We start from the raw sequence: 55516 nt of genomic DNA on the forward strand, positions 1-55516 counted from the left end.
GGCCGACACCGCCGCCACGAAGGCCCACGGCTACGCCGACCAGGCGGCCAAGTCCGCCACGGACGCCCAGGCCTCCGCCGACCAGGCGGCCGCCTCCGCCCGCACCGCCGCCAAGGCGGCCGCCTCCGCCGATCGGTCCGCGAGCGACGCGGCCACCTCCGCTCTCGACGCCGCCGGCTCCGCCCAGTGGGCCCAGGCGTCGGCATCCGCCGCCTACACCGCCGGCGAACAGGCCCGCGCCTCCGAACTCGCAGCAGGCAAGGACGCCAAGGCCGCCGACCAGGCCTTCAAGGACGCCTTCCAGGCGGCCGTGGAGAAGAAGGAAGCCGAACGCAAGGCCGCCGCGAACGACGCCGGCAGCCAGGCCGCGGCACGCTACCGGTGCGGCATCCTCGGCTGCGACGCCGTCGAACACCCGGCGCACTGGTGCCAGCACAACGAGGTCTTCTGCGAGATCATCTCCCAGGGCCCCGCCGTCGAAGCCGCGACCAAACAGCTCTGGACCTTCGAGAAGGACCTCCTCGGCCTCGGACAACTCGACGCCTGCAAGGGCGGCGACCCCACAGCCTGCCTCCAACTGGGCGAGGACCTACTCCTCAGCTCGAAGTTCAAGTTCCTCAAACGCGGCATGGAAGCGCTGGAGGACCTCCGCCTCAAGCGGTCCGTGAAGAGCTGCAGCCAGTGCTTCCCGGCAGGCACCAAGGTCCTCATGGCCCACAACGGCCCGCAGAACATCGAGACCATCCGCCCTGGCGACACCGTCGTGGCGACCGATCCGGTCACCGGCCGCACCGCGCCCCGTAAGGTCAGCCGTCTCATCATCACCGACGGCGACAAACACTTCGACGAACTCACCATCACCACCCCCGACGGCCCCCGGAAACTCACCGCCACCTATGAGCACCCCTTCTGGAGCCCCTCAGCACACCAGTGGGTCAAGGCCCACGACCTCGCACCCGGCACCACTCTTCTCAGCACAGACGGCGCCACCGCCCGAGTTCAGGCCAACCACGCCTTCGACCAGCACATCCGCACGTACAACCTCACCGTCGACGACATTCACACCTACTATGTGCTGGCAGGGGCTACACCGCTCCTGGTGCACAATTCCTCCTGCACTGTTGCGCGGATTGCTCCCGGGTCTCTCCCTCCAGCAGAAGAAGCCGCTCTTGACCGCACGTTGAGCCATATCGACGCAGGAACAGTCCCCACAGGTCCAACTGCGCGGAGGTGGGGCATTCCATTCAGAAATCGAGAAGGGAAGTTGCCCGGTGGGCAAGGGGACAGCTCTCCCTATCTCGAGTACCGTGTAGAACCGCCTCCTGGAACCTCCGGAGCCGGTCCGCTTCGCGTGGTTCGCAACGACCAGACGGGTGAGACGTACTACACATGGACTCACTATGGCGATTCCGGAGACCCGGCATTTGTTCAGGTTCGGTGATCGTGTATGAAAGATTTTGAGTCAGGGCTCACGTGGGTCCATGGCGATCAACTGCATGCTCTTGCGAGTAGCGTCGCCCAGCAGGATTATCGTGTGTACACCATCACTACTGCTGGCGGTTCCGGGCGTGCGGCATTTTTCAATGCCGTTCGCGCGGCACTTCCGCTGGATCCCCCGGTGGTGAGCTCGCGCAGCTTGGACGCGCTTTCAGATTCCCTGTGGGGCGGGATCTCGTCAACCGATGATGAGAAGATCGCGATCATTTGGGAAGACTCATCGCGCTTCTTCAGGGACTCTCCCGAAGAATTCGAGGACGCATGCTCAGTACTGGCTGAAGTTGCCGAGTCTCTAGCTGATCGGACGTTTACGGCCGGACAACCGAAACAGGTTCGCGTATTCGTTTCGAGAGAGTAGTTCTTGGATCGAAGCCAAGAACTACCCCGGTGGGTCCTTCGACGCGATGCGATGGGTGACCGTCGACCGATGTGATCAACCCTGGGGCAGGCGATGAGGGGGGCTCCCCCGGCCGAAGGCTGGGGGAGTGCCTGCCGGAAGTCCTCGTACCGGATGTGCATGGGCTTTCGGCCGGTGCGGCGGGTGAGGGCACCCCCTCTGGGGGAGCGTGCCGGGCGCCGCGACGGGGCGAACGTTGTCTGCCGGGGCCCTGGCTAGGCTTCCCGGGGCAGTCGACACTGAGCGAGCTGGACCAGACCTACGTGACCGCTCACCATCGCGGGCCCGCGCTCCTGCATCACGTCAACCCTCGGGTCGGCCTGCATTGGCCATCGCCCGACGTCCAGAAGGCCTGAGCGCCGCCGCCTTCGGGTCGGCGACCACCGTGTCGTCCACGCGACCGACAACGGGGAGCCGGCGGTGTGGGCCGTCACGTCGGACACCGCTCCACGGTCCACGAAACGTAGCTGCTCCGGGTTCGGACAGCTGCGGACCGCGCAACGGCCTGACCTGCTTTCTCGCGGGTCAGGCCGTTCGTCCACGTCCCATCAGACGTTGAAGCGGAACTCCACCACGTCCCCGTCCTGCATCACATAGTCCTTGCCCTCCATCCGCGCCTTCCCCTTGGCGCGGGCTTCGGCTACGGAGCCGGCTTCGACCAGGTCGTCGAAGGAGATGACCTCGGCCTTGATGAAGCCCTTCTGGAAGTCGGTGTGGATGACACCGGCGGCCTCGGGGGCGGTGGCGCCCTTCTTGATGGTCCAGGCGCGGGACTCCTTGGGGCCTGCGGTGAGGTAGGTCTGGAGGCCGAGGGTGCGGAACCCGACGTGGGCGAGGGTGGCGAGGCCTGGCTCGTCCTGGCCGACCGACTGCAGGAGTTCGAGGGCTTCGTCCTCGTCCAGCTCGGCGAGGTCCGCCTCCAGCTTGGCGTTGAGGAAGATCGCCTCGGCGGGGGCGACCAGGGCGCGCTGCTCGTTCTTGAAGTCCTCGTCGACCAGCTCGTCCTCGTCGACGTTGAAGACGTACAGGAACGGCTTGGTGGTGAGCAGGTGCAGGTCGTGCAGGAGCTCGTTGCGCTCGGTGCCCTGGACGATGCCGTGCGCGAAGAGGGTGTCGCCCTTCTCGAGGATCTCCTTGGCCTCCTCGACGGCCTTCACCTTCGGCGCGATGTCCTTCTTGATCCGCGACTCCTTCTGCAGGCGCGGCAGGACCTTCTCGATCGTCTGGAGGTCGGCGAGGATCAGCTCGGTGTTGATCGTCTCGATGTCGTCCTTGGGCGAGACCTTGCCGTCGACGTGGACGACGTTCTCGTCCTTGAAGGCGCGGATGACCTGGCAGATCGCGTCGGACTCACGGATGTTCGCCAGGAACTTGTTGCCCAGGCCCTCGCCCTCGGAGGCACCGCGCACGATGCCCGCGATGTCGACGAAGTCGACCGTGGCCGGCAGGATCCGCTCCGACTTGAAGATCGAGGCCAGCTCGGCGAGGCGGGGGTCGGGGACACCGACCACGCCGACGTTGGGCTCGATCGTGGCGAACGGGTAGTTGGCCGCCAGCACGTCGTTCTTGGTCAGGGCGTTGAACAGGGTCGACTTGCCGACATTCGGCAGGCCGACGATTCCGATCGTGAGCGACACGTTGCGACTTCCCGTACGTGAGTGGGCCAGAGGCTGCCAGGGGTGAGGGGCCAGGGGACTGGACTGGCCGATCCACCAGTCTACGGCGTCCCGGCGACCGCCCGACGGCCGCGTCGAACGTCCGCAGAAGCTCTGTCCAACGGCGTGTCAGGTGGGCTATTCGGCACATAAACCGACCTAGGTTGGTCCGATGGAGCAACACAGGACGCCACCCGAACGATACGGACCGCGACGCGGTTCACCACCGACGGCATTTCCACCCCAGGCCAGGCGCCGCCAGGCGGACGAGCGACGGCCCGGGCCGGGAGCGCCACGCGGGGGGCGGCCGGCACAGGGGCGGCCTGCACAGGGACGGCCGGCACAAGCGCCGCGGTCGGCGGCACGACCGGCACCGGCAGGACGGCCGCTGCCGAACCCCCGGCTCACCGGACTCGGCGGGGGGCTGTTCGGCGGCGCGGCCATGTTCCTGCTGGGCTGCCTCGACCAGCTGCTGTTCGGGGCTTCCCTGACGGTGTACGGGGTGCTGTTCCTGCCGGTGTGCGTGGTCACCGCGCTGTGGGTGCGCGGCGGCGACCTGATGACCGCGCCGGTGGTCGCGCCGATCGCCTTCGCCGTGGGGCTGGTCCCGGTGGCGGAGAGCAGCGGGGGCATGGGGGGCCGGGTGATGGGGCTGGTGACGGCGCTGGCCACTCAGGCGGGCTGGCTGTACGGGGGGACGCTCGTCGCCGGGGTGATCGTGCTCGCCCGCAGAGCACGGCTGATGCGCCGCCGGGCCCTGCGGCGGCGTACCGGCTGAGGGCTCACGGCGACAGCGGGGCGGCCTCCTGCACGTCCTTCGCCGCCCGCATCGCCGCTCCCACGATCCCCGCGTTGTTCTGCAGCTGAGCGGGCACGATCTCCGCCTGGACGCCCTCGATGAGGGGCAGGAACTTGTCCGCCTTGCGGCTGACGCCGCCGCCGATGACGAACAGCTCCGGGGAGAAGAGCATCTCGACGTGGGCGAGGTACTTCTGCACCCGGTGCGCCCACTTCTCCCAGGAGAGGTCCTCGTCCTCGCGCGCCTTGCTGGAGGCCCGCTTCTCCGCGTCGTGGCCGTGCAGCTCCAGGTGGCCGAGCTCGGTGTTGGGGACGAGGACTCCGTCGACGAAGACGGCGCTGCCGATGCCGGTGCCGAAGGTGAGCAGGACGACCGTGCCGCGGCGGCCCCGGCCGGCGCCGAACGCCATCTCGGCGACGCCCGCCGCGTCCGCGTCGTTGACCACGGTCACCGGCAGGCCGCCCAGCCGCTCGCTGAACAACGCGCGCGCGTCCGTGTCGATCCAGCTCTTGTCGACGTTCGCCGCCGTACGCACCGTCGCCCCGCCCGTGACCACACCCGGGAAGGTGAGCCCGACCGGGCCCGTCCAGCCGAAGTGCTCCACCACCTGTTTGACGCCGTCGGCCACCCCGTCCGGCGTCGCCGGATGCGGGGTGAGCACCTTGTGGCGCTCCTGGGCCAGGTCGCCCCTCTCCAGGTCCACGGGAGCGCCCTTGATCCCGGATCCGCCGATGTCCACACCGAAGATCTGCATGGATCCACGCTACGACGTACGGCGGACTGTCATGTTCCGGAGGGGGCAGGTCACCCTTCGGTGGTTCCGGAACCGCCCCGCTCCGCCGCCAGGGCGGCCGCCTCCTCGCGCAGGTCGCGGCGCAGCTCCTTGGGCAGGGAGAAGGTGATGGACTCCTCGGCCGCCCTGACGATCTCGACGTCCGCGTAGCCGCGCTCGGCGAGCCACTCGAGGACCTGTTCGACCAGGACCTCGGGGACGGAGGCGCCGGAGGTGACGCCGACGGTGGTCACGCCCTCCAGCCAGGCCTCGTCGATCTCGCTCGCGAAGTCCACGAGGTGGGCGTCACGGGCACCGGCGAGCTTGGCGACCTCGACGAGCCGCTTGGAGTTGGACGAGTTGCGGGAGCCGACCACGATGACCAGCTCGGCCTCGGCGCCCATCTGCTTCACGGCGAGCTGGCGGTTCTGCGTGGCGTAGCAGATGTCGTCGCTCGGCGGGGAGATGAGCTGCGGGAACTTCTCCTTCAGGGCGTCGACCGTCTCCATCGTCTCGTCGACGGAGAGCGTGGTCTGGGACAGCCAGACGACCTTGGACGGGTCGCGGACCTCGACCTTGGCGACGTCCTCGGGGCCGTCGACCAGCTGGATGTGGTCGGGGGCCTCGCCGGAGGTGCCGATGACCTCCTCGTGGCCCTCATGCCCGATGAGGAGGATGTCGAAGTCGTCGTTCGCGAACCGGACGGCTTCCTTGTGGACCTTGGTGACCAGGGGGCAGGTGGCGTCGATGGTGGCGAGGCGCCCGCGGGCGGCCTCCTCGTGCACGACCGGGGCGACACCGTGCGCGGAGAACATCACGATGTTGCCGGGGGGCACCTCCTCCGTCCGCTCGACGAAGACGGCGCCCTTCTTCTCCAGGGTCTGCACGACGTACTTGTTGTGGACGATCTCGTGCCGGACGTAGACCGGGGCCCCGTACTGCTCCAGGGCCTTCTCGACGGCGATCACGGCGCGGTCCACGCCCGCGCAGTAGCCACGGGGGGCGGCGAGCAGGACACGGCGGCCAGGCGAAGCAGTCATGGCATCCATCGTAAGGCCGCGGCCGGGGGGCGAAGATCGTGCCGTCCCCGGGCGGAGCCGCGCCCTCGGTGGTTGTCGGTACCGGCCGTTACGCTCGGGCGCATGGCTGTGAACACGTCCGCGGACGCCCCGCTCCCCGTCGGCGAGGTCTCGCGGCTCATCGGGAGCTGGATCGACCGGCTCGGCGCGGTGTGGGTCGAGGGGCAGATCACCCAGTTGTCGCGCCGGCCGGGGGCCGGGGTGGTGTTCCTGACGCTGCGGGACCCCTCGTACGACATCTCGGTGAGCGTCACCTGCTACCGGCAGGTGTTCGACGCCGTCGCCGACGTGGTCGGCGAGGGTGCCCGGGTCGTGGTGCTCGCCAAGCCGGAGTGGTACGCCCCGCGCGGACAGCTGTCCCTGCGGGCCGCCGAGATACGGCCCGTGGGGGTCGGCGAGCTGCTGGCCCGGCTGGAACAGCTGAAGAAGACCCTGGCGGGCGAGGGGTTGTTCGCGCCGGAGCGGAAGAAGCCGCTGCCGTTCCTGCCGCAGCTCATCGGCCTGGTGTGCGGGCGCGCGTCCGCGGCGGAGCGGGACGTGCTGGAGAACGCCCGGCACCGCTGGCCCGCGGTCCGCTTCGAGGTGCGCAATGTCGCCGTGCAGGGTGTGCACGCCGTCCCGCAGGTCGTGCAGGCGGTGAAGGAGCTCGACGAGATCGACGCCGTCGACGTGATCATCGTGGCGCGGGGCGGTGGCAGTGTGGAGGATCTGCTGCCGTTCTCCGACGAGCAGCTGGTCAGGGCGGTCGCCGCCTGCCGTACGCCGGTGGTGTCGGCCATCGGGCACGAGCCGGACAACCCGCTGCTGGACCACGTCGCCGACCTGCGGGCGTCGACGCCGACCGACGCCGCCAAGAAGGTCGTGCCGGACGTCGGCGAGGAGCTGGAGCGGGTGCGGCAGCTGCGGGACCGGGCGCGGCGGTGCGCGACGGCGCTGGTGGAGCGCGAGGAGCGCGGGCTCGCGCACGCCCTCGCGCGGCCCTGCATGGAGGATCCGCACCGGATGGTCGACGAGCGTGCCGACCAGGTGACGTCCCTCGTCGACCGCGGCCGGCGCACTCTCGGCCATCTCCTGGACCGGGCCGACTCGGAGCTGACGCACACGCACGCGCGCGTGGTGGCCCTGTCCCCCGCCGCGACCCTGAAGCGCGGGTACGCGGTGCTGCAGAAGGCCGACGGCCACGTGGTGCGCGACCCGGGCGAGGTGGCGGCGGACGAGGCGCTGCGCGCGCGGGTCGCCGAGGGCGAGTTCTCCGTACGAGTGGACACATAGGGTGGGTGGATGACCAGCAAGGTGGAAGAGGCGCTCGGTTACGAGCAGGCGCGGGACGAGCTGATCGAGGTAGTGCGACGGCTCGAGGCGGGCGGTACGACGCTGGAGGAGTCCCTCGCGCTCTGGGAGCGCGGCGAGGAGCTGGCCAAGGTCTGCCGACGGTGGCTGGACGGGGCCCGGGCCCGGCTGGACGCGGCGCTGGCCGAGGAGGAGCGGCAGCAGGGGGAGTAGGCGCGGGACGCGGGCTGTTAAGTGGATCACGCAACTCCGCGATTTGTTGAACTTTGAACTTCTCTGTCGTACGGTCGTGCCGTCAGCCGGTCCGGCACGCCGGATCCCGACGTCATCTGGAGAAAGTTCAGCCATGTCCCTCGTGCTCGACCCCGCCGCCCAGGACCTGCTCTTCCGCGAGGCCCGTACCGCGAACACCTTCACCGACGAGCCGGTGACCGACGAGCAGGTACAGGCGATCTACGACCTGGTCAAGTTCGGCCCGACCGCCTTCAACCAGACCCCGCTGCGCATCACCCTGGTCCGCTCCCCCGAGGCCCGCGAGCGCCTGGTGCAGCACATGATGGAGGGCAACCGGCCCAAGACGGCCACCGCGCCGCTGGTCGCGATCCTCTCCGCGGACAACGAGTTCCACGAGGAGCTGCCGACGCTGTTCCCGGCCTTCCCGCAGGCCAAGGACGCCTTCTTCAGCGAGCGCCCGGTACGTGAGCGCTCCGCCGGAATGAACGCCGCCCTCCAGGCCGCGTACTTCATCGTCGGCGTCCGCGCCGCCGGCCTGGCCGCCGGCCCGATGACCGGCTTCGACGCCGAGGGCGTCCGCAAGGAGTTCCTCGACGACGACCACACCCCGCTGATGGTCGTCAACATCGGCAAGCCTGGCGAGAACGCCTCCTACCCGCGCTCGCCGCGCCTGGCCTACGACGAGGTCGTCACCACCGTCTGAGCCCCGCACACATACGACAGGCCCCCGGCACTCGCCGGGGGCCTGTCGTCATGTCGGCGGCTCACGCCATCTTCAGCGCCTCGGCCATCTTCGTCAGCTCCGCGAACGACGCAGTGCCCGCCACCACCGTCGTGGAGCCCGGGGTGTCCTGGAGGACGAGGGCGTCGTAGCGTCCGCCGGTGTAGCGCGTCCACGTGCGGCCGCCGATCCGCTCGGTCACCTTGGTGGCCTTCGCCCCCTGGCTCGCGGTGTCGACGAAGTCGGCGCGCTTCTGAGTCGACTGCTCCACCGCCACGTATTGACCACCGGGATTCTGGAAACCCAGATGCCAGCGGTCGAAATGGTCGCCCTGGAAGCGGACGGACGTCGCCTTCCAGGTCCTGGGCAGGCCCTCGGGCGCGGCCACCGGGTAGTCCGCGGCGCGGCGCGCCGTGAGCAGCTCGACCCGGTAGTCGACCCGTTCGAGGTCGGGAGCGTGGTCGTCGTGCGGGACGAAGAGATAGATGACTCCCGCCGCGAGCCCGATCACGGCCAGGGAGAGGATCATGTCCCGGACCGTCTTCTGCTTGCCTTTCATGCCTGCCACGCCCTCTATCGTCGCAGGTGCCCGGCCCGCTCATCCGTGGGGTCCCCTGCTCATTTTGTCTGTCTGGCGCTAGAGTCGGGGCCAACACCCTCATCCGGCCGTCGTCGTATCAGAAAGGTGCGCTCCGATGACCGAAAACCATCATCTGCCGTCCGAGCTCGATGTTCCCGCCGAGGCTCCCGACCGCAACCTCGCCCTGGAGCTCGTCCGGGTGACCGAAGCCGCGGCGATGGCCGCGGGCCGCTGGGTGGGGCGCGGCGACAAGAACGGCGCCGACGGCGCCGCGGTGCGCGCCATGCGGACCCTCGTCTCCACCGTGTCGATGAACGGTGTCGTCGTCATCGGCGAGGGCGAGAAGGACGAGGCCCCGATGCTCTTCAACGGCGAGCACGTCGGCGACGGCACCGGACCCGAGGTCGACATCGCCGTGGACCCGATCGACGGCACCACGCTCACCGCCAAGGGCATGCCCAACGCGATCGCCGTCCTCGCGGCCGCCGAGCGCGGTGCCATGTTCGACCCGTCCGCCGTGTTCTACATGGACAAGCTGGTCACCGGCCCCGACGCCGCGGACTTCGTCGACATCGACGCGCCCGTGGCCGTGAACATCAAGCGGATCGCCAAGGCCAAGAAGTCCACGCCCGAGAACGTCACCGTCGTCATCCTGGACCGGCCCCGGCACGAGGGCCTGATCAAGGAGGTCCGGGAGGCCGGTGCGCGCATCAAGCTCATCTCCGACGGCGATGTGGCCGGCTCCGTCTACGCGCTGCGCGAGGGCACCGGCGTCGACCTGCTGCTCGGTGTCGGCGGCACGCCGGAGGGCATCATCTCGGCCTGCGCCGTGAAGTGCCTGGGCGGCACCATCCAGGGCAAGCTGTGGCCCAAGGACGACGAGGAGCGGCAGCGCGCCATCGACGCCGGACACGACCTGGACCGGGTCCTCACGACCGACGACCTGGTGTCCGGGGAGAACGTCTTCTTCGTGGCGACCGGTATCACCGACGGTGAACTGCTGCGCGGTGTGCGGTACGGGCCGGAGACCGCGCTGACCGAGTCGATCGTGATGCGGTCCCGCTCCGGGACGGTACGCAAGATCGACTCCGAGCACCGGCTGAGCAAGCTGCGGGCCTACAGCGCGATCGACTTCGACAGGGCGAAGTAGCCGACAGGACGCGGAGGCCGCAGCGGGGCGGGCAGCCCCGGGGCAGTACGCGAACGGGGCGCTCCCGGTGCGGAGGGGGCGCCCCGTTCGCGTAGGCGTGAGCGGGGGCTACCCCGCCGCGGCTATGCGGCTCGCCGCGCGGGCCGCCTTCTTCAGCTCCATGTCGCGGCGACGGCGCCGGGCGAGGACCACGCGTCGCTCCGCGGCCGTGAGACCGCCCCAGACGCCGTACGGCTCGGGCTGGAGCAGCGCGTGCTCGCGGCACTCGACCATCACCGGGCAGCGCGCACAGACCCGCTTGGCCGCTTCCTCCCGGGACAGCCGGGCGGCGGTGGGTTCCTTCGATGGGGCGAAGAACAGGCCTGCCTCGTCGCGCCGGCACACCGCCTCGGTATGCCAGGGTGCGTCTTGGTCCCTGTCCCGCACTGGCACCCGCTGGGCCGGAACGGCAGCTACCTGCAGGGACGAATGCGGCGGTTGCAGCACGGTCTACTCCTGACGACGGCTTCGCGAGCGAGAGACGATGCAGCAAGCCCTACCCGCTGTGCGCGCGCCTATGCACTGCGTTCCCGGCCCTGGGAGCGCGGCGGCTGGTTCACGACCCTGTGCGCCCGCTGTCGAAGGACCGAAACGTTCCGTTTCGGTTGCCTTCGCGACCGTCAACGGTCCAGGTGTTTGCGCAAACCCTTGTCCACCTTGCGCTGCACGCGGTCGAGGATGTCCGCGACGAGCTTGCCGCGCTTCGGCCGCGCCTCCACGTTGCCCAGCACGGCCCATCCGTCCACATAGATGACGGGGGCGTCGGACTCGACCGAATCCAGCGTGTCCACCTCGAAGTTGCCGAGCACGCCACCGCCGGTGCCGCGCAGCGACACGTTCTCCGGGACTCGGATCTCCACGTTGCCGAAGACCGACACCGCCTTGATCACGACCTGCTGGTACTCGAAGATCGCCTCGCTGAGGTCGATCTCGACACTGCCGAAAACGGCGTACGCGTGCAGTCGGCGCCCGGCGCGCCAACGGCCCCGGCGGACGGCGCTGCTGAACACCGCCACCACGGTGGCATCGGCCTCGGCCGGTATCGCACCGGCGGCCGGGCGGGGCGGCACAGGCGTGTAGGCCGGGGGTGCCTGACGGCCGTGGGCCGCCGGCAGGTCCTGTATGAAGACCTCCAACTCACCCACCGTCTTGGCGTTCAGCACCCCCTCCACGCGCTCGGAGTGCTCGTCCGCGCTCAGCCGGCCCTCGGCGAGGGCCTCGCGCAGGATGTCGGCGATACGGTCACGATCGGCGTCCGAGGCGCGCAGTTCCGCGACGCGCTGCCCGGCGTCCTGCTGTCGAGCCTGCTTCTGAAGGTCCACGGCAGCAGCGTACCGAAACGCGATAGATCGCGACTAGGGCCTGTCCGGCAATTCCCGCCGTCCGCCCGAAGGGCGGGCCCTGTGGCGGCGATGGGGGCCCCCGCGCGAGCTCTGGTTCGAGCGTGGGAGAGCGTGCGATCGGCATGGCGCCGGAGCGTGCGTGCCAGGCGTCACGGGGCAGGCGGGAATTGCCGGACAGGCCCTCGGAGTGTGGACAACCTCGGCGTGGCGGACTGAGTCCGACCTCACGGGTCCACCGTCGGAGCCAGGTTCTACGCTGGTGGCGCCCGCCAACGTCGGCGGGCCGACGTCCGCAGAGTGAGGAATGGGCTGAGATGCCTGAGTTCGCGTACACCGATCTGCTCCCCCAGGGAGAGGACACCACCCCGTACCGGCTGGTGACCTCCGAGGGTGTCTCCACCTTCGAGGCCGACGGGCGGACGTTCCTCAAGGTGGAGCCGGAGGCGCTGCGCAAGCTGGCCGAGGAGGCCATCCACGACATCCAGCACTACCTGCGCCCGGCCCACCTCGCGCAGCTTCGCCGCATCATCGACGACCCCGAGGCGTCGGGCAACGACAAGTTCGTCGCGCTCGACCTGCTGAAGAACGCCAACATCGCGGCGGCGGGCGTGCTGCCCATGTGCCAGGACACCGGCACGGCCATCGTCATGGGCAAGCGCGGTCAGAACGTGCTGACCGAGGGCCGCGACGAGGAGGCCCTCAGCCGCGGCGTCTACGACGCCTACCTGAACCTGAACCTGCGCTACTCGCAGATGGCTCCCCTCACCATGTGGGAGGAGAAGAACACCGGCTCGAACCTGCCCGCGCAGATCGAGCTGTACGCCACCGACGGCGGCGCGTACAAGTTCCTGTTCATGGCGAAGGGCGGCGGCTCCGCCAACAAGTCGTTCCTGTACCAGGAGACGAAGGCCGTCCTGAACGAGGCCTCCATGATGAAGTTCCTGGAGGAGAAGATCCGTTCGCTGGGCACGGCCGCCTGTCCTCCGTACCACCTGGCGATCGTGGTCGGCGGCACCTCGGCCGAGTACGCGCTGAAGACCGCGAAGTACGCATCCGCGCACTACCTGGACGAGATCCCGGCCGAGGGCTCCGAGCTGGGGCACGGCTTCCGGGACAAGGAGCTGGAGCAGAAGGTCTTCGAGCTGACGCAGAAGATCGGCATCGGCGCGCAGTTCGGCGGCAAGTACTTCTGCCACGACGTGCGGGTGGTGCGGCTGCCGCGGCACGGGGCGTCCTGCCCGGTCGCCATCGCGGTGTCGTGCTCCGCGGACCGGCAGGCCGTCGCGAAGATCACGGCCGAGGGTGTGTTCCTGGAGCAGTTGGAGACCGACCCGGCGCGGTTCCTGCCGGAGACGACGGACGAGCACCTCGAGTCCGACGGTGACGTCGTCCGAATCGACCTCAACCAGCCGATGGACGACATCCTCGCCGAGCTCACCAAGTACCCGGTGAAGACGCGGCTTTCGCTGACCGGCCCGCTGGTCGTGGCCCGCGACATCGCGCACGCCAAGATCAAGGAGCGGCTGGACGCGGGTGAGGAGATGCCGCAGTACCTGAAGGACCACCCGGTGTACTACGCCGGTCCCGCGAAGACCCCGGAGGGTTACGCGTCCGGTTCCTTCGGGCCGACCACGGCCGGCCGTATGGACTCCTACGTCGAGCAGTTCCAGGCGGCGGGGGGTTCCAAGGTGATGCTGGCCAAGGGCAACCGGAGCAAGCAGGTCACCGACGCGTGTGCCGCGCACGGCGGCTTCTACCTCGGTTCCATCGGCGGGCCGGCGGCGCGGCTCGCCCAGGACTGCATCAAGAAGGTGGAGGTCGTCGAGTACGAGGAGCTCGGCATGGAGGCCGTGTGGAAGATCGAGGTCGAGGACTTCCCGGCCTTCATCGTCGTCGACGACAAGGGCAACGACTTCTTCCAGGACCCGGCGCCGCAGCCGACGTTCACGTCGATTCCGGTGCGGGGGCCTGGGCTGGCGTAGTGCCCCGGGTGCGGCGGGGGAATGGTTCTCGCCCCGCCGCCCCTGCCTTCCCGTCCCCGGGGGCTCCGCCCCTTCGACCCCGCTGGGGGATGCGCCCCCAGGCCCCCGCTTCGGCCTCGGCGGCCGCCCCCTCCTCGAACGCCGGACGGGCTGAATTCGGTGACGGCGCCTTCCAGTTGGGCGGGACGGGTGGTGGGTGGGCACAGGCCGGGGGTCTGGGTGCGGAGCCCCAGCAGCCTGGACCGCCCGGACCGGGCCAAGAGGACGGACGCCCGCCCCTGATTGGCGCAGGGGCGGGCGTCTCAGGTCAGCGTGAGCAGAGGACCACGTTGATCGTGTAGCCGGACTTGACGATCTTGGGCGTGTGCGGGCTGACCGCGAGGATCGTGTTCGGCCTGCATCCCGTGACCGGCCGCTTGGAGACCGTGCCGAGCTTCATCTGGGTCTTGTTCATGTAGGCCTTGAAGCCCTTCAGGTCCCAGCCGTAGAAGTCGATCGGGAGGGGCTTGTCGCTGCCGTCGTCGATACCGAACAGCACGGTGGCGGCGTCGTGGTTCCTGGCCTCGGCCGGCCTGCTCGGCGTGGAGTGCGAGCCGCCGGCGACCGAGGTGGCCAGGGCCGTTCCCCCGCCGCCCAGGATGAGCGCGGCGGCGACGGCGGCGATGCCGGCGGTCCGCCTGCGGCGGGTGCGGCGTACGATCTGGGGCGCGTCGAATTCGGGCGCCTCGGCGGAGTCCGCGTAACGGTTCATAGCGTTCACCAGTTCCTCTTCGAATGGGGTGCAGCCAGAGGGCCGCGCATCGTACGAAGTCATCGGAGCCCTCCCTGTGGCTGTCGCGACGAAGGGTCGGAGAGTGCGGGGAACTGACCCCTGAGCTTCTCGATCCCCCGGGTGAGCTGGGACCTCACCGTGCTCGGCGAGATGTCCAGGTCGGCGGCTATCTCGGTGTCCGAGAGGTCGTGGAAGTACCGCAGTACCACGACCGTCCGCATCCGCATGGGCAGTTGCTGCAGGGCCCGGACCAACTGGTCCCTGCTGTCGACCTGCCCGTACTCGTCCCCCGGGGCGACCCGGTCGGGGCCGTCCGCCTGCGGAACCGTACGGCGGAAGCGCCGCCAGCGGTCGTTGGCGAGGTTCACCATGATCCGCCGCACGTAGGCGTCCGGGGCGTCCTTGGCACAGATCCTGCGCCACTTGCGGCAGGCCCGCTCCAGGGTCTCCTGGACCAGGTCCTCCGCCGCCTCACGGTTGCCGGTGAGGACGAGAGCTCCCCGGAACAGCGCGGCCGACCGGGCGGCGACGAAGCCGTCGAAGTCCGTGTCCACACGCTCCTCCCTTCCTGTCACCCCTCCTCGACGTGGACGCCCCCTCGTCTGCTGCACGGCCGCGGTGAGAGCTGGGTCACAGCAGGCGCATGGGCCACCCGGGTGGCGGACGGGGCGGAACATCGTCACCGCCGCGAACGCTGTAACAGGTATGAGCGAATACCGGATCGAACATGACTCCATGGGCGAGGTCCGTGTCCCCGCCGACGCGAAGTGGCGGGCACAGACCCAGCGCGCGGTCGAGAACTTCCCCGTCTCCGGGCAGCGGATCGAACGGGCGCACATCGAGGCGCTGGCCCGGATCAAGGGCGCCGCGGCGAAGGTGAACGCCGAACTGGGGGTGCTCGACAAGGACGTGGCCGAGGCGATCCAGGAGGCCGCCAAGGAGGTCGCCGAGGGGAAGTGGGACGAGCACTTCCCGGTCGACGTCTTCCAGACCGGGTCGGGGACCTCGTCCAACATGAACACCAACGAGGTCATCGCCACGCTGGCGACGGAGCGGCTGGGCCGGCCCGTGCACCCCAACGACCACGTCAACGCGTCCCAGTCGTCCAACGACGTCTTCCCGTCCTCCATCCACATCGCCGCCACGGCCGCCGTCACCCATGACCTGATCCCGGCCCTGGAACATCTCGCCGGCGCGCTCGGCCGCAAGAGCGAGGAGTTCGCCGACGTCGTGAAGTCCGGGCGCACCCATCTCATGGACGCCACGCCCGTGACCCTCGGTCAGGAGTTCGGCGGGTACGCCGCCCAGGTGCGGTACGGCGTCGAGCGGCTGAACGCCTCCCTGCCGCGCCTGGCCGAGCTGCCGCTGGGCGGTACCGCCGTCGGGACCGGCATCAACACCCCGCAGGGTTTCTCCGCCGCCGTGATCGCGGAGGTCGCCCGGACCACCGGGCTGCCGCTCACCGAGGCGCGCGACCACTTCGAGGCGCAGGGCGCCCGGGACGGGATCGTGGAGACGAGCGGGCAGCTCAGGACCATCGCGGTGGGGCTGACGAAGATCGCCAACGATCTGCGGTGGATGTCCTCCGGCCCGATGACGGGACTCTCGGAGATCTCGCTGCCCGACCTCCAGCCCGGTTCCTCCATCATGCCGGGGAAGGTCAACCCGGTCATTCCGGAGGCGGCGCTGATGGTCGCGGCCCAGGTGATCGGCAACGACGCCACCATCGCCACGGCCGGCGCCGCCGGGAACTTCGAGCTGAACGTCATGCTCCCGGTCATCGCCAAGAACGTGCTGGAATCGATCCGGCTGCTGGCGAACGTCACGCGGTTGCTCGCCGACCGGACCGTCGACGGCATCGTCGCCCACCGCGACCGGGCCCGCGAGTACGCCGAGTCCTCGCCCTCCGTGGTCACCCCGCTCAACAGGTACATCGGGTACGAGGAGGCCGCGAAGGTGGCCAAGAAGGCCCTGTCGGAACGTAAGACGATCCGACAGGTGATGGAGGAGAGCGATTACGTGGAACGCGGCGACCTGACCCAGGAGCAACTGGACGAGGCGCTGGATGTCCTGCGTATGACGCATCCGTGACGGGCCGGGAACCATTCGCGCCGACCGGCCGGAACCGTGACGCATGACGCGGCGTCGTATGCCTGGGGCACCTAATATCTGTGCATGGCAGACGGTGGAGCGGTGAGACGCGTGGACCGCGGGGACGCGGGTGGCACTACGGCCGGTGGTACGGCCTTCTGGGCGCCCGGGAGTCAGATCCTGTGGCGGTACCGGGAGAACGCCGGCGACCGCCTCCACATCGCGCGCCCCGTGACCGTCGTCCGGGACGACGAGGAACTGCTCGCCGTGTGGCTGGCGCCGGGCACCGAGTGCGTGCGCCCGGTGCTCGCCGACGGCACGCCCGTGCACCTGGAGCCGCTGCGGTCGCGCTACACCAAGCCCCGCTCGGTACAGCGCGACCGGTGGTTCGGGACGGGTGTGCTGAAGCTGGCCCGGCCCGGTGAGCCCTGGTCGGTCTGGCTGTTCTGGGAGCCCGGCTGGCAGTTCAAGAACTGGTACGTCAATCTCGAGGAACCGCTGGCCCGCTGGGACGGCGGGGTCGACTCCGAGGACCACTTCCTCGACATCTCCGTGCACCCCGACCGGAGCTGGCACTGGCGGGACGAGGACGAGTTCGCGCAGGCCCAGCGGGACGGTCTGATGGACGCCCGGCTCGCCGAACGGGTGCGGGCGGCGGGGCGTGCCGCGGTGGACGTGATCCGCGCCTGGGGCCCGCCGTTCTCGGACGGCTGGCCGCACTGGCGCCCCGATCCGTCCTGGGCGGTACCGTCACTGCCGGAGGACTGGGACCGTACGCCCGCGCACGTGTCCTCATGAGACCCTTGATGCGCCCCCGGTGCACAACCGTAGGATCGTCCTCCGTAAGGAGGATCCGACACAACTCCCGGGGCGCGTACCGGGCTTGACCCAATGTCACCGAGGGGCGGCAGGACGTGAGCGAGTGGTACGAGGGCACCACCACCGCGGGCCCGAGACGGTCCGGCGGCACAGGGCCGTCCGCTGACCACGCGGGATTTCCGTTCCCGGGGCACGTATTCCGGGTATCGGGTTTTCTGCGGGACGAACTGCGTGCACGACGCGCGGCCCCGGACGGATGGATTCGACACGCGTGACGGAGCAGCCGACCTCATACGAGCGCCCCCAGGCGGGCGTCGCCCCCGCGGAGCCCCGCGGGGCGCTCCTGCATACCCCGACGACGCTCGGCCCCACCGCATTACCCGCACAGGCCCGCGCCGGCGAGACGCCCTCCTCGCCCGGTACCACGACGCCCTGCGGCAAGGGGAAGGAGCTTCCAGTCAACGGCCCCGAGCACGCCCAGCCCTCCGCGGCGGAACCGGACACACACCGCCCGCGGCCCGCGGCCGAGCACATCCCTCTCCAGCCGGTCGCCGAGCAGCAGGACGGTTCCGGCGGGCAGGAACGCCGTACCGGGCGGGGACTGCCGCCGGGACGGCCGCTTCCCATGCGGCGGGACGGCGACCGGCTGCGCTTCGTGGGTGCCGCGACCCGGCGGATCGCCCGTGGTCTCGATCTCGACGAGATCGTGATGGGCCTGTGCCGGGCCACGGTGCCGACGTTCTCGGACGCGATCCTCGTCTATCTGCGCGACCCGCTGCCGATCGGTGACGAACGTCCGACCGGGCCGGTGCTGCTGCGGCTGCGCCGCACCGACCGGATCCCGGAGGAACGGGACACCGAGGGCGGTTTCCTGCCCGCGCCGGCGGCGGAGGGCGAGCTCCCGGAGCTGTCGTCGGTGACCGCCGAGCTGTGCGAGGTGCGGCCCGGCGGCGCGCTCAACGAGGTGCTGCGGGGGGTGCGTCCGGTGTTCGCCGACTCGCCCGCCGCCCGTGCCGCGCTGCCCGAGCTGCTGGGCGAGGGCGGCGAGTCGCTCGTCCCCGACGGCCGGCACGCGATCCTCGCCCCGCTGCGCGGCCGGCGCCGGGTCATCGGTGCCGCGCTGTTCCTGCGCCGCACGGAGCGGCTGGCGTTCGAGGCCGACGACCTGCTGGTCGCCGCCCAGCTCGCCACGCACAGCGCGCTCGGCATCGACAAGGCGGTGCTCTACGGCCGCGAGGCGTACATCGCCGACGAGCTGCAGCGCACCATGCTGCCGGAGACGCTGCCCCGCCCGACCGGTGTGCGGCTGGCCTCGCGCTATCTGCCGGCCGCGGAGACCGCACGGGTCGGCGGCGACTGGTACGACGCGATCCCGCTGCCCGGCAGCCGGGTCGCCCTCGTCGTCGGCGATGTGATGGGCCACTCCATGACCTCGGCGGCGATCATGGGCCAGCTGCGGACGACCGCGCAGACCCTCGCCGGGCTCGACCTGCCCCCGCAGGAGGTGCTGCACCACCTGGACGAGCAGGCGCAGCGCCTGGGCACCGACCGGATGGCGACCTGCCTGTACGCCGTGTACGACCCGGTCTCGCACCGGATCACCATCGCCAACGCCGGTCATCCGCCGCCGGTCCTGCTGCATCTGGGCGGGCGGGCCGAGGTGCTGCGGGTGCCGGCGGGTGCGCCCATCGGCGTCGGCGGCGTCGACTTCGAGGCCGTCGAGCTGGACGCGCCGGCCGGGGCCACGCTGCTGCTCTACACCGACGGACTGGTGGAGTCCCGGCTGAGGGACGTGTGGACCGGCATAGAGCAACTGCGCGAGAAGCTGGCGGCGACCGCCCAGCTGACCGGACCGGACCATCCGCCGCCGCTCGAGGCCCTGTGCGACGAGGTGCTCGACATGCTCGGTCCGGGCGACCGGGACGACGACATCGCGCTGCTCGCCGCCCGTTTCGACGGGATCGCGCCGAGCGACGTGGCGTACTGGTTCCTGGAGCCGGAGGACGCGGCCCCCGGCCGGGCCCGCCGGCTGGCCCGGCGGGCGCTGGCCCGCTGGGGCCTGGAGGAGCTCAGTGACTCGGTCGAGCTGCTGGTCAGCGAGGTGGTCACCAACGCGGTGCGCTACGCCTCCCGCCCGGTCACCCTGCGGCTGTTGCGCACCGACGTGCTGCGCTGCGAGGTCGGCGACGACGTGCCCCAGTTGCCGCGGCTGCGTCAGGCGCGTGCCACGGACGAGGGCGGGCGCGGCCTGTACCTGGTGAACCGGCTGGCCCGGCGCTGGGGCGCGACCCGGCTGAGCACCGGCAAGGTGGTCTGGTTCGAGCTGAACCGGACCTGAGGTCTCCTCCGAGACAGAGCGAAGGGCGCCCGGTTCCCACCGGGCGCCCTTTCGCGTTCCTCGCGCTACTGGCCGCTGCGCCTGAGCGGGTTGATCGGGTCTTCCGGGTTGTCGGGCGTCGTCGCCGAGTTCGACGGGCTCGCCGGTGGCGATGACGACGGAGGTTCGGACGACGGCGGCGGGCTGCTGCTCGGCGGTGCCGACGGTGACGAGGACGACGGGGGCGGGGAGGACGGCGGCGCGGAGCTGTGCGGCGCGGACGTGCTCGGGGCCGGCGGCGGGGAGTGGGTGGGGCTCTTCGTCGGCTCGACCGCCGCGCCCTGCGTGGTGTCGAGGTCGAACTTGGCCTTCTGCGTGACGCCGAAGGTGTACGCCGCCCAGATCTCCGCCGGGAACGTACCGCCGTTGACGCGTGGCTCGCCGCCGGCGTGGTACAGCGGAACCTGGGCGCCGCCCTTCTTGGCCTCGCCGAACAGGCCCACAGAGGTGACCAGGTCGGGTGTGTAGCCGGTGAACCAGGCGGACTTGTTGTTGTCCGACGTACCCGTCTTGCCGGCCACCTGCTGGCCGTCGCGCAGCGGGTTGTCCGCCACGGACCTCTTGGCCGTACCGTCGTCGACCACGCCGGTCAGTACCGAGGTCACCGTGTCGGCGGCCGTCCGGCTGAGCACCTCGCTGCCGATCGGGTCGGGCATCTCGATCTCGCTGCCCTTCTTCTCGGCCGACTTGACGATGGTGGGTGTCACCTTCGTGCCGTGGTTGTCGAAGGTGGCGTAGATCCCGGCCATCTCCAGCGGGCTGGCGCCCATGGAGCCCAGCGTCTGCGCGGGCACCGCCTGCATGCCCTTGGTGTCCATACCGAGCTTGTTCGCCGTGGACATGACCTCTTTCATGCCCACGTCGACGCCCATCTGCGCGAAGACGGAGTTGACGGACAGGTTCATCGCCCGCTGGACGGTGATCGGGCCGTAGCTTTGTTTGTCCTCGTTGGGCGGGCCGAAGCCGACCTTGGTGCCGTTGTCCACGACCTGGCGGCCACTGGTGCCGTCGTAGACCGTGTCGGGGGTGATCGGTTTGCCGTCCTGCGTCTTCGCGTTGTCCTCCAACGCCGCGGCGAGGATCACCGGCTTGAACGTCGACGCGGGCTGGTAGTCCCTGCGTGTGGCGTTGTTGTAGAAGTGCTTGAGGTAGTCCCGGCCGCCGTACAGGGCGACGATCCTGCCGGTCTTGGGGTCGACCGAGACGGCCCCGGCTTGGACGTCGTCGTCGACCTTGCGCTTCTTCGGGTCGAGCTTGCTGTTCAGCTGGACCTTGACGGCCTGCTCCAGCGCGGCCTGCTTCTTCTTGTCGATGTTCAGGGTGATGGTCCAGCCCTGCCTGCGGATCTTCGCCTCCGCGTCGGACTGGGAGAGGTCCTCCTTCTTCATCAGCTGCTGCTCCAGCTGCGTGTTGGCGAGAGCGACCAGGTAGCCCTTCTGGCCGCTCAGGCCCGGGTCACCCTTGGGTTCGTTGGGCTTCGGGAACGTCATGGCCTTGCGCTTGGCGGCGTCCAGCCAGTGTTCCTCGACCATGTTGTTCAGGACGTAGTTCCAGCGCGCCTGCACCAGCTTCCTGCCGGTGGGGGTGGCGGCCTGCCAGTCGTACTGGCTCGGCGCCTGGAGCAGTGCGGCGAGGTAGGCGCCCTGCGGGACGCTGAGTTTCTCGGCGTCGACGCCGTAGTAGGCCTGGGCGGCGGCCTGGATGCCGTAGGCGCCGCGGCCGTAGTAGCTGGTGTTGATGTAGCCGGCGAGGATGTCGTCCTTGTGCTCCTCGCGGTCCACCTTCAACGAGATGACCAGTTCCTTCAGCTTGCGCGTGACGGTCTGGTCCTGGTCGAGGTAGTAGTTCTTGACGTACTGCTGGGTGATCGTCGAACCACCCTGCTTGCCCTTGCCGGACAGGGTGTTGAGCAGGCCGCGGGCGGTGCCCCGGAGGTCGATGCCGTTGTCGTGGTAGAAGCTTTTGTTCTCCGCCGCCACGAAGGTGAGCTGGACCTTCCTGGGCACCTTCGACAGGTCCACGGACTCCCGGTTGATCGCGCCGTCACGGGCCAGGATCTTGCCGTCGCTGTACTTGTAGACGTTGCTCTCGCCCTGCGCGAGCTTGTTGGCCGACGCGGGGATGTCGACGGACAGGTAGAGCGCGATGAACCCGGCGATGCCCAGCAGGCACAGTCCGAGGACCGTGCCGAGGATCTTCTTCCAGGTGAACAGCCTGCGTATCCGGCCCTTGGCGGGCTTGGCGGGCTTGGCGGCCCTGCCTCTCGCCGCGGCCCGGCTGATGTGCGCCGTGGGTTCCGCGTTCGCCGACGGCTGGGCGTCCGTCACGGCCTGGGCGTTCACCGTGGGCTGCGAGCGGTGGCGCTTGGGCGCCGCGCGGCGGCCACCGCGCTGTCGCGCTCGTCTCTCTTCCGCTCGTCCCATGAATCCCTACGCTCGCTTCCGTCTCTGGTCAGCTCTGAAAGCTAACACCGCTCTATATGACAAAGGAGATACGATCCGCTCTTTTACGGACGTGACAATCAGCACGCCATCGCGGGGCAACCAGTACTCCCCCCAAGGGAACCGACGGTCCACGGGGTCGCAGGGTTGCTCCGAACAGCCAAGTCCCCGGAAAGAGCCCGTTCCCGCCGTGTAGCAGAACCGTGACAATCAACCCCCACCTGCAGGGCTGCACTGCCCGCCACGAGCTACACACTCGGCGTATACATGCCGCGTATACACCGTGTGTAGAGTGCGGGCATGTCCATCGGTCACACCCTTCTGGGGCTCCTGGAGTCCGGCCCGCGCCACGGCTACGACCTGAAGCGGGCCTTCGACGACAAGTTCGGTCACGACCGGCCACTGCACTACGGCCAGGTCTATTCGACGATGTCCCGACTGCTGAAGAACGGCCTCGTCGAGGTCGACGGGATCGAGGCGGGCGACGGGCCCGAGCGCAAGCGGTACGCGATCACGGAGGCCGGCATCACCGACGTGGAGCGGTGGCTGGCGACGCCGGAGCAGCCGGAGCCGTACCTCCAGTCGACCCTGTACACCAAGGTCGTGCTCGCGCTGCTCACCCACCGGAACGCCGCCGACATCCTCGACACCCAGCGTTCCGAGCATCTGCGCGGCATGCGGATCCTGACCGACCGCAAGCGCCGGGGCGACCTCGCGGACCAGTTGATCTGCGACCACGCCCTCTTCCACCTCGAGGCCGACCTGCGCTGGCTGGAGCTGACCGCCGCGCGCCTCGACAAGCTCCGTGAGGCGGTAACCCGATGACTCCTCCCCCTGGCTCCCTGCTCGCCGCCGAGGACCTCCGCAAGGCCTACGGTCCGACCCTCGCCCTGGACGGCGCCGGGTTCTCCATCCACCCGGGCGAGGTCGTCGCCGTGATGGGCCCCTCGGGATCCGGAAAGTCGACACTGCTGCACTGTCTCGCCGGGATCGTGCCGCCCGACTCCGGCTCGATCCTCTACGACGGGCGGGAGCTCGCCACGATGAGCGACGCCCAGCGCAGTGCGCTCAGGCGCAGCGAGTTCGGGTTCGTCTTCCAGTTCGGCCAGCTGGTGCCCGAGCTGACTTGCGTGGAGAACGTGGCGCTGCCGCTGCGGCTGAACGGCACGTCCCGCAAGCAGGCCGAGCGCACCGCGCTCACCTGGATGGAGCGGCTGGAGGTCGACGACCTCAAGGGCAAGCGGCCCGGCGAGGTCTCCGGCGGACAGGGGCAGCGGGTCGCGGTGGCACGGGCGCTCGTCACCGATCCCCGGGTGCTGTTCGCCGACGAGCCGACCGGCGCGCTCGACTCGCTCAACGGCGAGCGTGTGATGGAACTGCTGACGGACGCGGCCCGGTCGACCAACGCGGCCGTGGTGCTGGTGACGCACGAGGCCCGGGTGGCCGCCTACTCCGACCGCGAGATCGTGGTCCGGGACGGCAAGTCGCGCGACATGGAGCGCGCCATATGAACGTGCGTCAGTGGTCCAGGGATCTGGCCATGGGGGCCCGGTTCGCCGTCACCGGCGGACGCGAGGGCTGGGTACGGATGCTGCTGACGGGCGTCGGCGTCGGGCTCGGCGTGGCGCTGCTGCTGATGACGACGGCGATACCGAACGCGCTCACGGTGCGGCACGAGCGTGAGGAGGCGCGGCTGGACTACACGTTCAACCAGAAGACCATACCCAAGGCGGACGACACCCTCGTCATCAGCGACAGGGACTCCGAGTTCCGGGACAGCGAGGTCCACGGGCGCCTGGTGGAGCCCGAGGGGGCGCGCGCGCCGCTGCCGCCCGGTGTGGAGAAGTACCCGGCGACCGGCGAGATGGTGGTCTCCCCCGCGCTGAAGTCGCTGCTGGCCTCCGACGGCGGGAAACTGCTGCGGGAACGGCTGCCGTACCGGATCGCCGGCACCATCGGCGAGAGGGGGCTGGTCGGCTCCCACGAGCTCTTCTACTACGCGGGCGTCAAGGGGCTCGCGACGAAGATCGACCACTCCGAGGTGGCCCGTATCGACCGCTACGGCGACCCCCACCCGTCGCCGCAGGAGTCGGACCCGGTGCTGCTCCTGCTCACCCTCGTCGTCTTCGTCGTCCTGCTCATGCCGGTCGCCGTGTTCATCGCCGCGGCCGTACGGTTCGGCGGCGAGCGGCGCGACCGCAGGCTGGCCGCGCTGCGGCTGGTCGGCTCCGACAGCGGGATGGTCCGCCGGATCGCGGCGGGCGAGGCCCTCGCGGGTGCGCTGCTCGGCCTGGCCCTCGGCACGGTCTTCTTCCTGATCGGCCGTGAGGCGACGGGCTCCGTCGAGATCATGGACTTCAGCGTCTTCCCCAGCTACCTCAACCCCTCCCCCCTGCTCGCCGCCCTGGTCGCGGTCACGGTCCCGGCGGCGGCCGTGGCGGTCACGCTGTTCGCGCTGCGCGGGGTGGTCATCGAGCCGCTGGGCGTGGTCCGTACGGCACGACCGGCCCGCCGGCGCCTGTGGTGGCGGCTGCTGCTGCCGCTGGCCGGGCTCGGGATGCTCTACCCGATGTTCGGAAAGGGCCACGACAACGGGAACTTCAACAATTACCTGGTCGCCGGTGGCGTCATCCTGCTGCTGGTCGGAGTCACCGCGCTGCTGCCGTGGGTGGTGGAGACGGTCGTCGCCCGGCTCGGCTCCGGTAGCGTCGCCTGGCAACTTGCCGTACGAAGACTGCAGTTGAGCAGCGGAACGGCCGCACGCATGGTCAACGGCATCGCCGTCGCGGTGGCCGGGGCGATCGCCCTGCAGATGCTGTTCGCCGGCGTGGACAGCCAGTACACCAAGCGCTCGACGAACGACCTGTCACGGGCCCAGATGGAGGTGTTCGTGCCGACCGGGGTCCACATGAACGTGGCAGCCCGGAAGTTCGCCGACACCAAGGGCGTGCGCAAGGCCAGCGCCCTGGCCGGCGGCGATCTCGCGACCACGCGCAGGAATCCCGAGACCTCCAGCCCACTCACCGTCGGCGACTGCGACGCGCTGCGCGAGGTGGCCGAGCTGCCGTCCTGCCGGGACGGTGACGTCTTCGTCCTCGAGGGAGGCGACGACGACGACAGCAGGAACACGTCGAAGCTCGCGCGTCCCGGCCGGACACTGTACTTCGACGCGTCGTACGACGGCACGCGAGGCAAGGAGATCGCCTGGACCGTGCCCCCGCACATCAAGCAGGCCCGGTCCATCGTCGACCCGACGAACGAGCGGCGCGTCGGCATCATGATGACCACCGGAGCGGTGCCCGCGGCAGCGGCCGGGACTCTGTACCAGCACGTCTACCTGTCGCTGGACAGGTCCGTGCCGGATGTGGAGGAGTACGTGCGCAACACCACCGCGCAGCTCTCCCCGCTGGCGGACGCCATGGTGTGGTCGGCCGGCCAGCGCTCCGCCCGGTTCACCTCCATCCGCACCGGTCTGCTCGTCGGCGCCGTCTGCGTGCTGGCGCTGATCGGGGCGAGCCTGCTGGTGTCGCAGCTGGAGCAGTTGCGCGAGCGCAAGAAGCTGCTCTCCGCGCTGATCGCCTTCGGCACCCGCCGCCGCACGCTGAGCCTGTCCGTCCTGTGGCAGACGGCCGTCCCGGTCGCGCTCGGCCTGCTGCTCGCCTCCACGGTGGGCCTGACGCTCGGCGCGGTACTGCTCCGTATGACGGACACACCCGTGCGCGTCGACTGGGCGAGCGTCCTGTCGATGACCGGCGCCGGCGCGGCGGTCGTCCTCGCGGTGACCCTGCTCAGCCTGCCGCCGCTGCTGCGGCTGATGCGGCCCGAGGGGCTGCGGACGGAGTGACGTGCGACGGGGCGGGGTGCGGCGGGGCGGGCGTTAGCTCCTCTCCCCCAGGACCCGTACGGGCAGCGGCCGCAACGCCTCGCGCAGAGCGGCCGCGAGCTCCTGGTACTCCGCGCCGCGGGCCGCGCCGGCGCGCATGGCGAGGGCTATCCGGCGGCTCGGGGCGGGCTCGGCGAAGTATCCCGCGAGGAGCTGGTTGCTGCGCGTCGCCTCGACCTTGAGGGCGGTGCGCGGGAGCAGGGTGCAGCCGAGTCCGCCCGCGACGAGCTGGACCAGGGTCGACAGACCCGCCGCCGTGGTGGTGACCGGGGCGTCCTCCCGCCCCGCCTCCCGGCAGATGTCGAGCGCCTGGTCGCGCAGGCAGTGCCCCTCGTCGAGGAGGAGCAGGTTGAGTTCCTTGAGGGCCTCGCGCGGTATGCCCTCCCGGCCGCCGAGCCAGTGATCGAGGGGGGTGACGAGCACGAAGTCCTCGTCGAACAGGGGCAGTTCGGTGACACCGGGGACGCCGAGGGGAACGGCGAGGAGCAGCAGGTCGAGCCGACCGCTGGTCAGCCCCTCGATCAGGTTGGCGGTCTGCTCCTCGTGGACCTGGAGGTCGAGGTCCGGGTAGCGGTCGTGGACCAGGTCGATGACGGTGGGCAGCAGATAGGGCGCGACCGTCGGGATGACCCCGAGCCGCAGCACGCCCGTGAACGGCGCCCGTACCGCCTCGGCCTCCTCGAGCAGCGCCCCGACCTCCTCCAGCACCGCCTTCGCCCGTACGGCCAGACGCTCACCGGCGGGTGAGAGCAGCACCTTGCGCGTCGTACGCTCGAGGAGCGTGACCCCGAGGGTCTCCTCGAGGGACGACACCGCACCGGACAGCGCGGGCTGGCTCATGCCGATGGCCGCCGCCGCGTCCCTGAAGTGCAGGTGCTCCGCCACGGCGGCGAACGCGCGCAGTTGGGAAAGGCTGGGCCGGCGCCGTTTACCGCTGCCCATGGTCACTGATAGCCACCTCCGATCAACCCGACCGAGTGTAGCTATTTCCCGAATCAATGCCGCCTGTGCCAACATGAAGATCGTCCAACCCATGGGAAACACCCGCAATCCGGATGTTTCCCTCGCTGCAAGGAGAGCGTGTGCTCACTGTCGGTGACAAGTTCCCCGAGTTCGAACTGACCGCCTGTGTCTCCCTGGAGAAGGGCAAGGAGTTCGAGAAGATCGACCACAAGACCTACGAGGGCAAGTGGAAAGTGATCTTCGCCTGGCCCAAGGACTTCACCTTCGTGTGCCCGACCGAGATCGCCGCGTTCGGCAAGCTGAACGAGGAGTTCGCCGACCGCGACGCCCAGGTTCTCGGCTTCTCCGGTGACTCCGAGTTCGTCCACCACGCCTGGCGCAAGGACCACGACGACCTGCGCGACCTGCCCTTCCCGATGATGGCCGACTCCAAGCACGAGCTGATGCGCGAGCTGGGCATCGAGGACGAGGAGGGCTTCGCCAAGCGCGCGGTCTTCATCGTGGACCAGAACAACGAGATCCAGTTCTCCATGGTGACGGCGGGCTCGGTCGGCCGTAACCCCAAGGAGGTCCTGCGGGTGCTGGACGCCCTGCAGACGGACGAGCTGTGCCCCTGCAACTGGAGCAAGGGCGACGAGACGCTCGACCCGGTCAAGCTGCTGTCCGGGGAGTGATCTGACATGTCGCTCGACTCCCTCAAGTCCCGGATACCGGACTACGCCAAGGACCTGAAGCTCAACCTGGGCTCGGTCATCGGCAACTCCGACCTGCCGGCGCAGCAGCTGTGGGGCACGGTGCTGGCGACGGCGATCGCCTCCCGTTCCCCGATCGTGCTGCGCGAGCTGGAGCCCGAGGCCAAGGCGAACCTCACGCCGGAGGCCTACACGGCGGCGAAGGCCGCCGCGGCGGTCATGGCGATGAACAACGTCTTCTACCGCACCCGTCACCTGCTGTCGGACCACGAGTACGGCACCCTGCGGGCGGGCCTGCGGATGAACGTCATCGGCAACCCCGGGGTCGACAAGGTCGACTTCGAGCTCTGGTCGTTCGCGGTCTCCGCCATCAACGGCTGCGGCATGTGCCTCGACTCCCACGAGCAGGTGCTGCGCAAGGCCGGCCTCGACCGTGAGGTCATCCAGGAGGCGTTCAAGATCGCCTCGGTGGTTCAGGCGGTCGGCGTGACGCTCGACGCGGAGGCGGTCATGGCCGAGCCGGCCGAGTAACCCGCCCCATGTGCACGACGGCCCCCGCCCATCCGATGGGCGGGGGCCGTCGTGCACCCATCAAGTGGAACGAGGTCCACAAGGACGGCCAGAAGAGCACCGTCAACGACGACAGCCCCGTCTACGTGGAGAACCGGTTCACCGCGGTGTGGAACCACAACCTCGGGTTCCACCCTGCGTCGGAGGCCGGGAAGGTACCCACATGGCCGGGGCCCGCATCCTGAGTATCCGTACTCAGGCACCCGGCCGTTGCGCCTGAAAGGCTGCAGGACGTGAGCACCTCCGGCACGGAACCACAGCCCGCGGAACCACAACCTGTCCTGCCGCGGGTGCTGGGGACCGCCGTCACGGGAGCGGTTCTGGCCGCCGGTTCCGCGGCCTACCTGTCATGGGCCGAGCAGCGCAGCGACCGGATCTGCCGGACGACCGACAGCCTCTGCTTCACCGGATGGGGGCTGACAGCCGTCCCGCTCCTGTTCACGGCCTCCCTGATCGTGCTGCTCGTCGTGTACAAGAGGCTGGGCATCCGGCCGCGGCTCGCCGTCATCCCGCCGACGCTCGTGCTGGCGCCGGTCCCCCTCGCGGCCGCACACGCGACGGCCGGCTGGTGGGCTGTCGCCCTCATGGGCGGGGCCTGGTCCTCCTCGTTCGCCCTCGCCGCGTGGGGCCGTTACCGGATTCCGGCTGTCGCGGCCTCGGCCGCGCTGCTACTCGGCTCCATGGTCGTCTTCTACGGCTGACGGCTCGCTCTGTCGTGCGACCGCTTCCGCCGAGTACGCGCGCAGGTACCCCACCACGGTGTTCGTCACCGCTACGAGGGGTACGGCCACCACCGCGCCGCCGATGCCGGCCACCATGCCGCCTGCCGCGACCGTGAGGACGACGGCCAGCGGGTGGACGCGGACCGCGCGCCCGAGGATGAACGGCTGCAGGACGTGGCCCTCGATCTGCTGGACCGCGAGCACGACCGCGAGGGTCATGACGGCCGCGAAGACACCCTGGGTGACCAGCGCCACCATCACCGCGAGCGCGCCGGAGGCGACGGCGCCGACGAGCGGGATGAACGAGAACAGGAAGATGAAGACGGCCAGCGGGACAGCCATCGGCACGTCGAGGAAGTAGATGCCGATGCCGATGAAGACCGCGTCTATCAGGGCGACCAGGACCGTTCCGCGCACATAGGCGGTCAGGGTGCGCCAGGCGCGCGGACCGGCGCCGGCCACACCCGGGCGGGCCGCGGCGGGCACCAGCTTCAGGAACCACTCCCAGATGCGCTTGCCGTCGTAGAGGAGGAACAGGGTCGAGAAGAACACCAGCAGGATGCTGGTGAGGCCCTCGATGATGACCTGAACGCCCTCCAGGCCCGCGGACGTTATCTGGTCGGCGTTGGCGCCGATCGCCTCACGGAGGTTCTTCGCGATCTGGTTGATCTGCTTGTCCGTGACGTGGAACGGGCTCTTCAGCAGCCAGTCCCGCAGGTCGTCGATGCCGGACTGGATCTGGGTGGAGAGCGTGTCGATGTTCTCGATGACCTGCCAGGTCACGAACCAGCCCATGAGCCCGATGACGACGAACCCGCTGATGGCGGTGAGCGCGGTGGCCGGGCCGCGCGGCACTCCGCGACGGGTGAGCCGGGCGACCGTCGGCTGCAGCAGCGCGGTCACCAGCAGGGCGATGACGAAGGCGAACACCACCAGCTGGATCGCGCTGATGACCCGCATCAGGACCCAGAGGGTGCCGGCGAGGACCAGCAGCCGCCAGCCGGCTTCGGCCGCCACCCGCACCCCCCAGGGCACCGCCTCGGCGGGGTCGGGACGCGGGCCGGCCGGGGGCGCGGCCCTGCGTGCGACCGGCGCCGGGTTCGAGTCGGCGGCGGGGCCGGAGGCGGAGGGTTCCGGCGGGGTGTGCGAGGGATCAGGGTCGTTCTCGCGTTCCACCTCGGCGCGGCGCTCGTCCAGGCGCCCGCTCACCTCGGTGAGACCTGCACCGAGTTTGCCGAGCCACACTGGCACTCGTGACATGATCCGTCCTCTTCCCCCGCGTCCCCGGATACGCCTCACCACTCCCCTCTGGAGTCGTCGTGTCCGACCGTACAGGGCAGCAGCCCCTCACCCTAGGACGGGGAGGGGCTGCACAAGGTTGAGATGTCGTTCCGGAAGCACCGCAACCGGTGTGGACCGATCAGTAGTTGCCGTTGGCCTGCCAGTACGACCAGGCGTCACACGGGCTGCCGTAACGCACGTTCATGTAGTTGAGGCCCCACTTGATCTGCGTGGCCGGGTTGGTCTGCCAGTCGGCGCCGACGGACGACATCTTCGAGCCGGGCAGGGCCTGGACGAGACCGTAGGCGCCCGAGGAGGGGTTGACCGCCTTGTAGTTCCAGGTGGACTCGTGGTCCACGATGTTGCTGAAGCACTGGAACTGCCCGGCCGGCACGATCTGACGCGCCATCGCCTGGACCTGCGCGACGGTGTAGGAGCTCTGCACCGGGAAGCTGGATGCGTCGCGGACGTCGTCACGGCTGGCCGCGGACTTCGTCTCGGCGCGCTCCTTGGCCGCCTTCGCTTCCTTGGCTTCCTTGGCCGCCTGCTCGGCGGCCGCCTTCTTCTGGATCGCCGTGTGGGCGGCCGCCTTGCGGGCAGCTTCCTCGGCGTCCTTCTTGGCGCTCGCGTCCGCCGCGATGGCCGCGGTGTCCGCCTGCTGCGTCAGGGACGCGGTCTGCACCTGGGCCTGCTGACCCGCGGGGAGGTCGGCGAGAAGCGTGGTGTCGGCAGCCGTCGGCTCGGCGTCGTTGTTCTGCGCGACGCTGCCCGAGGCAACTCCGACGACGCTTCCGACGGCGGTGACCGCGGTGGCCGAGGCCACTGCGAATCCCCGGACCGAAATCCGGCTCACACGGTTTCCTTCCAGCATCGCCCGCTTCGGTGACCCTGGCGGACGCAATCGTGCCCCTGACACTGGCCTCCCAACTGCGGGGTCACGGGAGGCACGGGCCCGGTGGGACAACTCCCCGCTGGGGAGTGCCGTGTGATGCTCGGGCGGCATACGACATCGCTATGGAGTTGGACGTGGTGTTCCGGTGTTGCCGTACCGCTGGGGGTACAGGTGTGTCGTATGCGGGGCCTGACAGGAATGAGACTCTGCCGTAACCGGACGCCGGGTGGCAATTCCGAGTTGCGTGTGAAAGCTCACATCCGGTTTGGTCCAGCGGATTTCCAGAAACGGCCACACACGACGGCGCCGCCCGGCTAGGCTCTCGGCCTTTTGCCGGACGGCGCCAACTGGCTGGTCAGTCACCCATGTTGGTCACTCGGGTCAGATGTGACCCTCTTCGAGCATTTCGGTCACAAGTGCGGCGATCTGGGACCTCTCGGACCGCGTCAGCGTGACGTGCGCGAAGAGCGGATGACCCTTCAGCTTCTCCACGACGGCGACCACGCCGTCGTAGCGACCGACGCGCAAATTGTCCCTTTGCGCCACGTCATGGGTCAGAACGACCCGTGAATTGGCGCCGATTCGGGACAGAACGGTCAGCAGGACATTCCGTTCGAGTGACTGCGCCTCGTCCACGATCACGAACGCGTCGTGCAGCGAGCGCCCGCGGATGTGGGTGAGCGGCAGGACCTCCAGCATCCCGCGCGCGGTGACCTCCTCGATGACCTCGCGGCTGGTGACCGCCGAGAGGGTGTCGAAGACCGCCTGGGCCCAGGGGCTCATCTTCTCGGCCTCGGAGCCGGGCAGATAGCCGAGCTCCTGCCCGCCGACCGCGTACAGCGGACGGAAGACCATCACCTTCTGGTGCTGACGGCGCTCCAGGACCGCCTCCAGGCCCGCGCACAGCGCCAGCGCCGACTTGCCGGTGCCGGCCCGGCCGCCCATCGAGACGATGCCGACGTCGGGGTCGAGGAGCAGGTCGAGCGCGATCCGCTGCTCGGCGCTGCGGCCCTTGATGCCGAACGCCTCACGGTCGCCGCGCACCAGCCGGACGTTGCCCTCGGCGGTGACCCGGCCGAGCGCCTTGCCTCGCTCCGACTGGATCGTCAGACCGGTGTGCACCGGGAGTTCGGAGACCTCCGGCACGTACACGTGGCCTTCCTCGAAGAGGATGTCCACCTGCTCGCCGGGCAGCGTCACTTCGGACATCCCGGTCCAGCCGGAGGAGTCCGTGATGGCGAGTTCGGCCCGGTACTCCTCCGCGAGGAGCCCCACGGAGGACGCCTTGATCCTCAGGGGCAGGTCCTTCGACACGACGGTGACGTCGTACCCCTCGGCCTGCAGGTTGCGGGCGACCGCGAGGATGCGGGAGTCGTTGTCCCCCAGGCGGTAGCCGGTCGGCAGAACGCTGGGGTCCGAGTGGTTGAGCTCGACACGGACGGTCCCGCCGAGTTCCCCGATCGGGATGGGGGCGTCGAGGCGACCGTGCTTCACCCGGTAGTCGTCGAGCAGGCGCAGGGCCTGCCGGGCGAAGTAGCCGAGTTCGGGATGGTGCCGCTTGGCCTCCAGCTCCGTCACCACGACGATCGGGAGCACGACCTCGTGCTCCTCGAACCGGGTGAGGGCGTTCGGGTCGGCCAGCAGGACGCTGGTGTCGAGAACATAGGTGCGCCGGTCTGGCTTGTGGCGCTTTGTGCTGGTCACCACGGAAGGACGTACCCCCTCGGATGAGGTCGGGGAGCGACGAAGTGAGACTGGGCCGGGTGGGCGGGAACCAGTCGGGCCGGTAGCCGGCCCTGGCGCGTGGCGGGCCGAGAACCGGCCCTCCGCGGCTGCGTCCGTGCTGTGACCGCACGGTCGGGCTGGTGCAAAGGGCCTCCCGGGCGGACGGCCCCGAGCCGTCCGCTGAGATGCGACGCCCGTGGTTCGGGTGTCGACCTGCTTGGCTTATGCCCTCGAACAAGCGGCGCCATGCAAGAGCATGGGACAGCGCGCCGGTGAACTCCTTGTTACACCCGCTCGAAATGGGGTATACGAGCGCCTTTCACCCCGGGGGTACGTCCTGGGGTCGGGTTCCCTCGGATCAGCCGCCGTAACGCCGATGACGTGCGGCGTAGTCGCGCAGGGCGCGCAGGAAGTCGACCTTGCGGAAGGCCGGCCAGAAGACCTCGCAGAAGTAGTACTCCGAATGGGCGGTCTGCCACAGCATGAATCCGGACAGCCGCTGCTCACCGCTGGTGCGGATCACCAGGTCGGGGTCGGGCTGGGCGCGGGTGTAGAGGTGACGGCCGATCATGTCGACGTCGACGGACTCGGCCACGTCCTCCAGGGACAGGCCCTTGTCCTGGGCGTCGTGGAGCATCGAGCGGACCGCGTCGGCGATCTCCTGGCGGCCGCCGTAGCCGATGGCGACGTTGACCAGTATTCCGTCGACGTGCGCGGTGGCCTCCTCGGCCTCCTTCAGCGTCCTCTGCATCTGGGAGGGCAGGATGTCGGGCGTGCCGACATGGTGCACCCGCCAGCGGCCGTCGGCGGCCAGCGTGCGCACGACGTCCTCGATGATGCCGAGGAGGGGAACGAGTTCCTCCTTGGGCCGGTCGAGGTTGTCCGTCGACAGCAGCCAGAGCGTGACGACCTCGACGTCGGTCTCGGAGCACCAGCCGAGGAATTCCTCGATCTTCTCGGCACCGGCCCGGTGGCCGTGGACGGTGCTGGAGCCGGCGGCCTTCGCCCACCGGCGATTGCCGTCCATGATGACCCCGATGTGCTTGGGCACCTGAGCGTGGTCCAGGTGGCCCTCCACCCGGCGTGCGTACAGCCTGACCAGCAGACTGCGCAGCTTGTCGCGCAGGTTCACGTGTTCGTCAGCCCCTCCGGTGTGGCGGTCCCCGCGGGCGCAGCCTACCCCTGCGGGGCTTCGGCGGTGGATTCCTGCCCCCGGGCCCCGCCCTTGGGAGGCCACCGGGAGGCCGCTTGGGAACCCGCCGGAAGACCGCTTGCGAGGCCGCCCCCGTGGGAAGAAAAACGGGCCGGTCCGTGGGGGGGGAGACGGACCGGCCCGAGGGGGGGGCTTCCACCATAACCCTTCGTAAGGGCGAATGCGTGCATCCGCGCCTCACAACTACTCTCCGAAGTCGCCCGGCGACGCGGCGGTGAGCGCGGAACGCTTCATTCAAGGGGTTCGAACAGCCGAAACGCAGCCGATTCCCAGGCAAACGAGCCGTTTACGGGTGGATCCAGAGGATTTAGGCCCTCATCAGACCCACTCGACCACTTGTCTCCCCCATCCCCCCGACGGGCGACCCGGTCGCGAACGGCCGCTTGACGCGTCCCTTGACGGGATTCGAGCACCGCGCAGCCCCCTCCGCTGCGCGGCACCACTCACGCAGCTTTGCTTACGCGAATTACCTTGGTCTGAACTTAGTCGACCGGCCGCACGGATGCGAGTCGCGGTCGATAACAATGTGGAAACTCCGGGTGGATGACAGGTGGCCACTACCGCCGCGCCACCGTTTCGCGGAGCACCAGCAGCACGTGCTCGTCGTCACCGTGCCGCAGCGTGCCCTCGCGTTGGAAGCCGCGCTTCTCCAGGAGGCGTACGGAGGCGGTGTTCCCGGAGAAGGGATCGGCGTACAGGGGCCGCACCCGCTCCTGCTGGAGAAAGAGTGTCAGCGCGCGACTGCCTACGCCCCTCCCCCAGTACGGCCGTCCGAGCCAGTAGCCGAGGAAGCGGCGGTCGCCCTCCCACCAGGACACGACATGACCGGCCGCCTCGGCGTCCACGGTGACGGTCCGCACGAGGCAGTCGGGATCCCCGAGGACGCTCTCGCGCCAGTGGGCCATGAACCTCTCCCGCGGCCGGGGCGTGAACCGCGACCGCAGGAGGGCCTCGGGCTCGTGCTCGTACGCCAGGAACCACTCGAGGTCGGCGTCGGCCACCTCTCGCAGCGCGATGTCTTCGTGCTTCTCGGTCATGGCGACGAGTGTGGCCGGGGCCACTGACAACGGCTGCCGCGCTACGGCAGGAGCGGCCGGACCTCCTCGGCGGTGAACCGTACGAAGCCCTCGGGATCCGGCTCGTCCCCCGTCGGCTGGAGGACCACCGTGTCGGCCCCCGCGTCCGCGAGCCGCCGCACGGCGTCCGCGACGGCTGCCGCGTCCCCGGCGACCCCGAGGTCCGGGACGGATTCCAGTCCCTCCGCGACGAGTTCGGCACGGAGGCGGTCGGCGGCGCCGGGCCCGGTCGCCGTGAGGAGATAGACGACGACCTTGTGCGCCCCGGCACGCCCCGCCTTCTCCCGGCCCTCCTCGATGAGCCGGCGCGCCCGGCGTACACCGTCCGGGGGCGTGGCGGCCGTGAGGATCGTGCCGTCGGCGGCCTCACCGGTCAGCCGCAGCGTACGGGGCCCGGTGGCACCGGCGAGGACCTCGACGGCACCGTCCGGGGGCCAGTCGAGGGCGACGCCGTCGAGCTTCACGTACCGTCCGTCGACGCTGACCCGCTGCCCGCCCAACAGGGCCCGCAGCGCCTCGAGATGCTCCCTCAGCAACGTCAGCGGAGACTCGGCGCGGGCGCCGACCTGCCCCATCCAGTCCTGCACACCGTGGCCGACGCCGACGATCGCCCGCCCCGGGAACATCCGGTGCAGCGCGGCCGCCTCCATCGCGGTGATGGCCACGTTCCGGAGCGGCACGGGCAGCAGTCCGACCCCGATCCGCACCCGCTCGGTCCACGCGAGCGCGGCGGCGGCCGTGGAGATCCCGCCCTCCAGGAAGCAGTCCTCCCACAGCCAGAGTTCCTCCAGCCCCGTGGAGTCCGCGATGCGGGCCACGGATCGGAGTCGCTCCGGGGGGAGTTGGGGACGGAAAACGGCGCCGAGAGCAGTCATGCGCCTTTCGTAGCCCGTCGGTGGCATACGCCACAACTCGATTTGGGTACGGTCGGCCCCATGGGGCGCTGGCGGGACGGGCGGGGCAGGCTCACGGTTCTGGGCGACGGCGGCACTGCCGGCATCCCCCTGGAGATCGCCGCCTCCTACCGTGCCCGGACGAAGGGCCTGCTGGGCCGGGACTCCCTGAACGGGGCCATGCTCCTGTCCCCGGCCGGCAGCGTGCACACCTTCCGCATGCGGATACCCATCGACGTCGCCTACCTGGACCGCCGACTGAAGGTCGTCGCCGTACGCACCATGCGCCCCGGCCGCCTGGGCCTGCCCCGCCTGCGCGCCCGGCATGTGCTGGAGGCGGAGGCGGGGGCGATGGAGGGGTGGGGGGTTCGGGTGGGGGTGCGGGTGGCGGTGGAGGCCGACCTCGGGGCCGAGGGAGACTGACACGCCTGCGGCCGTGGCAATTGGTGGGTATGTGCCAGGCTCAGTCGGTGAATCCGCAGGTGGGGAAGTCTCGGCGTGAGACATTCCCTCCAATCGCACACGTCAGGTCCTGAGGTACGCACTCGCTGCGGTTCGGGGCAGCACCGCCCACATGCGCGTGCCACCGCCCGGTTCGCGGGCTTCGCCGAAGTCCCAGTCGCCCTCGCATGCCCTGACCACGCAGGCGAGCACCCGCAGCGCCGCCCGGCGGCGGCTGTCGCAGGCGGTGGCGAGGCGGGGGTTGATGTGGCGGGGGTGGCCGTCGAAGAGGCTCACGCGGAGGGCGGCGTCGCGGTAGCGCAGCGATACGTAGATGTCGGCGGAGGGGGTGAAACGGCAGGCGCATGCGGTCAGTTCGCTCACCACTTGTACGGCGGGATCCGTGAGCTCCCCGAGGTGGTGGACCTGGAGGATCGTCCGGACCGCCGTTCTGGCGATCGCGGGAGTCTGCGGGGAGGCGGGGAGCGTGAAGCTGTAGGCCAGGGTTTCGGGGGTGGAGGGCGTCGGGGGCAGGTCCGCGGAGTGCGGGACCAGGCAGGACGTCATGTGTGCGGGCATGGCGGCGACTTCCTTGTCGTCGGTTTGCGTTGACGCCTCGATCGGTGGCCTGTCTCCCTGACGCGGCCCGCCCCTCCCAGGGCAGGAGGTTGCGGGCAGGCTCGCGCGATGCGCTTCCGGGGGGCGCCGGGCCGTGTTCGGCCCGTCACTGAATGTAGGAGTGCAGGAGTCACGTTGTCCACTTATTCGGAGATAATTACCCCCTTGAGAGTTGGACCGTTGACCTGTGGACCGGCAGACTGAGGCGACCGCATGGCAGGCGAAGGGGTGGCATGGCGACGAGAAGCGCACCGACGGAGCGACAGAAGCGGCTGGGCGCCGAGTTGCGGAGGATGCGGCTCGCGGCGGGAGCCACTACGGAGTACGCCGCTGGACTGCTCGGCATCGATCGGACCCGGCTGTCCAACATGGAGTCGGGGATCCGCCCCTTCTCGGCGGAGCGCGTGCGCACCCTCGCGTGCAACTATGACTGCGCCGACGAGCGTTATGTCGAAGCACTGGCCGCGATGGCGGACGAGAAGGCGCGGGGTTGGTGGGAGCACTACCGAGGCACCCTGCCCGCCGGCCTGTTGGACATCGCGGAGTTGGAGTGGCACGCCGCGCGAGTGCGAACGGCCCAGGTGATGCATGTACCCGGGCTGCTCCAGACCGAGGAGTACGCCCGTGCCGTCTTCGCTGCCGTACTCCCCGCCCTGACCCGGCTGGAAGTGGAACTGCGGGTGGACCACCGCATGAAGCGGCAACAGGTGTTCGAACGGGCCGAGCCGCTTCCCTACGTGGCGTACGTCCATGAGGCCGCGCTGCGCATGCCGTACGGCGGCGCCGAGGCGACCCGGCGCCAACTGGAACACCTGGCCGCCCAGTCCGAACGCGAGACCATCGATGTCCGGGTGATTCCCAGCAACGTGGGTGATTTCCCTGGCGCGGGCCACGCTCTGCTGTATGCCGACGGAATCGTCCCCCAACTGGACACCGTGCAGTTGGATTCCGCGCACGGTCCGGAATTCACCGGCGCCGAGGCACAGCTCACCAAGTACCGTGCCCACTTGGATTGGATGGACGACGCGGCGCTGTCACCGGCGGCCTCCCGCGACCTCGTCCGGACTGTCGCCCGAGAACTCTGAGGGAGCCACCATGACCGACATCAGCTGGGAAGACCCCTTCTGCGGCGAGGGAAACAACTGCTTCCGCATAGGCACCGACCCCCAAGGCAACGCCTACATCGCCGTCGCCGGGCAGGAGGAGCACTTCGTCACCGACACCCGCGAAGCGCTCCGCACCCTCATCCTGGAGATCAAGGCCGGGAAGGCGGATCATCTGCTGTAGGTGACCGCCCGGTCATCCCCCGAGATTCCGCGCCCGAGAGTTCTGAGGGAGCCGCCATGACCGACATCACCTGGGAAGACCCCTTCTGCGCCGAAGGCAACAACTGCTTCCGCATAGGCACCGACCCCCAAGGCAACGCCTACATCGCCGCCGCCGGGCAGGAGGAGGACTTCGTCACCGACAGCCGCGAAGCGCTCCGTACGCTCATCCTGGAGATCAAGGCCGGGAAGGCCGACCACCTCCTGTAGGCCCGGCTGCTACCCCGAGCGCGGGAAGCTGACCTCCACCCGGCGGTTCTTCTTGCGGCCCTCCTCGGTCGAGTTGTCCGCGATCGGGTACTGCTCGCCGTAGCCCCGTACCTCGAAGGTGATGTTCGCGTCGTTCAGATCCTGGTCGAGGACGCCCTGCACGGCGTTGGCACGCTGCCTCGACAGGACGTCGCCGTGGGCCGAGGAGCCCAGGTTGTCCGTGAAGCCGAAGACCCTGACCTGGGTCGCGTTCTGCTTCTTGATCTCGTCCGCGATGGCCTGGATGCGGGACTTTGCGTCGTTGCTCAGCTTGAAGCTGTCCTTGCCGAACAGCACCTCAGCCTGCAGCGCGAACTTCACGTCCGCGTTGGTGTCCTCGCGGCGTTCGTCCCCGCTCTGGTCCTCGACGACCGACTTGATGTCCAGCACCTTGGGATCCGCGAGGGTGGCGCCCTCGGGGAGCTTGAGGTCCGGGTCGGTGGGGTCGACCTTCACCGGGGCTGAGGCGGAGGGTTCGGTGCCCGGGGGGACGCTGGGGCTGGTGTCGTCGGCGCGGGCCGTTGTGGGGGCGAGCAGGAGGAAGGCGGCGGTGGTCACGGCGAGGGGGAGGTGGTGGCGGGTTGTGGTCACGGGGGGCTCACCCGGAGATCTGGATCGTGCCGCTGGAGAAGGTGGGTAGTTGGAGGGTTACCTCGGAGGTACCTGCGGGGGGCGAGGGGAATTGCATGAAGACGGGGATGGTCTGACCGGACTGAATCGAGGTGAGACCAGTGGTCGTCAGCGGCCGGCCATCTGTATCCCGCAGTACGTAGTAGCGCTTCTTCCCTTTGGCGTCCACCAGGGTGGCACCGCCGAGCGACGTTCCGTGCTGCACAATCTCGGTCTCATCGCCGCGTAGAGCGGACGGGATGACCAGCGACTGGGACGCGTCGTTCTTCAGATCGCCGTTCACCGTAACAAAGCCACCTGAGTCCCGTTCAGCAGAGGTGATCTGGAGAAGTAGGCCACCCTGTCCCTTGAGTTCGGCCAACGGCGTGTCCGACTTGCCCTCTTGAGCGCTCGGTTTCGATCCGGTGTCCTTCGAGGCGGACGGCGAGGTCTGCGGTTTCTTGTCCTCGCTGCCGCCCCCGCCGCAGCCCGCCATACCGACAGCCAGACCGGCCGCAACGGTCAATGCGACCATCCCCCTGCGGGCCTTCGCAGTGAACCGAACGCTCATCGCTCTGCTTCCTTCTTAATCGTCGTTCGCATGTTAGGCGGCCAGGTGGACGTCGAAGAGGTCCTCGGGTTTTGGAAGACTCGTGAGATCGTCGGGGTCCGGCTCCCAGGTATTCCCGTCCTTGCAGGTCAGCAGTGGCAGTGCATCGCTGTGGGCGTCATCCTCTGGCGGCTTGCACAGGGGCTCTATCACGGCTTTCGCGTGTGCTGTTGACTGCAAGTTCTCCGTGCCAGGAACGACGGAGTCTCCAACGCGCTTGTTGGTCTTGGCATCGACCTCATAGGTCAACGGGTCGGGAGCGCCGTAGCGGGTTACAGCAGCGTCGTTGTGCCCGGCGAGCTGGTCGGCCCGCAAGCGTGGGAGATTGGGATCGATCTCCACCTCCCCATGCAGGTCCCGTTGCCACTTGGTCGGGTCGAGCACGTCCTCCACCCACTTGGCCGCAAACTGCTCCCGCGCGCTCTGGGCCGCCGCCAGAGCCGCCGCATCCGCAGCGGTCTGGGCACCGTTCCGGTTCACCGCCGCTTGACCCACCGCAAGGTAAGCGAACGCGAGAAAGAGCAGGCCTGCCACCACTGTGATGTAGATGGGGAAGGCCTGCCCTGCATCGTCGTAACGACGTGAGCGCACTAAACGATCTTGTTGATCTGCGCCATGATCTTGTCGAGGATCGCAGAACCGATGCTGGTCCCCGTAACCGCCAGCACGATAGCCACCACCACCGCGATGATCCCCAGATACTCGACCGCCGTCTGCCCCCCGTCGCCCGCCCGGCGCCGCAGCGCCTCGGCGGTCGTGTTCTTCCAGCCGTTGACGCGAACCTTGGTCGCCACGGCCGTCTTCAGCATCAGGTCGCTCATGGTGTTCCCCTCCGGGTTCGCTACCGACCCGGGCACCGTAAGGCCGAATGCCCCACCCACCACAGGGCCCCTGGGCCCAATCCCGCCACATCTCACGCCACCCCCAGCCACTTGGCGGCCGCCTGGGAGCGGCTGGTGCTCTGGAGCTTGGCGAAGATGCGGTTGATGTGGTTCTTGACCGTCTTCTCGCTGATGAAGCACGCGGCGGCGATCTGCTGGTTGTTCATGCCCGTCGCGATGAGGTCCATGATCTCCGCCTCCCTCGTGCTCAGTCGGAACTGCGACCTCGTTGAATGTCCCACATAGGATTGCACTTGCGAAAGACCCGATCGGGCTATTTGGCGTGGGACAGCAGGAAGTTGCATGGTCGCATGTGCAGATGCAGGCGGGCACGACAACCGCCCCGCGGCCAGCGCCGACGCCGCGCTCGGCGTGAAGTGCGGCCGGCCCGCCCGGGTGTCCCGTACCGCTGTGACCAGTTGCTCCACCGTGAACTCACCGTGGACCAGATAGCCGACCGCCCCCAGCCGCACGGCCTCCCGCACCGTCTCCGACTCATGGCTGTACGTCAGCATCATGACCGGGGCCAGCGGTACCAGGTCCGGGAGGGCGGTGAGGCCGTCCACGCCGGGCATGCGGACGTCGAGGAGGATCACGTCGGGGCGGTGGAGACGGGCCGCGGCGCAGGCCTCGCGGCCGTCGGCGGCCTCGGCGACCACCGTGGTGTCCTCCCGGCCGGAGAGGAGGGCGGTGAGGCCGGCCCGGACCACCGGGTTGTCGTCGGCCACCACGATGCGCAAGGGCGAGTTCGGATTCGGCGGCATCGGGTGCCTCCTCTCATGCGTCCTGGGACGGTACGGGGGTCAGGGCCGCCAGCGGGAGTTCCAGGCGGACCTCCGTGCCGCGGGGATGGTCACCCCGGCCGATACGGATACGGGCGCCCACCGACTCAGCCCGTTCGATCATGCCCACGACACCGAAGTGACCCGTACGGCGCAGGTGGTCGAGGGTGGTGCCCGGTGGCAGGCCGCGACCGTCGTCGTAGACGGTCAGGGTCAGTAAGTCGTCGCCGTCGACCGCCGCTTCCACGCGCACCTGGGTGGGTGAACCGTGGCGGTGCGCGTTCTCCATGGCCTCCGAGACGACCGTGAGGAGCTGGCGGGCCACCGCCGGGGGGATCGGCGGGATATCGAGGCCGACCGGGGACCGGTACGTCGCCGGGATGCCCGTGCGGGCCGTGAAGTCCTCGGTCTGCGCGGCCAGTTCCGTCAGTACGTCCGTGCCGTCGACGGGGTCGCTCTCCCGGCGGAGGTCGGTGAGGAGTTCCCTGGCCTCAGCCGCCGCCCTACGCGCCGACCGGGCCACCAGTTCCGCCTGCGCACGCAGCACGGCGGGGTCTTTGCGGTCCGCCGATGCCGAGGCCGCGAGACCGTCCGCGGCCAGGGCCACGCCGTAGAGGGTCTTGGTCACCGAGTCGTGCATCTCGCGGGCCAGGCGGGCGCGTTCGGCGTTCACGGCCTCCGTCACCGCCAGGCGGGCCTGGACCTCCGTCAGGGCCTGGGTGGCCGTGCCGAAGCGGAGCATCAGGTTGCGCAGTGTCGAGCCCACGGCGCCCGTGATGACGCACAGGCCGGGCAGGAGCAACGACTCGGCCAGTTCGGCGTCCTGATGTCCCCTCAGCGTGGCGTGGACCAGGAGCAGGATCAGGGACTGGAGGGAGGCGAAGCACGCCGCTCCCCGCCAGCTGTAGACCAGGCCCGCGAGGAGCGGGGTGCAGACGCTGACGTAGGCGAGGGTCGTGTCCGGGCCGGCCGAGATGAGGAGCAGGGAGCCGGTCAGGGTGTCGGCCGCGAGGAGGCTGGGGTGGCGTAGGAGGAGGGGGCCGAAGCGTTCCCAGTCCCTGAACAGGACGTAGGACACCATGAAGGTGACGACGACCGCCGCGCCGACCAGGCGGACGCCGATGCCCGGGGCGGCGTTGACCAGGGCCGCGGGGGCGGCCAGCGCGATCATGGCGAGGCGGAAGCCGAACACCTGGCGGCACATGGCCTGCAGGGCGCGGAGCTGGAGCTTCTCGGGGGCGGGTGGCTCCGGTCGGAGTTCGTCGCCGTCGGCGGCCCGCCACCGCCGGACCGGTCCCACCCGCCACCTCGTCGTCGCCATGGCCATCACCCCACCCCCTCTACTTCCCGGTGATCGAGCCGAAGTCCACACCGGAGCCCAGGAGCAGGCCCGAGGCGAGGAGGAGCATGGTGGCCGGGACCATGAAGGTGGTGATCATCAGAGTGGCCCGGGGTACCGCGCGGGCGGCCTTGCGGCGGGCGTTCTGGGCGTCCGTGCGGCGCATGTCCTTGGCGAGGGCGACCAGGGTGTCGACGATCGGGGCGCCCAGCTCCTCGCCCTGCTGGAGCGCCGTGACGAACATCGCCACCTGCTCCGAGTCGTTGCGGCGGCGCAGTTCCCTGAAGGCCTCGCGGCGGCTCATGCCGAGGTCCATCTGGCGCAGGGTGATGCGCAGTTCGTCGGCCCAGGGTCCCTCGTACCGGGATGCCACGCGGTCAAGTGCCTGGCGGAAGCCGAGGCCCGCGCTGACCACGACCGCGAGGACGTCCAGGAAGTCCGGGAGGGTCCGCTCGATGACGTCCTTGCGGATGCGGATCGCGGACCAGATGCCGACCTCCGTCCAGAACGCGCCGAAGGCCAGCAGGAGCAGTGCCACGAACCACTGGCCGCGGAGGAGGAAGACCAGGAAGCCCACGCCGCCGAGAGCCCCGTACACCGCGCGGCGGGCCGCGTAGCGGTCGATGGTGAGGCCGCCGGGGTTGCCCGCGAGGTCGATCTTGCGGCGGTACCTGGCGACCAGCTTGGGGCCCATCAGACGCAGCACGGTGGGCGCGTAGCGCATGCCCATGCGGTCGACCACGGAGTTCGCGGCGCCGGTGCGGGTAGAGCCGACCTCCAGGGCCAGCGCGAGGTCGCTGGGCAGTTTGGCGTCAGCCCGGTACATGCGGATGCCCATGAAGGCGCCCAGGACGCCGATGCCCATGGCGAGCGCGAGGAGCAAGGCAGCCATGCCGTCGGTCATCTCCTCAGATCCTCAGACGTCGATTCGGCTCATGCGGCGGATCAGCACGAAGCCGATCGCGTACAGGGCGAAGGCGATGAGCACACAGGCCTGGCCGATCGGCGAGCCGGTCATGCGGTCGAGCGCGCCGTCCTTCACGCCGTTCATCAGGAACAGGGCGCCGACGCCGAGGACCGGGACGGCGTACGAGGTCATGGTCACCTGGGAGAGCTGGGTGCGGATCTCACGCCGGGTCTCCTTGCGTTCCTCAAGGGTCTCCGTGAGGTTGCGCAGGGCGCTGACCACCTGTCCGCCCGCCCTGTTGGACAGGACCAGGGTGGTGACGAGGACGACCAGTTCACGGGACGGGAGGCGGTCGGCGAGCTCGCCGAGGGCGTCGTCCATGGAGTGACCGATCGCCAGTTGGTCGGCGACCTTGGCGAGTTCCTCACCCGCCGGGGCCTCCAGCTCCTCCGCGGCCATGCCGATGGCGGTGCGCAGGGCGAGGCCGGCCTGGGTGGCGTTGGCCAGGATGCGTGCGAGCTCGGGGAGTTGGTTGATGAAGCGCTCGATGCGTTTCTGGCGCTGCCAGTTGAGGAACTGCCACGCCGCGCAGACGCCCAGCAGTCCGGCGAGCGGGCCGAAGAAGGGCGCCAGGGTGGCCTGGCCGATCAGCCAGAGCGCGGCCACCGTGGCGAGCATGTACGCGAAGAACTCGCCCGGGGTGACGTCCAGGCCGGTCGCCGCCAGCCGCAGTTCCAGCTTCTTGCCGAGTCCGGTGCCACGCAGCCGGCGGTCCAGGTTGCGGAAGCGGCGCCGGCGGCCGGTGCCGGTGACCTGGCCGGTGTACGTCAGCCGGTCGACCAGTTCCGCCCGCTGGGCCCGGCCGGACGCGTAGGCGTGCAGGCCGAGCACCGCGAGGACACAGGTCAGAAGGGTGATGCCGGTGGTGAGGCTGACGAGGGTGTGGAGATCCATGGGGGTGGCCTACCTGGCTTCTCGGGTGGTCAGCTGGTCCAGCGTGTGGGCGACGCCGAAGGCCTGGGGTATCGGCTGGCTCGCCATGTAGAGGCGGTCGGCGGTGCGGCGCGGCAGCGGGAAGTACTGGAAGGCGCCGTGCACCCGGCCGTCGTGCGTCATGGGCTGGGCGTCGAAGCGGGCGACGGTGGCCAGGCGGTAGGGCTCGCCGCCGTGGCTGTCCAGGACGGCGATCTCCGTGATGCGGCGGGCGCCGTCGGCGAACCGGGTGAGCTGGACGATGACGTCGACGGCGCTGTTGATCTGGTCGTGCAGCGCCACGAAGGGGACCTCGACGTCGGACATGGAGGCTAGGGTCTGCAGACGGGTGAGGGCGTCCTCGGCGCTGTTGGCGTGCACGGTGGCGAGGGAGCCGTCGTGGCCCGTCGACATCGCCTGCAGCATGTCCAGGGACTCGCCGCCGCGGACCTCACCGACCACGATCCGGTCGGGGCGCATGCGCAGGGAGTTGCGGACCAGGTCCCGGATGGTGACCTGGCCCTTGCCCTCGACGTTCGGCGGGCGGGACTCCAGGCGGACCACGTGCGACTGCTGGAGCTGGAGTTCGGCCGAGTCCTCGATGGTGATGATGCGCTCGTGCGCCGGGATCAGACCGGAGAGCGCGTTGAGGAGAGTCGTCTTGCCCGTGCCGGTGGCGCCGGAGACGATGATGTTGAACTTCGCCTGCACCAGGCCCGCCAGCAGGAACACCATGTGCTCGTCCAGCGAGCCCAGGCCGATCAGCTCCTGGAGGGTGAACGAGCGCGGGAAGCGCCGGATGGTCAGGGTGGGGCCGGTCAGGGAGAGCGGCGGGATGATGACGTTCACGCGCTCGCCGGAGGGGAGGCGGGCGTCGACCATCGGGTTCGACTCGTCGACGCGCCGGTTGACCGTCGAGACGATCCGTTCGATCGTCTGCATGAGCTGGTCCTGCGAGACGAAGCGGATCGGCAACTGTTCGACCCGGCCGCCGCGCTCCACGAAGATCGCGTCGGGGCCGTTCACCATGATCTCGGTGATCGACGCGTCCTCGAGCAGCGGCTCCAGGATGCCGAGGCCGAGTGCCTCGTCGACCACCCGGCGGATCAACTGACCGCGCTCCACCGTGGAAAGCACCGGGCCCTCACGGCTGATGATGTGCCCGAGCACCCGCTCCAGCCGCGCCCTGCGCTCGGCGGCGGCCAGCGAGCTCATCTCCGCGAGGTCGATCTCCTCCAGCAGCTTGGCCCGGTAGGAGGCGACCAGATGGCCGTCCTCGCCCCGGCTGCCGTGCTCCTCGGGGGTGTTGATGCGTGCGCGGAGACTCATGGGGCGGGGGCTCCTTGGGCTTTGTGGTCGAGCGGCATGGTGGCCGTCTTCTGGGCGGTGCCGAACTTCCAGAAGGGCACGATCGAGGGGATTCTGACGTTGGCGGTCACCTCGACGGAGTCGCCCTGCGGCGCTTCCTCACAATGCACGTCGAGCCCACCACTGACCGCTTCGCTGCACGCCTGTTGGGCGGAGCCCGGCTGCAGTGAGGCGGCACGAGCCCCCGCCCGGGCCGCCGTACCGGCCTGCTCTGCGGCGTACGCAACCACCCCGATCTGTAAGCCGGCCATTCCGACGAGGAGCAGGATCGGGACGAACCCGAGGTACTCGATGGCGACCTGGCCCCGATCGCGGCAACGTTCACGGCGGTACGGCATGTCACTCCTTCACCTCCTCCACGGTGCTGGCGTGCCCGTGCACCGTGACGGGGAAGTCGATCGAACCCGGGAAGAGGACCGGCACCTTCAGACGGATGTCCGCGGTCACATAGCCGGTCCCATCGCACTGGTCGAAACTGGCGCCGTCCCGCCATGCGGCCGACAGATCCTTCAGCGCCGCCTGCTCACACACACCCTGCCGCTCCCCCCGAGGCACCGCCGTCCCCGCCCGCACCCCCTCGTCCGCGGCATTCCCGGCAAGCGTGTAGGCGTACCCCGTGAGCACGCACTGCCACATCAGCACCAGCGTCAGCACGATCAGCGGGGTCATGCCGAGCAACTCGATGCTGACCTGGCCCCGGTCGTCCGCCGTCCGGTCCGCTCTCCGTCTCACCCGCCCGCCTCCTTCCGGCGCCGGAAGCCCACCGACCCCCGGTCCCCCCGCGCACGGCCGCGTCGACCGCCCTCGGCGGCCTTGACCAGCCCCACCTCCCCCGCGAGCGCCCACAGGGCCTGCTTCACCGTGCTCCTGGCGTCGAGTTCGTGGACCCGTCCGGCGTCCACGGCGGCCTGGAGCTCCTTGAAGTTGGCCGGGACGGTGGTGCGGGCCACGGCGGTGCCGGTGATGCGCTGGACGAGGGGCGGCTGGATCTCCGTACTGCGCGAGTGACGGTTGACGACGACCGTGGTCTCCTCGGCCTTGCGGATCTGCAGCCGGTCCCACATCCGTACCGTCCGCTTGGCGGCGCGGACGGCGACCACGTCCGGGGTGGTCACCAGCAGCGCGGTGTCGGCCATCTCCACGGCGACCGCGCCGGCGCCGCTGAGCTGGGCGCCGCAGTCGACCACGACGACCTCGTAACGGGAGCGCAGGGCGCTGACGAGCTGGCGGGCGGCGCGGTCGGTGACCTCCTCGCCGCGTTCGCCCTCGCCGGGCGCGAGCAGCAGGGCGAGCCCCGTCTCGTGGCGGAAGACGGCGTCGGCGAGGACGCGCGGGGAGATGTCGTTGATGGCGGCCAGGTCGACGACCGAGCGGCGGAACTGGACGTCGAGGTAGGAGGCGATGTCGCCGGTCTGCAGGTCGAGGTCGACGAGTGCGGTGCTCCGGCCGGAGGCCTGGGCGGCGAGGGCGAGTTGGATGGCCGCGAAGGTGGCCCCGACGCCTCCCTTGGCGCCGCTGACCGTGACGACGGTGCCGCCGGCGCCGCTGACCACGTCCGCGCCGTGGCCGAGATGGCGTCGTACGCCGGTGGACCACTGGGCGACGGCCTGGACGCGCATCGCCAGTTCCTCGTAGCCGAGGGGGAGGGTGACCAGGCCGCGGGCGCCGGAGTCCATGGCGGCGGCGAACAGGTGGGGGCCGGCGTCGGAGGTGACGAGGACGACGCCGACGGCCGGGAAGCGCAGGGCGACTTCGCGGATCAGCTCCAGGGCCGGGACGGGGCCGATGCGTTCGTGTACGACGACGACCTCGGGCAGTTCGTCGACGGACTCGGCGGCGAGCCGGGCAAGGGTGTCGACGAGCTGGGTGGAGTCGGTGACCGGCGGCAGCGGTTCGGCGTCCGGGAGCTGGCTGAGCAGGGTGGTGAGGGACCGGACCGCGTCCGCGTCACCGACCGCCGGGAGGATCCTGGTGGGCATGCGGGGCGCCTCTCACTTGTCCGTCGCGAGTTCGTACGTGCGGTCCTTGTCGGGGACCGTGGTCTGGCTGCCGGGGGCCACCAGGGCGAGCCGGACCCGCTGGGCGAACGACTCGGCGTACGTGATGCGCTGGGCGTCGACGGTGGACAGCGCGAAGGTGATCGGGACGGCGTCGGTGGGCTGCTGCTGGTTCTTGTTGTCGGGCTCCAGGGCGGTGATCTGGCCGACGTCGAGGACCCGGGCGTTGGTGACGATGATCTTCGACTGGTCGGGGTCGCCCTCCTTCTTGCCCTGGAAGGTGGCGTAGACGTTGACCCGGGAGCCCGGGGTGATCTTGCCGGCGACTCCGGTGGCCGCGTCGATCATGATCGCGACCTCCTGCTGGCCGGCCTGGAGCGCGGGCTGGTCGACGACCATGTCGGTCTGCAGGAGCGAGCCCTTCTCCAGGGTGGTCACCGCGATCTTGCCCTCGATCTGGCGGAGGCTGGTGACGGCGTTGGAGGACAGCCACCGCTTTGGCATCTTGATCTGCTCGAACTGGCCCGGGTTCAGCGGCGCGTAGGGCGCCACCTTGGACCGCACCTGGTACGCGGTGACCTCGGGACCGACCTTGGACTGCACGTCGTGGACTACGGAGAGCACGCCGGCGAACGCGCCGAGGGCGCACAGGACCGACAGGATCAGGAGTATCACGCCGCGGCGCTGACGGGAGTTCATGAACCGTGCAACCTCATTGGGGGAATCGGTCGAGCGGGGTCGGGACTGAGCGATGGCGTTGCTGCGTACGTCATGTGGCGCTTCGTCAGGCGGGCGTGTGCTGTTCGAGGGCCCGGGGGGCGGGTGGCTCGTGGACGGGCGGGCTGGCCGAGCAGAAGACGCAGCGGTCGCCGATGACGTCGATGCCGCACCAGTGGCAGCTGCCCCGCCGTACCGAGGTGACCAACTGGTAGAGGACGGACAGGTCGGCGAGATGGCTGCAGAACTCGATCACCTTGCCGGTCCCCCACCAGGCCGGGGACTCGGCGGGCAGCGGGGCCTCACGCAGACCGTGCACGCCCCACGACTTCGCCAGCGTTCCCCCGACCCACTCGGACTGCAACTGCCCCTTGGCGACCAGCATCCAGGTGCTGAACTCCGGGCCGCTCAGGGTGGCGTCGGGCCCGACCCGCACCAGTTGCGGCTCTGGGTGGGCGACCACCGCGAACTGGCTGCCGGGCATCCAGGACTTGGCGTGCGCCTTGAGGTCGACCGGCACGCGGTCCAGCCTGGCGACGGAGCCGAGGACGGCCCCGGCGTGGATGTAGTGGGTGAGCAACCGACCGGCGGAGGCGAGCACGCCCGGGCTGAGGTCGCAGGAGGCGAGCTGGCGCAACTGGCGGGCGAGGACGGCGATGCCGAGGGGCGGCAGTTCGGGGCGGAACAGGGCGATGCGGTCGCTCTCCATGAGGGAGCGAAGGGTGTGCAGCCGCCGGGTCACCCCTTCGGGGACGGCCCGCGACGACACGACGATGACGTGCCCGTGCTGCTCGACGAGCGCCTGGAGTTCGGCCAGGGCGTCCTCGATCGGCCGCTGGTCCAGATCCCGCAGCACGACCGCGGGCACGGTCCGCTCATCCTGCGGCGGCAGCGCCATGTCGGCGCTGGTCACGGCAATGGCAGTTGGCACGCGCAGCTCCCCGCTCTTCACACCCGTCGGCCCGGGCTGTGTTACTGCCCTGGTTGGCCCGACTTCATTGCGTGACTTCGTGAGCACTGTAACCACGGCTACGTGAGCGGAGAACAGCGTTTGGATAGCTGGGCGGTAACTGTCTTTGCGCAACTCACGCCAAATCGGGGCAGGTTAAGCATCAGGCCAACTGCGGGTGGGATTCGTGCCGCTTCGCGGCCGTATCCGAACGGCGGGGGCACGTACTGCCTTGCAGTCGACAAACCGCCGATGTGATGATCCGTTGCATGTCCGAACACGGGGGCGATACCGACTCGACGGCACAAATACCCAGATCCCGGCTGTACGACTACGTGGACCTGGCCCGCGCCGAGCAGCCGGAGCCGACCGGGCCGGAGGCATCCGAGCGCACCACTTCGCCCGATCCCTCGGCACCCTCCACCGGTGCCACGGACGCCGTCGCGCGCAGGCGCCGCGAGTTCGCCGTCCTGCTGGGCGGGTTCCGGCGCGCGGCCGTACTCGTTCCCCTCGACGCGGAGAACGGCGCCCCTCTGACCGCGGACTTCGGCGGCATCCGCTGGATCTACGCCTTCTCCCACGAGCATGCCCTGGCGCGTTTCGCGCTCGCGAGGGGTGAGGGCGACCGGGAGTGGGCGTACCAGCGGTGACTCGGAGCGCGCCTGCTGGACGCCGCGGTGCCGGCCGTGGACGTGCCGTGCGGGGTGGCTCTCGACGTGGGCAGTGCGGGCGAGGACGCACTGTTCCCGCCGGTGCGGGGGATCGTGCCGGACGGGGCGGCGGTCGACATCGATGCGGAGTCGGGGGACGGGGCATGAGCGGTGGCGGCAAGGATCTGGCGACCGACGGGCTCGGTCTGATCGCCAAGGGGCTGACCGATGCGCTGGGTGAGCTGAAGGAGCTCGGCATGGTCGGGGAGGCCGGGGCCGGGCGCGGTTTCAGCGACATCGCCCTGTCCGGGCTGGAGTTGGGCCATGAGGGGCTGAGGGGGGAGTTCAAGTCGTTCTGCGAGCGCTGGGAGTGGGGCGTGCGCTCGCTGATCAACGAGGGCAACGGGTTCGCTGTGAGGACGGGCCTGGCGGCGGGCACGTACTACGAGAACGACCAGTATGTGAAGGGCACCTTCAAGGTCGTCGAGAACGCGGCCATCGGCAATCCGTACGCCTCCGAGGAGGAGGTGGAGAAGATGGGCTGGGGGGACATCGCCAAGTCCGGTGCGTTCGGCGGGGACGTGGACTACAGCAAGGCCTCCTTCGATCAGGCGCTGGCCAACAGTGAGCAGGGCTGGAAGGACGCGGGCCGGGACGTGATGACCTCCAGCACCGCCGGGCCGCTGGGCATCAACCCGGAGAACCTGCACGGCGCGTTCGGTGTCTCGGACCAGGAGTACGACCAGTACCTCGACAACACCTTCGGCCCCTCCCCCGAGGCCCGGGCCGAGGCTGCCGGGGGCGCCGGGGCCGCCGGGCAGCAGGGCGGCGAGGGCTGATGGGGATCGGAGACATCACCAACTCGCTGCTGGGCGGGGCCGAGGACCTCTACGACGCGGGCAAGAAGAAGCTCGGCGAGGGCGTCGACTGGGCCACCGACAAGGTGGGCGAGGGCCTGGACTACGTCGGTGCGCACGACTGGGCCGACAGTGTGGAGGACTGGGGCGACGAGATCGCCTCCGACCTGGGTGCCACCCCGGGCGAGCAGCAGCTCGGCCAGACCGAGGAGCCCAACGAACTCGTCCACGGCAACCCCGGCAAGATCCGCGAGAGCGCCAAGCACCTGAAGGACTTCCACGGCGCGTTCGACAAGGTGAGTTCCGGGCTGAGGAAGGTCGACTCCTCCGGCTGGCAAGGGGAGGGCGGTGACGCCTTCCGGGAGAAGTTCGGCGTGCACCCCACCAAGTGGGCGCAGGCGGCCGAGGCGTGCGACGCGGCGGCGGGGGCGCTGGAGTCGTACGCGGACACCGTCAAGTGGGCGCAAGGCCAGGCCAAGGAGGCCGTCGAGCTCTACAAGAAGGGTGTGCAGGCGTCCAAGGACGCGGTCGACGCCTACAACAAGAAGGTCGACGCCTACAACGCCAAGATCAAGGCGAACCAGGACCCCGGCCCGAAGCCCGAGACGTTCCACGACCCGGGCAAGGCCGACATCAAGGCCGCCGCCCAGAAACTCGCCGAGGCCCGCAAGCAGCGCAACACCGCCGCCTCCGAAGCACAGGGCAAGGTCAAAGCCGCACTCGCCCACGCGCCCGCCGAGCCCCCGCCCCTGGACCGCCTGGTCAACGACTTCACCGACGGCTCGCAGGCCGCCGGCACCGAACTCACCCACTTCGTCGGCGGCGTCGCCAAGGGCACGGCCGGCCTGGTGAACTTCGCCCGCGGCCTGAACCCCACCGACCCCTACAACATCACCCACCCGGCCGCGTACATGCAGAACGTCAGCATGACGCTGTCCGGCCTGGTCTCCACCGCCTCCCACCCCGACCGGGCCGCGAAGACCATGTTGGACGAGTTCCGCAAGGACCCGTCCGAGTTCGGCGGACGCCTCCTGCCGCAATTGGTCGGCACCGACGGCATCGGCATGGAGGCGGGCCTCGCCCGCGACGCCGCGGAAGCGGGCCTGACCCGCCAGGCGGCGGAAGCGGCGGCACGCCGGGAGGCACGGGCGGGGACGGAGGACGCCGCCGGGACCGCGGCGCGGGACCGAGTGAACGGGGACCCGCAGCAACCCTCCCGAGAGGGTGAAGCGGTGGAGAGCAAGGGCACCGACCCGATCGACCTCGCCACCGGCAAGATGTACCTGCCGCAGACGGACGTCGTTCTCCCTGGTGCGCTGCCGCTGGTCCTCACCCGGCGGGTGGAGTCCGGCTACCACCTGGGCCGTTGGTTCGGCCCGTCCTGGTCGTCCACCCTGGACCAGCGCCTGGAGATCGATGCGGAGGGGGTCGTCTTCGTCACGGAGGACGGCCTGCTCCTGTCGTATCCCCATCCGGCACCGGGCGTCCCGACCCTGGCGAGCCACGGCCCCCGCCTGCCTCTGGACCGCGTGGCCGACGGCTACACGATCACCGACCCCCGGACCCAGCGCACCTGGCACCTCGTCGATCGCGGTACCGACCTGGCCATCCTGGAACAGATAGACGACCGCAACGGCAACTGGATCACGTTCGAGTACGACGCGGAGGGCACTCCACTGGGCGTCTTCACGAGCGCCGGCCAGGGTGTCCGCATCACCACGGAGGCGGGCCGCGTCACGGCGTACCACCTGGCCGCCACAGGCGAGGAGCTGAAACGCTTCGCCTACACGGACGGCAACCTCACGGAGGTCATCAACTCCTCCAGCCTCCCCCTTCGCTTCACGTACGACGACGCGGGCCGGATCACGTCCTGGACGGACACGAACGACCGCAACTACACCTACGAGTACGACGACCGGGACCGCTGCGTCGCGGAGGGCGGCGCGGAGGGCCACATGGCCCTCTGCCTGACGTACGGGGAGCCGGACCCGACGACGGGCCTGCGGACCACGACGGCGACGACGGGCGAGGGCCACACACGCCGCTACCTGGTCAACAAAGCCTGGCAGGTGGTCGCTGAGACCGACCCCCTGGGCGCGACCACCCGTTACCACCGGGACCGCTACAACCGCCTGCTCTCCACAACGGATCCGCTGGGCCACACGACGACGTTCGAGTACGACGACGCGGGCAACCTCACGCGGGTGGTCCGCCCTGACGGCCGCGAGTCGAGGGCGGAGTACAACGGCCTGGGACTGCCGGTGAAGGTGGTGAACCCGGACGGCACGGTGATCCGCCAGACGTACGACGAGCGGGGCAACCGCACATCGCTGACGGACCCAGCGGGCGGCACGACGCGCTTCACGTACACCCAGGCGGGCCACCTGACATCCGTGACCGACCCGCTGGGACACACGACCACGATCGTCTGTGACCGCGCGGGCCTGCCGGTCGAGGAGACGGACCCGCTGGGCGCGGTGACCCGCTACGAAAGGGACGCTCTCGGCCGCCCGACCGCGATCACGGACCCAACCGGCGCGACAACGCAGCTGGAATGGTCGACCGAGGGCCACCTGACCCGCCGCACGGCTCCCGACGGCACGACGGAGACGTGGACGTACGACGGCGAGGGCAACTGCACGAGCCACACCGACCCTCTGGGCGGCGTTTCCCGCTACGAGTACACCCACTTCGACCTGCTGGCGGCACGGACGGGCCCGGACGGCGTCCGCTACGAGTTCGCCCACGACACGGAACTGCGCCTGACGGAGGTCACGAACCCGCAGGGCCTGACGTGGACGTACGCGTACGACGCGGCCGGCCGCCTGGTGACGGAGACGGACTTCGACGACCGCACGCTGACGTACGCGTACGACGCGGCCGGTCGCCTTGTCGGACGGCGGAACGCGCTCGGCGAGGCGGTTTCCTTCGAGCGCAACGAGCTGGGTCAGGTGCTCCGCAAGGACGCGGCGGGCCAGGTCACGACGTACGCCTACGACCTGACCGACCAGCTCGCGCAGGCGACGGGCCCGGACGGTACGACGCTGTCTCTGCTGCGCGACCGCTACGGCCGCCTGCATTCGGAGAGGGTCAACGGTCGAACGCTGACTTACGCGTACGACGCGGTGGGCCGCAGAACGGGCCGTACGACACCCACGGGGGCCAGGACCACCTGGTCGTACGACGCCTGCGGGCGCCGCACAGACATGGTGGCATCGGGCCGGGCGATCGACTTCACGTACGACGAGGCGGGCCGCGAACTGACCCGCCACATCGGCGGAACGATCGCGTTGCAGCACACCTTCGATGTCCTGGGCCGCCTGACCACCCAGTCCGTGACCGGAGCCGAGGGCCGCACCGTCCAGCACCGGACGTACACGTACCGCGCCGACGGCAACCTGACCGGGATAGACGACCACCTGTCCGGCTCCCGACGCTTCGACCTGGACGCGACGGGCAGGGTGACGGCGGTCCACGCGGCCGGGTGGACGGAACGCTACGCCTACGACGAGGCAGGCAACCAGACCCAAGCGTCCTGGCCGCCGGGCCACCCGGGCAGCGAGGCAACGGGACCGCGCTCCTACGTGGGCACCCGCATCACCCGGGCCGGCAACGTCCGCTACGAACACGACGCGTTGGGCCGCGTCACCCTCCGCCAGAAGACCCGCCTCTCCCGCAAGCCGGACACCTGGCGCTACGAATGGGACACCGAGGACCGCCTGACCTCGGTAGTGACCCCCGACGGCACCCGCTGGCGCTACACCTACGACCCCCTGGGCCGCCGCACGGCGAAACTCCGCCTGGCGGAGGACGGCGAAACGGTGCTGGAAAGGGTGGACTTCACCTGGGACGGCACCACCCTCTGCGAACAGACCACCACGTCCCCCGACCTCCCCAACCCGGTCACCCTCACCTGGGACCACCAAGGCCTACGACCGTTGTCCCAGACGGAACGCATCACCGCGGCCGAGGCCCCACAAGAGGAGATCGACTCCCGCTTCTTCGCCATCGTCACCGACCTGATCGGCACACCGAACGAACTCATCGACGAACAGGGCGACATCGCTTGGCGCACCCGAAGCACCCTGTGGGGGACGACGGCATGGGCTGCCAACAGCACCGCGTACACGCCCCTACGCTTCCCGGGCCAGTACTACGACCCCGAAACGGGCCTGCACTACAACTACTTCCGTCACTACGACCCTGAAGCGGCCCGGTACCTCACCCCGGACCCGCTCGGCCTGACTCCGGCACCGAATCCGTCCACCTATGTGGCGAACCCGCTGGCGTGGACCGA

Annotated in this window: 55 protein-coding genes and 1 pseudogene (2 of these 56 only partly in view); 25 read left to right on the forward strand and 31 right to left on the reverse strand. The window is 69.8% G+C overall.

The window, feature by feature from the left end; translation table 11 throughout:
* Together ACFYZQ_RS35710 and ACFYZQ_RS35715 are read left to right on the forward strand one after the other, a co-directional pair.
* Window positions 1-1441 carry the 3' end of a polymorphic toxin-type HINT domain-containing protein gene (locus ACFYZQ_RS35710; protein WP_389157171.1) on the forward strand. It extends 2540 nt beyond the left edge of the window, so 1441 of the gene's 3981 nt are visible here — the last part of the coding sequence; its start codon lies off the left edge, out of view; it ends in the stop codon at window positions 1439-1441.
* A gap of 93 nt (window positions 1442-1534) precedes the next feature.
* Window positions 1535-1855, forward strand: coding sequence for a barstar family protein (locus ACFYZQ_RS35715; protein ID WP_389157174.1), 321 nt, complete (start codon window positions 1535-1537; stop codon window positions 1853-1855).
* Between the two features lie 587 nt (window positions 1856-2442).
* Here the strand turns inward: ACFYZQ_RS35715 and ychF are convergent.
* The gene (gene ychF / locus ACFYZQ_RS35720; RefSeq protein WP_389157177.1) at window positions 2443-3531 is read right to left on the reverse strand and encodes a redox-regulated ATPase YchF; all 1089 of its coding nucleotides are present in this window, start codon (window positions 3529-3531) and stop codon (window positions 2443-2445) included.
* A 190-nt stretch (window positions 3532-3721) separates the two neighbouring features.
* On the opposite strand from ychF, the gene ACFYZQ_RS35725 reads away from it, so the two are divergent.
* Window positions 3722-4327: a DUF6542 domain-containing protein gene (locus tag ACFYZQ_RS35725; RefSeq protein ID WP_389157180.1), complete on the forward strand. Its 606-nt coding sequence runs from the start codon at window positions 3722-3724 to the stop codon at window positions 4325-4327.
* A 4-nt stretch (window positions 4328-4331) separates the two neighbouring features.
* Here the strand turns inward: ACFYZQ_RS35725 and ppgK are convergent, their stop codons facing one another.
* Together ppgK and ACFYZQ_RS35735 are read right to left on the reverse strand one after the other, a co-directional pair.
* Window positions 4332-5102, reverse strand: coding sequence for a polyphosphate--glucose phosphotransferase (gene ppgK / locus ACFYZQ_RS35730; protein WP_389157182.1), 771 nt, complete (start codon window positions 5100-5102; stop codon window positions 4332-4334).
* Window positions 5103-5152: 50 nt separating this feature from the next.
* Window positions 5153-6169, reverse strand: a complete 1017-nt coding sequence (locus ACFYZQ_RS35735; RefSeq protein WP_389157185.1) for a 4-hydroxy-3-methylbut-2-enyl diphosphate reductase — start codon at window positions 6167-6169, stop codon at window positions 5153-5155.
* Between the two features lie 93 nt (window positions 6170-6262).
* On the opposite strand from ACFYZQ_RS35735, the gene xseA reads away from it, so the two are divergent.
* From xseA to ACFYZQ_RS35750, 3 genes are all read left to right on the forward strand, one after another.
* Entirely contained in the window at window positions 6263-7471 is a 1209-nt protein-coding gene (gene xseA / locus ACFYZQ_RS35740; protein ID WP_389157188.1) for an exodeoxyribonuclease VII large subunit, read from the forward strand.
* Between the two features lie 9 nt (window positions 7472-7480).
* On the forward strand, window positions 7481-7702 hold the full coding sequence (locus ACFYZQ_RS35745) for an exodeoxyribonuclease VII small subunit (RefSeq protein WP_389157191.1): 222 nt from the start codon (window positions 7481-7483) through the stop codon (window positions 7700-7702).
* Between the two features lie 133 nt (window positions 7703-7835).
* A complete protein-coding gene (locus ACFYZQ_RS35750) occupies window positions 7836-8426 on the forward strand; it encodes a malonic semialdehyde reductase (RefSeq protein WP_389157194.1) in 591 nt (196 codons plus the stop codon).
* 61 nt (window positions 8427-8487) lie between these two features.
* Here the strand turns inward: ACFYZQ_RS35750 and ACFYZQ_RS35755 are convergent, their stop codons facing one another.
* Window positions 8488-9012 carry a DUF4245 domain-containing protein gene (locus ACFYZQ_RS35755; RefSeq protein WP_389157197.1) on the reverse strand — a complete coding sequence of 175 codons (525 nt, stop codon included), beginning with the start codon at window positions 9010-9012 and terminating at the stop codon, window positions 8488-8490.
* A gap of 127 nt (window positions 9013-9139) precedes the next feature.
* Here ACFYZQ_RS35755 and glpX point away from each other — a divergent pair, with 127 nt between their 5' ends.
* Complete coding sequence (gene glpX / locus ACFYZQ_RS35760) at window positions 9140-10174, forward strand: class II fructose-bisphosphatase (protein WP_389157201.1); 1035 nt, start codon at window positions 9140-9142, stop codon at window positions 10172-10174.
* 108 nt (window positions 10175-10282) lie between these two features.
* Here glpX and ACFYZQ_RS35765 read toward each other — a convergent pair whose 3' ends face one another.
* Together ACFYZQ_RS35765 and ACFYZQ_RS35770 are read right to left on the reverse strand one after the other, a co-directional pair.
* Complete coding sequence (locus tag ACFYZQ_RS35765) at window positions 10283-10660, reverse strand: WhiB family transcriptional regulator (protein ID WP_388792152.1); 378 nt, start codon at window positions 10658-10660, stop codon at window positions 10283-10285.
* A gap of 173 nt (window positions 10661-10833) precedes the next feature.
* Window positions 10834-11535, reverse strand: coding sequence for a DUF1707 domain-containing protein (locus ACFYZQ_RS35770; protein ID WP_389157204.1), 702 nt, complete (start codon window positions 11533-11535; stop codon window positions 10834-10836).
* Window positions 11536-11870: 335 nt separating this feature from the next.
* Between ACFYZQ_RS35770 and ACFYZQ_RS35775 the strand changes: the two genes are divergently transcribed.
* Complete coding sequence (locus tag ACFYZQ_RS35775; protein ID WP_389157207.1) at window positions 11871-13538, forward strand: fumarate hydratase; 1668 nt, start codon at window positions 11871-11873, stop codon at window positions 13536-13538.
* A 307-nt stretch (window positions 13539-13845) separates the two neighbouring features.
* Here ACFYZQ_RS35775 and ACFYZQ_RS35780 read toward each other — a convergent pair whose 3' ends face one another.
* On the reverse strand, window positions 13846-14289 hold the full coding sequence (locus tag ACFYZQ_RS35780) for a hypothetical protein (protein WP_389157210.1): 444 nt from the start codon (window positions 14287-14289) through the stop codon (window positions 13846-13848).
* A gap of 59 nt (window positions 14290-14348) precedes the next feature.
* Window positions 14349-14864 (reverse strand): SigE family RNA polymerase sigma factor, encoded by a 516-nt coding sequence (locus tag ACFYZQ_RS35785; protein WP_389157213.1) that lies wholly within the window; start codon window positions 14862-14864, stop codon window positions 14349-14351.
* A gap of 151 nt (window positions 14865-15015) precedes the next feature.
* On the opposite strand from ACFYZQ_RS35785, the gene ACFYZQ_RS35790 reads away from it, so the two are divergent.
* From ACFYZQ_RS35790 to ACFYZQ_RS35800, 3 genes are all read left to right on the forward strand, one after another.
* Window positions 15016-16401, forward strand: coding sequence for a class II fumarate hydratase (locus ACFYZQ_RS35790; protein WP_389157216.1), 1386 nt, complete (start codon window positions 15016-15018; stop codon window positions 16399-16401).
* Window positions 16402-16485: 84 nt separating this feature from the next.
* Window positions 16486-17199: a DUF402 domain-containing protein gene (locus ACFYZQ_RS35795; RefSeq protein ID WP_389157219.1), complete on the forward strand. Its 714-nt coding sequence runs from the start codon at window positions 16486-16488 to the stop codon at window positions 17197-17199.
* 277 nt (window positions 17200-17476) lie between these two features.
* Entirely contained in the window at window positions 17477-19558 is a 2082-nt protein-coding gene (locus ACFYZQ_RS35800) for a SpoIIE family protein phosphatase (protein ID WP_389157222.1), read from the forward strand.
* A gap of 65 nt (window positions 19559-19623) precedes the next feature.
* Here the strand turns inward: ACFYZQ_RS35800 and ACFYZQ_RS35805 are convergent, their stop codons facing one another.
* On the reverse strand, window positions 19624-22020 hold the full coding sequence (locus ACFYZQ_RS35805) for a transglycosylase domain-containing protein (protein WP_389157225.1): 2397 nt from the start codon (window positions 22018-22020) through the stop codon (window positions 19624-19626).
* Window positions 22021-22338: 318 nt separating this feature from the next.
* Here ACFYZQ_RS35805 and ACFYZQ_RS35810 point away from each other — a divergent pair, with 318 nt between their 5' ends.
* Genes ACFYZQ_RS35810 through ACFYZQ_RS35820 form a run of 3 tightly spaced genes read left to right on the forward strand, consistent with a single transcriptional unit; the run spans window position 22339 to window position 25882 of the window.
* On the forward strand, window positions 22339-22863 hold the full coding sequence (locus ACFYZQ_RS35810) for a PadR family transcriptional regulator (protein WP_389157228.1): 525 nt from the start codon (window positions 22339-22341) through the stop codon (window positions 22861-22863).
* Window positions 22860-23549, forward strand: a complete 690-nt coding sequence (locus ACFYZQ_RS35815; protein ID WP_389157231.1) for an ABC transporter ATP-binding protein — start codon at window positions 22860-22862, stop codon at window positions 23547-23549. Before ACFYZQ_RS35810 ends, ACFYZQ_RS35815 begins: the two co-directional genes overlap by 4 nt.
* Window positions 23546-25882 (forward strand): ABC transporter permease, encoded by a 2337-nt coding sequence (locus ACFYZQ_RS35820; RefSeq protein WP_389157234.1) that lies wholly within the window; start codon window positions 23546-23548, stop codon window positions 25880-25882. Before ACFYZQ_RS35815 ends, ACFYZQ_RS35820 begins: the two co-directional genes overlap by 4 nt.
* Window positions 25883-25915: 33 nt before the next feature.
* Here ACFYZQ_RS35820 and ACFYZQ_RS35825 read toward each other — a convergent pair whose 3' ends face one another.
* Window positions 25916-26863 (reverse strand): LysR substrate-binding domain-containing protein, encoded by a 948-nt coding sequence (locus tag ACFYZQ_RS35825; RefSeq protein WP_389157236.1) that lies wholly within the window; start codon window positions 26861-26863, stop codon window positions 25916-25918.
* A 140-nt stretch (window positions 26864-27003) separates the two neighbouring features.
* On the opposite strand from ACFYZQ_RS35825, the gene ACFYZQ_RS35830 reads away from it, so the two are divergent.
* Genes ACFYZQ_RS35830 through ACFYZQ_RS35845 form a run of 4 tightly spaced genes read left to right on the forward strand, consistent with a single transcriptional unit; the run spans window position 27004 to window position 28847 of the window.
* Entirely contained in the window at window positions 27004-27558 is a 555-nt protein-coding gene (locus ACFYZQ_RS35830; protein ID WP_389157238.1) for a peroxiredoxin, read from the forward strand.
* 6 nt (window positions 27559-27564) lie between these two features.
* Window positions 27565-28107 carry an alkyl hydroperoxide reductase gene (locus tag ACFYZQ_RS35835; protein ID WP_389157240.1) on the forward strand — a complete coding sequence of 181 codons (543 nt, stop codon included), beginning with the start codon at window positions 27565-27567 and terminating at the stop codon, window positions 28105-28107.
* Between the two features lie 8 nt (window positions 28108-28115).
* Window positions 28116-28331: a hypothetical protein gene (locus ACFYZQ_RS35840; RefSeq protein ID WP_389157243.1), complete on the forward strand. Its 216-nt coding sequence runs from the start codon at window positions 28116-28118 to the stop codon at window positions 28329-28331.
* A 48-nt stretch (window positions 28332-28379) separates the two neighbouring features.
* Entirely contained in the window at window positions 28380-28847 is a 468-nt protein-coding gene (locus ACFYZQ_RS35845; RefSeq protein ID WP_389157245.1) for a hypothetical protein, read from the forward strand.
* Here ACFYZQ_RS35845 and ACFYZQ_RS35850 read toward each other — a convergent pair.
* From ACFYZQ_RS35850 to ACFYZQ_RS35875, 6 genes are all read right to left on the reverse strand, one after another.
* Window positions 28815-30128, reverse strand: coding sequence for an AI-2E family transporter (locus ACFYZQ_RS35850; protein ID WP_389157247.1), 1314 nt, complete (start codon window positions 30126-30128; stop codon window positions 28815-28817). The genes ACFYZQ_RS35845 and ACFYZQ_RS35850 overlap by 33 nt on opposite strands.
* A gap of 160 nt (window positions 30129-30288) precedes the next feature.
* Window positions 30289-31002: a transglycosylase SLT domain-containing protein gene (locus ACFYZQ_RS35855; RefSeq protein ID WP_389157249.1), complete on the reverse strand. Its 714-nt coding sequence runs from the start codon at window positions 31000-31002 to the stop codon at window positions 30289-30291.
* Window positions 31003-31422: 420 nt separating this feature from the next.
* Window positions 31423-32748, reverse strand: a complete 1326-nt coding sequence (locus ACFYZQ_RS35860; RefSeq protein ID WP_389157252.1) for a PhoH family protein — start codon at window positions 32746-32748, stop codon at window positions 31423-31425.
* 376 nt (window positions 32749-33124) lie between these two features.
* Window positions 33125-33898 carry an isoprenyl transferase gene (locus ACFYZQ_RS35865; protein WP_389157254.1) on the reverse strand — a complete coding sequence of 258 codons (774 nt, stop codon included), beginning with the start codon at window positions 33896-33898 and terminating at the stop codon, window positions 33125-33127.
* A gap of 638 nt (window positions 33899-34536) precedes the next feature.
* The gene (locus tag ACFYZQ_RS35870; RefSeq protein ID WP_389157256.1) at window positions 34537-35016 is read right to left on the reverse strand and encodes a GNAT family N-acetyltransferase; all 480 of its coding nucleotides are present in this window, start codon (window positions 35014-35016) and stop codon (window positions 34537-34539) included.
* A gap of 41 nt (window positions 35017-35057) precedes the next feature.
* The gene (locus ACFYZQ_RS35875) at window positions 35058-35930 is read right to left on the reverse strand and encodes an LLM class flavin-dependent oxidoreductase (RefSeq protein ID WP_389157259.1); all 873 of its coding nucleotides are present in this window, start codon (window positions 35928-35930) and stop codon (window positions 35058-35060) included.
* 60 nt (window positions 35931-35990) lie between these two features.
* On the opposite strand from ACFYZQ_RS35875, the gene ACFYZQ_RS35880 reads away from it, so the two are divergent.
* On the forward strand, window positions 35991-36371 hold the full coding sequence (locus tag ACFYZQ_RS35880) for a DUF192 domain-containing protein (RefSeq protein ID WP_389157262.1): 381 nt from the start codon (window positions 35991-35993) through the stop codon (window positions 36369-36371).
* 102 nt (window positions 36372-36473) lie between these two features.
* Here the strand turns inward: ACFYZQ_RS35880 and ACFYZQ_RS35885 are convergent, their stop codons facing one another.
* Window positions 36474-36968 carry an ATP-binding protein gene (locus ACFYZQ_RS35885; RefSeq protein ID WP_389157265.1) on the reverse strand — a complete coding sequence of 165 codons (495 nt, stop codon included), beginning with the start codon at window positions 36966-36968 and terminating at the stop codon, window positions 36474-36476.
* Window positions 36969-37240: 272 nt separating this feature from the next.
* On the opposite strand from ACFYZQ_RS35885, the gene ACFYZQ_RS35890 reads away from it, so the two are divergent.
* The 3 genes from ACFYZQ_RS35890 to ACFYZQ_RS35900 are packed head-to-tail and all read left to right on the forward strand — an operon-like array spanning window position 37241 to window position 38542.
* On the forward strand, window positions 37241-38092 hold the full coding sequence (locus ACFYZQ_RS35890) for a helix-turn-helix domain-containing protein (protein ID WP_389157268.1): 852 nt from the start codon (window positions 37241-37243) through the stop codon (window positions 38090-38092).
* Between the two features lie 10 nt (window positions 38093-38102).
* A complete protein-coding gene (locus ACFYZQ_RS35895; protein ID WP_389157271.1) occupies window positions 38103-38294 on the forward strand; it encodes a hypothetical protein in 192 nt (63 codons plus the stop codon).
* 56 nt (window positions 38295-38350) lie between these two features.
* Window positions 38351-38542 (forward strand): hypothetical protein, encoded by a 192-nt coding sequence (locus ACFYZQ_RS35900; protein ID WP_389157274.1) that lies wholly within the window; start codon window positions 38351-38353, stop codon window positions 38540-38542.
* 9 nt (window positions 38543-38551) lie between these two features.
* Here the strand turns inward: ACFYZQ_RS35900 and ACFYZQ_RS35905 are convergent, their stop codons facing one another.
* The 14 genes from ACFYZQ_RS35905 to ACFYZQ_RS35970 all read right to left on the reverse strand — a co-directional run bounded on the left by ACFYZQ_RS35905 (window position 38552) and on the right by ACFYZQ_RS35970 (window position 49694).
* On the reverse strand, window positions 38552-39139 hold the full coding sequence (locus ACFYZQ_RS35905) for an OmpA family protein (RefSeq protein ID WP_389157322.1): 588 nt from the start codon (window positions 39137-39139) through the stop codon (window positions 38552-38554).
* A 40-nt stretch (window positions 39140-39179) separates the two neighbouring features.
* The gene (locus ACFYZQ_RS35910; RefSeq protein WP_389157277.1) at window positions 39180-39761 is read right to left on the reverse strand and encodes a hypothetical protein; all 582 of its coding nucleotides are present in this window, start codon (window positions 39759-39761) and stop codon (window positions 39180-39182) included.
* A gap of 33 nt (window positions 39762-39794) precedes the next feature.
* On the reverse strand, window positions 39795-40391 hold the full coding sequence (locus ACFYZQ_RS35915) for a pilus assembly protein TadG-related protein (RefSeq protein WP_389157280.1): 597 nt from the start codon (window positions 40389-40391) through the stop codon (window positions 39795-39797).
* Window positions 40391-40621, reverse strand: a complete 231-nt coding sequence (locus tag ACFYZQ_RS35920) for a hypothetical protein (RefSeq protein WP_389157283.1) — start codon at window positions 40619-40621, stop codon at window positions 40391-40393. Before ACFYZQ_RS35920 ends, ACFYZQ_RS35915 begins: the two co-directional genes overlap by 1 nt.
* Before the next feature lie 92 nt (window positions 40622-40713).
* Window positions 40714-41445 carry a response regulator gene (locus tag ACFYZQ_RS35925; RefSeq protein ID WP_389157286.1) on the reverse strand — a complete coding sequence of 244 codons (732 nt, stop codon included), beginning with the start codon at window positions 41443-41445 and terminating at the stop codon, window positions 40714-40716.
* A gap of 13 nt (window positions 41446-41458) precedes the next feature.
* The gene (locus ACFYZQ_RS35930; RefSeq protein WP_389157289.1) at window positions 41459-42784 is read right to left on the reverse strand and encodes a sensor histidine kinase; all 1326 of its coding nucleotides are present in this window, start codon (window positions 42782-42784) and stop codon (window positions 41459-41461) included.
* Window positions 42785-42803: 19 nt separating this feature from the next.
* Window positions 42804-43694: a DUF5936 domain-containing protein gene (locus ACFYZQ_RS35935; protein WP_389157292.1), complete on the reverse strand. Its 891-nt coding sequence runs from the start codon at window positions 43692-43694 to the stop codon at window positions 42804-42806.
* A 24-nt stretch (window positions 43695-43718) separates the two neighbouring features.
* Window positions 43719-44663 (reverse strand): type II secretion system F family protein, encoded by a 945-nt coding sequence (locus ACFYZQ_RS35940; RefSeq protein ID WP_389157294.1) that lies wholly within the window; start codon window positions 44661-44663, stop codon window positions 43719-43721.
* A gap of 9 nt (window positions 44664-44672) precedes the next feature.
* Window positions 44673-46010: a CpaF family protein gene (locus ACFYZQ_RS35945; protein WP_389157297.1), complete on the reverse strand. Its 1338-nt coding sequence runs from the start codon at window positions 46008-46010 to the stop codon at window positions 44673-44675.
* A complete protein-coding gene (locus ACFYZQ_RS35950) occupies window positions 46007-46387 on the reverse strand; it encodes a TadE/TadG family type IV pilus assembly protein (protein ID WP_389157300.1) in 381 nt (126 codons plus the stop codon). Before ACFYZQ_RS35950 ends, ACFYZQ_RS35945 begins: the two co-directional genes overlap by 4 nt.
* A 1-nt stretch (window position 46388) precedes the next feature.
* Window positions 46389-46718: a pilus assembly protein gene (locus tag ACFYZQ_RS35955; RefSeq protein WP_389157325.1), complete on the reverse strand. Its 330-nt coding sequence runs from the start codon at window positions 46716-46718 to the stop codon at window positions 46389-46391.
* A 59-nt stretch (window positions 46719-46777) separates the two neighbouring features.
* On the reverse strand, window positions 46778-48028 hold the full coding sequence (locus ACFYZQ_RS35960) for a CpaE family protein (RefSeq protein ID WP_389157303.1): 1251 nt from the start codon (window positions 48026-48028) through the stop codon (window positions 46778-46780).
* Window positions 48029-48040: 12 nt separating this feature from the next.
* Window positions 48041-48745 carry a Flp pilus assembly protein CpaB gene (gene cpaB, locus ACFYZQ_RS35965; protein WP_389157306.1) on the reverse strand — a complete coding sequence of 235 codons (705 nt, stop codon included), beginning with the start codon at window positions 48743-48745 and terminating at the stop codon, window positions 48041-48043.
* A gap of 85 nt (window positions 48746-48830) precedes the next feature.
* Window positions 48831-49694, reverse strand: coding sequence for a hypothetical protein (locus tag ACFYZQ_RS35970; protein WP_389157308.1), 864 nt, complete (start codon window positions 49692-49694; stop codon window positions 48831-48833).
* Window positions 49695-49969: 275 nt separating this feature from the next.
* Between ACFYZQ_RS35970 and ACFYZQ_RS35975 the strand changes: the two are divergent.
* The 3 genes and pseudogenes from ACFYZQ_RS35975 to ACFYZQ_RS35985 all read left to right on the forward strand — a co-directional run.
* Window positions 49970-50530: pseudogene (locus tag ACFYZQ_RS35975) on the forward strand (hypothetical protein).
* On the forward strand, window positions 50527-51201 hold the full coding sequence (locus ACFYZQ_RS35980) for a hypothetical protein (protein ID WP_389157311.1): 675 nt from the start codon (window positions 50527-50529) through the stop codon (window positions 51199-51201). The pseudogene ACFYZQ_RS35975 and the gene ACFYZQ_RS35980 overlap by 4 nt, the downstream one beginning before the upstream one ends.
* Window positions 51201-55516, forward strand: the 5' portion of a protein-coding gene (locus ACFYZQ_RS35985; protein ID WP_389157313.1) for a putative T7SS-secreted protein. The gene runs 100 nt beyond the window's last position; only the first 4316 of its 4416 coding nucleotides appear in the window; it begins with the start codon at window positions 51201-51203; the stop codon falls past the right edge of the window. Before ACFYZQ_RS35980 ends, ACFYZQ_RS35985 begins: the two co-directional genes overlap by 1 nt.

Origin of the sequence: Streptomyces sp. NPDC001843, from assembly GCF_042891955.1 — a bacterium.
Classification (GTDB): Bacteria; Actinomycetota; Actinomycetes; order Streptomycetales; family Streptomycetaceae; genus Streptomyces.

What these genes read in the sequence shown, in the direction of transcription:
- ACFYZQ_RS35805 (WP_389157225.1), bottom strand. Translation starts at nt 22,020, where the DNA reads ATGGGACGAGCGGAAGAGAGACGAGCGCGACAGCGCGGTGGCCGCCGC.
- ppgK (WP_389157182.1), bottom strand. Translation starts at nt 5,102, where the DNA reads ATGCAGATCTTCGGTGTGGACATCGGCGGATCCGGGATCAAGGGCGCT.
- ACFYZQ_RS35960 (WP_389157303.1), bottom strand. Translation starts at nt 48,028, where the DNA reads ATGCCCACCAGGATCCTCCCGGCGGTCGGTGACGCGGACGCGGTCCGG.
- ACFYZQ_RS35880 (WP_389157262.1), top strand. Translation starts at nt 35,991, where the DNA reads ATGGGGCGCTGGCGGGACGGGCGGGGCAGGCTCACGGTTCTGGGCGAC.
- ACFYZQ_RS35750 (WP_389157194.1), top strand. Translation starts at nt 7,836, where the DNA reads ATGTCCCTCGTGCTCGACCCCGCCGCCCAGGACCTGCTCTTCCGCGAG.
- ACFYZQ_RS35815 (WP_389157231.1), top strand. Translation starts at nt 22,860, where the DNA reads ATGACTCCTCCCCCTGGCTCCCTGCTCGCCGCCGAGGACCTCCGCAAG.
- ACFYZQ_RS35800 (WP_389157222.1), top strand. Translation starts at nt 17,477, where the DNA reads ATGGATTCGACACGCGTGACGGAGCAGCCGACCTCATACGAGCGCCCC.
- ACFYZQ_RS35775 (WP_389157207.1), top strand. Translation starts at nt 11,871, where the DNA reads ATGCCTGAGTTCGCGTACACCGATCTGCTCCCCCAGGGAGAGGACACC.
- ACFYZQ_RS35925 (WP_389157286.1), bottom strand. Translation starts at nt 41,445, where the DNA reads ATGCCGCCGAATCCGAACTCGCCCTTGCGCATCGTGGTGGCCGACGAC.
- ACFYZQ_RS35850 (WP_389157247.1), bottom strand. Translation starts at nt 30,128, where the DNA reads ATGTCACGAGTGCCAGTGTGGCTCGGCAAACTCGGTGCAGGTCTCACC.
- ACFYZQ_RS35820 (WP_389157234.1), top strand. Translation starts at nt 23,546, where the DNA reads ATGAACGTGCGTCAGTGGTCCAGGGATCTGGCCATGGGGGCCCGGTTC.
- ACFYZQ_RS35890 (WP_389157268.1), top strand. Translation starts at nt 37,241, where the DNA reads ATGGCGACGAGAAGCGCACCGACGGAGCGACAGAAGCGGCTGGGCGCC.
- ACFYZQ_RS35840 (WP_389157243.1), top strand. Translation starts at nt 28,116, where the DNA reads ATGTGCACGACGGCCCCCGCCCATCCGATGGGCGGGGGCCGTCGTGCA.
- ACFYZQ_RS35940 (WP_389157294.1), bottom strand. Translation starts at nt 44,663, where the DNA reads ATGGATCTCCACACCCTCGTCAGCCTCACCACCGGCATCACCCTTCTG.
- ACFYZQ_RS35895 (WP_389157271.1), top strand. Translation starts at nt 38,103, where the DNA reads ATGACCGACATCAGCTGGGAAGACCCCTTCTGCGGCGAGGGAAACAAC.
- ACFYZQ_RS35900 (WP_389157274.1), top strand. Translation starts at nt 38,351, where the DNA reads ATGACCGACATCACCTGGGAAGACCCCTTCTGCGCCGAAGGCAACAAC.
- ACFYZQ_RS35945 (WP_389157297.1), bottom strand. Translation starts at nt 46,010, where the DNA reads ATGAGTCTCCGCGCACGCATCAACACCCCCGAGGAGCACGGCAGCCGG.
- ACFYZQ_RS35790 (WP_389157216.1), top strand. Translation starts at nt 15,016, where the DNA reads ATGAGCGAATACCGGATCGAACATGACTCCATGGGCGAGGTCCGTGTC.
- ACFYZQ_RS35795 (WP_389157219.1), top strand. Translation starts at nt 16,486, where the DNA reads ATGGCAGACGGTGGAGCGGTGAGACGCGTGGACCGCGGGGACGCGGGT.
- ACFYZQ_RS35735 (WP_389157185.1), bottom strand. Translation starts at nt 6,169, where the DNA reads ATGGATGCCATGACTGCTTCGCCTGGCCGCCGTGTCCTGCTCGCCGCC.
- ACFYZQ_RS35920 (WP_389157283.1), bottom strand. Translation starts at nt 40,621, where the DNA reads ATGAGCGACCTGATGCTGAAGACGGCCGTGGCGACCAAGGTTCGCGTC.
- ACFYZQ_RS35930 (WP_389157289.1), bottom strand. Translation starts at nt 42,784, where the DNA reads ATGGCGACGACGAGGTGGCGGGTGGGACCGGTCCGGCGGTGGCGGGCC.
- ACFYZQ_RS35935 (WP_389157292.1), bottom strand. Translation starts at nt 43,694, where the DNA reads ATGGCTGCCTTGCTCCTCGCGCTCGCCATGGGCATCGGCGTCCTGGGC.
- ACFYZQ_RS35810 (WP_389157228.1), top strand. Translation starts at nt 22,339, where the DNA reads ATGTCCATCGGTCACACCCTTCTGGGGCTCCTGGAGTCCGGCCCGCGC.
- ACFYZQ_RS35875 (WP_389157259.1), bottom strand. Translation starts at nt 35,930, where the DNA reads ATGACTGCTCTCGGCGCCGTTTTCCGTCCCCAACTCCCCCCGGAGCGA.
- ACFYZQ_RS35955 (WP_389157325.1), bottom strand. Translation starts at nt 46,718, where the DNA reads ATGACCCCGCTGATCGTGCTGACGCTGGTGCTGATGTGGCAGTGCGTG.
- ACFYZQ_RS35725 (WP_389157180.1), top strand. Translation starts at nt 3,722, where the DNA reads ATGGAGCAACACAGGACGCCACCCGAACGATACGGACCGCGACGCGGT.
- ACFYZQ_RS35980 (WP_389157311.1), top strand. Translation starts at nt 50,527, where the DNA reads ATGAGCGGTGGCGGCAAGGATCTGGCGACCGACGGGCTCGGTCTGATC.
- ACFYZQ_RS35780 (WP_389157210.1), bottom strand. Translation starts at nt 14,289, where the DNA reads ATGAACCGTTACGCGGACTCCGCCGAGGCGCCCGAATTCGACGCGCCC.
- ACFYZQ_RS35950 (WP_389157300.1), bottom strand. Translation starts at nt 46,387, where the DNA reads ATGCCGTACCGCCGTGAACGTTGCCGCGATCGGGGCCAGGTCGCCATC.
- ACFYZQ_RS35825 (WP_389157236.1), bottom strand. Translation starts at nt 26,863, where the DNA reads ATGGGCAGCGGTAAACGGCGCCGGCCCAGCCTTTCCCAACTGCGCGCG.
- ACFYZQ_RS35910 (WP_389157277.1), bottom strand. Translation starts at nt 39,761, where the DNA reads ATGAGCGTTCGGTTCACTGCGAAGGCCCGCAGGGGGATGGTCGCATTG.
- xseA (WP_389157188.1), top strand. Translation starts at nt 6,263, where the DNA reads ATGGCTGTGAACACGTCCGCGGACGCCCCGCTCCCCGTCGGCGAGGTC.
- ACFYZQ_RS35885 (WP_389157265.1), bottom strand. Translation starts at nt 36,968, where the DNA reads ATGCCCGCACACATGACGTCCTGCCTGGTCCCGCACTCCGCGGACCTG.
- ACFYZQ_RS35870 (WP_389157256.1), bottom strand. Translation starts at nt 35,016, where the DNA reads ATGACCGAGAAGCACGAAGACATCGCGCTGCGAGAGGTGGCCGACGCC.
- cpaB (WP_389157306.1), bottom strand. Translation starts at nt 48,745, where the DNA reads ATGAACTCCCGTCAGCGCCGCGGCGTGATACTCCTGATCCTGTCGGTC.
- ACFYZQ_RS35745 (WP_389157191.1), top strand. Translation starts at nt 7,481, where the DNA reads ATGACCAGCAAGGTGGAAGAGGCGCTCGGTTACGAGCAGGCGCGGGAC.
- glpX (WP_389157201.1), top strand. Translation starts at nt 9,140, where the DNA reads ATGACCGAAAACCATCATCTGCCGTCCGAGCTCGATGTTCCCGCCGAG.
- ACFYZQ_RS35835 (WP_389157240.1), top strand. Translation starts at nt 27,565, where the DNA reads ATGTCGCTCGACTCCCTCAAGTCCCGGATACCGGACTACGCCAAGGAC.